Here is a 55,342-nt window from a genome sequence, read left to right as displayed (position 1 = left end):
TTATCATCAAAAAAGACGGAGGGGACGATGTCCGCGAAATTTGATTGGATTGGAAGGGGGTACCCCCTTCCAATCCAATCAAATTCATACTTCGAACAGAATCTGTTTGTGATACAAAACAATTGAAAACTTGTAATTAGCATTTTACACAATTATAAGGACTTGACTCATTTATGCTCGGATAGGTTATTTATATGCTCGCATAGCGACTAGCTTTGCTCTAACACGAGCTTCATGCTCGGTTGACACTCATTTATGCTCGGATAGATGATGTTTATGCTCGCACAGCGTCCAAATTTGCTCGGGCACCTGCTCTATACTCGATTCAGACTTGTAACTCGCATAGTACCAACCTTTGCTTAGACCATCTTTGTGCTTAAATGAAGCATATCCCTACGCGAAGTAAAAAAAACAAGTTCAGAGAAATTATTCCTCTGAACTTGTTTCTTTTTTTGCGCTAAAAAATTCTGGTGTCTTCTCCATTTGATCTAAAAATCCTTGAGACTTTAATCGTAATCCGACTTGTTCACTATAAATCGTTCGAATGATCTTTTTGATGAAACCTTTCGTCTCTTTTTTTAGAGTCAGCCTTCCAACCTGTTCTATTGGAACAGTGTAGAATGTACGAATAAGCTTTACTTGTGACGGAGTTAATCTAATAATATATGGATCAATTGAGAAACATCGGTGGCACAGAAACCCAATTTGCGAAAAGGAAAACGCAAATTCCCCATCTGTTGCACCGCAGTTTGAACATTGATGTAGGACGGGATGTATTCCAGCCGTAGGTAGCAGCTTCCACTCTACAAATAGACTTATCGCTTCGGGATCGTATTCCTCTGAAATAGCCTGTAAAGCTTGCTGTAAAATAGTGAAAAGATGAGGCTGCGGAGCCTCACCTTCGATTAATCTATCCGTTAACTCCATAATAAAACTTGCATAAGCCGTTCCAAAAATATCTTCACGAATGGATCTCATTGAATCGATTATTTCGCCTTGTTGAAGAGTTCCCATTCCTCTGCCCTGTTGTATTAAAAAATATGCATACGTAAATGGCTGAGAGATGGATGTTAATCGGCTCGTAGGTTTTTTGGCACCTCTAGCCATTACTGCTCTTTTCCCAAGTTCACGTGAAAAAATCGTAACAATTTTGTCAGATTCTCCATATGAAGAAGTACGTAAGACAATCCCTTCTACTTTTTGTAGCAATTGTCCACCCTTCTTTCTTGTCTATCTATCTTTAGCGCCTTCCCTGTCTTAGGAAAGACTCGTCGAACGCGCTAATTCTTAGTATTCATCTTCTCTAAAGCCGTAATCGCGTAAATGGGTTGATTTATTTCGCCAATCTTTTTGTACTTTTACCCAAAGTTCTAAAAACACTTTCGTACCTAGAAGCATTTCGATATCATGGCGTGCTCTTGTACCAACTTCTTTTAACAATGCACCTTTTTTTCCAATGACAATTCCTTTTTGCGAATCTCTTTCAACAATAATCGTTGCCATCACACGAATCATATCTTTTTCGGTATCTTCTTCTTTTTTGATTTTATCAATGACTACTGCAATTGAATGCGGAATCTCTTCTCGGGTTAAATGAAGTACTTTTTCGCGTATTAATTCGGAAATTATAAAACGTTCAGGGTGATCCGTCACTTGATCTGCAGGGTAATATTGAGGTCCTTCTGGTAAATAGGTTTGAATTGTTTCTAGTAATCGTTCTACGTTATTTCCTTGTAGTGCCGAAATTGGTACGATTTCTGCAAAATCATACTTATCCTTATAAGACTCGATAATTGCGATTAATTCATCTGGGTGTACTTGATCTATTTTGTTTATAACTAGAAAGATTGGTGTTTCGTTCTTTTCTAGTAGGTCAATAATAAACTCATCGCCTTTACCAATTGGTTCTGTTGCATTCACCATAAATAAAATAACATCAACTTCACGAAGAGTATTTTTAGCTACTTTTAACATGAAGTCTCCAAGCTTATGCTTCGGTTTATGAATTCCAGGTGTATCGATAAAAATCATTTGACTTGACTCTAAAGTTAAGACACCTTGTACTTTATTGCGCGTAGTTTGAGGCTTATCACTCATAATCGCAATTTTTTGACCGATTACACGGTTCAAAAATGTAGATTTACCGACATTTGGTCTCCCAATTATCGAAATAAATCCAGATTTAAAGTCTTTATTGTTTTGCTGCATAGTCTAAATCCTCCGTTGTAAATGCACCTGGTAGCAACTCTGCAACCGTTGTTTCTAATACATTTCCTTTTAAATTTGTTAAATAAACTGGCATACTTCCGTCACAAAACTCCGCTAATACTTGTCTGCATGCCCCGCATGGAGAGATTGGTCCTTCTGTATCACCAGAAATAGCAATAGCAGAGAAAGTTGTCTTCCCTTCAGATATTGCTTTAAACATAGCTGTTCGTTCCGCACAATTTGTCAATCCAAATGAAGCATTTTCAATATTACACCCCAGAATAACTTCCCCATCATTTGTTAACAATGCTGCTCCTACCGGGAACTTAGAGTATGGAACATATGCTTTTTCTCGTGCAGTTTTGGAAGCTTCCATTAATTTTATTTTATCCAATTCTTTCACCTCTAAAAAATAATTCCCCACCATTTTGGGACAAATATAATTAAACCAACAATCGCACAACATATAGCATACACGAGACAGGCACCAGCAGCTAAATCTTTTGCATGTAATGCAAGCTGATGAAAATCAGGGGATGTTAAATCAACCACTCGTTCGATTGAAGCATTTACTAATTCTATCATGAACATGCCACAAATTAACATGATAATAATAATCCACTCATACTTAGATAATCCTGTAGCGGTACTTGCAATCACTACAATTACTGCAGACAAAAGATGAAATCGAAAGTTTTGTTCACTTTTTATCACATATATAATCCCATGAAATGCAAATATAAATGACTTAAAAAACTTACGAATGTCCATGGCCTTCACGTGTCAATCCAAAAGCTTGTAAGATTGTTTCTTGTAACCCAAACATTTCTTGTTCTTCTTCTTTTGTACCATGATCGAAACCAAGTAAATGTAAAAAACCATGCACTGCTAAAAAACAAAGTTCTCTTTCGAAAGTATGCGCATAAGACTCTGCTTGTTCACTAGCACGCTCTACAGAAATAACGATGTCTCCTAAAAGAGTCGGAAGTTCAGCATCTTTAATCTCGATTTCTCCGTCTCCCATTTCTTCCATCGCAAAAGAAATAACATCTGTTGGAACATCTTTTTTACGGTAGGTACGATTGATTTCTTGAATTGTGTCATTCGTTACAAATGTTACACTAACTTCACTTCCTTCTTTTACTGATTGTTGCTTCCCTGCAAATTGTATTACTTTTTCAACAAGCTCTATTGTCTGCTCTGATAGTGTATTTGTTTCATCCATTAAATCTAGTTCTAGCATATATGTTCCACCTTCTGTCTTATTTTGGGTACTCAATTCGTGAATGGAAAATTCCATTCAGTGTTGTACAAAAGCTTTCTTCCATTATTTTTATTTCACGTAAAGATAAATCACATTCATCAAATTGTCCATCTTGTAGTTTATCTTTAATAATTGATTTTACTAAAGCCTGTATTTTTTCTGCGTTCGGTTCCTTCATAGAGCGGACGGCTGCTTCAACACTGTCAGCTACGGATATAATGGCTGCTTCTTTAGACTGTGGCTTAGGTCCATCGTATCTGAAATCTTCTTCTCTAACCTTCTCATTTTGCTCTTTTGCTTTATGGTAGAAGAATTTTAACAAGCTTGTACCATGATGTTGCTCTGCTACATCTACAATTTCTTTGGGCATTTTATGCTTTCGTAAAATATTCGCCCCATCTGTTGCATGAGCACTAATAATATCACGACTTGCTTCCGGTGGTAAATTATCATGTGGATTGTATCCATTTAATTGATTTTCTATAAAAAACCCTGGTCTTTTAGTTTTACCTATATCATGATAATAACAGCTAACTCTTGCAAGTAATCCATTTGCACCAATTGCTTCACAAGCAGTTTCTGCCAAGTTCGCTACCATCACACTATGATGATAAGTTCCTGGTGTTTCGGTTAATATTTTCTTCAGGAGCGGATGATTTGGATTCGATAATTCTATCAGCTTCATAGTAGACAGAATTCCGAATACAGATTCAAAAAACGGCAATATTCCAATCGTTAATGCTCCAGACAATACCCCCGACAGTACGGCAGCCCCAAAGTAGAATAATAAGTCGCTAACCCCATAAGTCGTTTTTGTCATAAGTAAATAAAATAGTATAAATACTATATTCATAGAAGAAACGATTAAACTAGATCGTAGAATTTGTGAATTATGCTGCGTTTTTTCTAAAGCTATAATCCCAGCTATTCCTCCAAATAGGATATATAATGTTATTTCCATTTGAAACACATTCGTATACCCTTCTTGAAAAATAAACCCAGCATATGCAGATATAATGATGGTAGTAATAAAAGCCATACGTTCATTTACTAAAAGGTATACGAGCATGGATGCAATTGCTGTAGGAAAAATAAAAGCAATGACTACATCAAAATTATATGCAATATATTGTAATACTTTCATCATTAAGACAGAAATAAACAAAGTAAAAGCAATAACTAATAAAGATTTTGTATTTTCTACTGTTCTAGCTTTCCCATTAGTTGTTTGCACATACAAAACCCACATCGTGAGCAATACAAATAAACCAACACCTACAAGTGGTTTAAAGGATGATTTACTCGTTACCATACCTAAAAGCTTTAGTTGCCTATATACTTCTCTATCAATAATTTCACCTTTTTGTACTAGAATTTGGCCTTGTAGTATTCTTGTTGGTTCTACACTTGCTTTTGCCTGTTCTATACGTAATTTTGTTTGTTCTTTGTTTTCAATCTCCGTTTCTACAATACTAAAACGTGCAATTGTTATAAGAACATCCATATACTCTTTTGGAAACTTAAATGTCTGTTTAACTCTGTCTTCAATTTCTCTTTTTTCGTCTGGAATATTTTCCATACGAATTGGTTGATTTAAAGAGTCTTTAACGTAAGTTACAAGTGTCTCACTAGATTGCTTTAGAGTTGTCTGTGCTTGGTTTAATAATATTGACAAAGCATCATCCGACAACTGTACATAATTTGCATTTTCCGCTATTTTATCCAATTCTTTCTTTAACTTATCAAGCTGATTTTTAGCCCCATTAACATCATCTACAGGTATATTTTGCTTCTTTATCTCCATAACGCTATCAAAAATGGAACGTATAATTGCTGCCTGGTTGTCAGCAGTTTCTTCTTGGAATTCAAATTTTGGTAGAACTTCTAAAGCAGCCTTTTCACGTTCTTCTTCTGTTTTCACAGGATCTTCCATCGTTTTGACAGCACGAATAGTTTCAGGAGATAACTGAAACTCTGTTATATCATATTTATTTTCTTTTACATTCCCAATTAGTAGAAAAAACATAATAACAGCTGTAACAAAAATGATAACTAATGGGAGATGCTTATAATTGCTCCATTCCTTTATTTTCAATAAAATAGAATTCATACTATATTCATCCCCCTTATAACTGGTAATTTCATTATACCTTATTTTTAATATTTTACTTTTTTATTTCTAGAAAATTGTTGAAAAAGGCGACACTCCTGCGGGAATAGCGTTAGTCGAAGACCCCACAGCAAAGCGAGGAGGCTGAGGCAACGCCCGCGGAAAGGGAGGCCACTGAAAAACCAAAATTCAGAAAATAAAGTCACCACTTGAGAAGTATATTTGTATCAAAATTGGCATGACGTCCCCATAAACACCCTAAAAAGTGAAGGAATTATGGGATTTCGTTTTTATTTTTTGAAAAAAAGTGACTTTTTCAGTGGCCTCCGGAAAGGGAGCCGTTTCAATGATTTTCTTATTTATTTTTTATTGAAAAAGAAAAAACTGTAGAAAAACTCAAAATTCTTAGAGTTTATCTACAGTCCGAAACAGCAACCCATTAAGGTTGCTGTTCCTCGTAAGCTTGTATAATTTTTGCAACAAGTGGATGACGAACGACGTCACCTTGTTCTAGGTATTGAAAGTGAATACCAGATACATTCGATAGAATCTTTTCCGCAATCATTAACCCTGATTCTGCACCTTTTGGTAAATCAATTTGCGTTTTATCACCTGTAATGACCATTTTGGAACCAAATCCAAGACGAGTTAAAAACATTTTCATTTGTGCTTTTGTCGTATTTTGAGCTTCATCTAAAATAACAAATGCGTCATCTAGCGTTCTTCCCCTCATATAAGCAAGAGGAGCGATTTCAATCGTACCGCGTTCAATTAGTCGTTCTGTTTGTTCTGTTCCTAATACATCATGTAACGCATCGTATAAAGGCCGTAAATAAGGGTCTACCTTCTCTTTCAAGTCTCCAGGTAGAAAACCTAGGCTTTCGCCTGCTTCCACTGCTGGACGTGTTAGAATGATTTTTTTCACATGGGCGTTTTTTAATGCTTGAGTTGCCATTACAACAGCCAAATACGTTTTACCAGTACCAGCTGGACCAATCCCAAACGTTAAATCGGAATGTCTAATCCCTTGTATATATTCACGTTGTCCGATAGTTTTTGCTCGAATAGATTTACCTTTTGTATTTCTTGCAATTTCTTCATCATAAAGTCCAGAGAAGTACTCGATCGTACCGTTCATACTCATTTCTATTGCAGTGGAAACATCTCGCAAATTAATATTTATCCCTTTACGAATAACGGCTAGAAGTTGTTCCATTAGTTTCTTCGCTTCTACAGCATTGTTTTCATTACCAACAATTCGAATTGTTTCCCCTCTAGTGATGAGTTGGACGTGAAGTTCCTCTTCTATTAGTTTTACATTTTTATCTGAAATACCTAGAAGCATCACTGCTTCTGCAGGATCTTGCAAGTTAATATCTAATTGTTTTTGTTCGCTCATGCTTCGTCTCCTTAGGGTATAACTTGTGGTATCGCAATATTTTCATTTATTAAAAATAATACTTTCCCTTTCACTTTATCATTTTGAATAGTCACCTGTAAAACTTTATCCTCCAATATTTGTGTACCGGAGGGAAGTTCATTTATTATTTTTTGATAAAGGAGTGGACGTATTAATCTATCCATCGATTGTTCATCTATCACATATTCTTCTGCTTCGCCTTTTTGTACGTAACCTGCTTCAAAAAAATTCCGTATAGGATTAGGAAGAGCTACTTCTTTCCAAAATGAGAGTTTTTTTTCTCCTATTCTCTGAATGACAAGTTTTCTCTCACTCGGTTTCACAATACTCAGCTTTTTCGGAAGTTCAAATTCCAACTCAATCCAATAACTTGCATACACTTTACCTTCTGCACTTGTAATAATTCTTTTATCGCCTTGTGTAACGAATCCATTCACTAAAATATCGCCTTTTTTGACTGAGACATTTTTCTCTACAGCTCTTACTCCTTTAGTTAGTTCGAAGTCTGTAATGACCCCACTCCGTTTAGCAATTAAATGAGTTGGAGGAGCATCCTTTATCTCTCGCTCGGTTTGTATTGGTGCAAGCATTGGTGTAACAGTAAATTTCGAGCCTGATTTCGAAAAATGAACCCATGAATATTCCTTATGTTCCAATAATAATTTTTGCCTTATCTCTTGTTCACTAGGTAAATTAGATGATCGCATTCTTTCTTTTATTTTCATTTCTTTCAGTTGCTCATAAATGAGCACATTACTTTCAGGTGATTCAGAATCAATTTGAATGTTCCATATGAATTGAGCAAGAACAACAGGAATAATTAAAAACATAATAACTCCAACAATAGAGAAGGAATGAATAGGAATTGTTCCTTTTTTGGTTTCATCCACCAAATGTACCGATAGTTTTAGCGATCTTCTAACTTTTCGAAAGACGGGTAAATCTTTTTTACGTATAGAAAAATAAAGATACTGCTCGGTGCTATATACTTGGTAGACAACGATATTGGCTGCAAAGAGTCTTTGAAACAAAAGATATTGATCCAATTTTATCGACATTCGAACTTGTATAAGTTGCTGCATTACTTATTTTCCTTCCTCGTGATTTTGAAATGATTAAGCTCTTCAACATGCAAACAAAGCTGCTCCATTGACAATGATTTAATCTTCAATGTATCAGCCTTGATTTCTAGAAGGAAATTTTCGTAAGAACATACTAATGTGTTTTCATGCAATCGAAGAATGGTAATTTCATAATCTAAAATAATCTCACTAAAATTTTCAACCATAATACTCGCATGGAGTGGAAATAATTTTTTCAAAAAAACACCCCTTTACATGACTTTATGCATGTAAAGGGGTGTTCATGAGTTATCTTTTAGATTTTGGAGGCGCAAGTATTTCTGAGAATACAATGGCACGTACAAGTTCTTCTTTTGAACTAGGTAAAATATTTGTATCTATTGGTTTAGATACGTTCTTGTTCTGCACTTTATCTTGATGGATAGACAGACGACCAGAAGATCTTGGAACTCCTCGATCTCTTGGCACTTCTCGTTCTACTTTTTCAACTAAAGTAGGAGTTTTCTGTACTTCAGGAGGTTTTCTATCCATTTTTTTATGCTCAACCTTAAATTCTTTTGCAAAATCTTCAAGACCTTTAAATGGATTCTCTTTAAAGGGCTTTTCTTGCTGAACATCTTTGACTGGCTTTTGAGCCGCCTTCTTTTTTTGACCAAACAAAGCACTGACGATTAGCGAAATTATTAATATTATTAACCCTTCCAAGGAGAAAACCTCCTTTCCACTATATTAAGAGTCCTTCAACTCATCAGTTGATGGTTTATCTCCGCCAACTTTACTTATAGAGTCTCTCATACCTGTGTCTGCTTGGATATTCTTGTAATTCATATAATCCATTACACCAATATTTCCTTCGCGAAGTGCTTCCGCCATAGCTAAAGGTACTTCTGCTTCTGCTCCTACTACTTTCGCACGCATTTCCTGTACTTTCGCTTTCATTTCTTGCTCAGATGCAACAGCCATCGCTCGACGTTCCTCTGCTTTTGCTTGGGCAATTTTCTTATCAGCCTCAGCTTGTTCTGTTTGAAGCTCTGCACCGATGTTTTTGCCTACATCAACGTCCGCAATGTCAATCGATAGTATTTCAAATGCAGTTCCAGAGTCTAGCCCCTTAGAAAGCACTGTTTGAGAGATTAGATCTGGATTTTCAAGTACTCGTTCATGACTTGCACTAGAACCGATTGTAGAGACAATCCCTTCCCCAACACGTGCAACAATTGTTTCTTCCCCTGCTCCACCGACTAAACGGTCGATGTTCGCTCTTACTGTAATACGAGCCTTAGCTTTTACTTCAATTCCGTTCATCGCAACACCGGCAATAAATGGCGTTTCAATAACTTTCGGGTTAACAGACATTTGTACTGCTTGTAATACGTCACGACCTGCAAGATCAATTGCTGCTGCTCTTTCAAATGAAAGTTCTATATTTGCACGGTGTGCAGCAATTAAAGCATTTACAACACGGTCTACATTACCACCAGCTAAATAGTGACTTTCTAATTGATTGATAGAAACATTTAATCCAGCTTTATGTGCTTTAATAAGCGGATTTACAATGCGCGACGGAATTACTCGACGTAACCTCATCCCTACTAGTGTAAAGATACTTATTTTCACTCCAGCTGCTAAAGCTGAAATCCATAGTGCAATAGGGAAAAATGTAAAGAATACCGATAGCACTATAAATGCTAAAACTATAACTATAATTAACGTGATTGTTGATCCAGTAAAAACCATTATATTGCCTCCCCTTCTGCGACTTCTCGTACGACAATACGAGAGCCTTCTACTTTAATAATTTTAACCTGTTTTTCCTTCTCTACAAAACTACCGTCAGATACTGCATCGATTCGCTCATTTTCGATACGTATAGTTCCAGCTGGTCTAAGGGCTGTCATTGTAACGGCCACTTTGCCAATTAAATCGATTCGATTTTCATTGGACACATATCCTTGTTCGGTCGTTGTAGCATCCGACAATATTATCTTGTTTAATGCTTTCAACCGTTTTCCAAAAAACTTCATAATAATCACCATTCCCACTATAGCTACTGTTAAAGCAATTAAAATAGCAATGCTCATTTGTACAATATTGCCTCCTGCTAGTATTATACTAAAAATAATAGCAGCTGCACCTAATATACCACTAATTCCTCCAGGTAAGAAAAATTCCGCGATAATAAGGAGTACTCCAATAACAAAAATAATAATCGTTTCATAACCAGCAAGTCCAGCTACTAGATGCCCAAAAAAGAAAAGGCTGAGTGAGATAAGCCCCATCGTCCCTGCAACTCCAAAGCCGGGGGAGTACAGTTCAATAACCAAACCTAAACTTGCTATCGATAATAATATCGGCACAATAATTGGATTCGTAATAAAACGTGCAACCGATTCCATAAACGTCTCTTCTGTTGCCACGACTTTCGCATCTGAAAGATTCGTCTGATTTAATAATTCCTTAAAAGAACTTACCGTACCCTCCGAATAACCTACTTCCAATGCTTCTGCAGAAGTGAGCGTTAACAATTTCCCTACAGGTGCTCTATATTGTGGCAAATCTACTGAATCATCTGCCATTGCTTGAGCATAGATTGGGTTTTTTCCAGTAAGTTCGGCTGCACTAATCATATTCGCTTTCCACGCACTATTAGCTTTCTCATCTGCAGTGTTCCCACTACTATCGATTACAGCAGCCGCGCCAATTGTTCCACTTGGGGACATATAAATTTCATCTGCATGTAAAGCTAAAAATGCACCAGCCGAATGAGCTTTTGAATTAATATAAGCTATTTTTCGAATCGAAGTAGAATCAAGTAAACTAGCTATTTTCTCAGCTGAATCCACAAAACCACCCGGTGTATTTATTTCAAAAATAATTGCTTCTGCACCTGCTTCTTCCGCATCATGAATAGCCCTTTTTAAAAAAGCATATAATCCTTTTTCTACTTCATCGTATACTGGAATTTTATAAACTTTTGGAGTATCAGCATTTATGGAAGGAACAATCATGAAAAAAGAAAATAACAATAAACAAAAAGAAATAATGTATCGAGACAATTTCATCCTTAAACCCCCCTTCTTCTATATGTATATTATTCTTTACGGACTAGAACAAAAAAAGTTTCGTAAAATAAAAATAAACCGAGAAAATAAATTTTCTCGGTTTACATAATTGTAAATGTTAATCATAATGTACGTGTTTTGAACGTAGGGATGGTTGGGATTAATTTACCACTTACGTTTACGTGCAGCTTCTGATTTCTTTTTACGTTTCACGCTTGGTTTTTCATAAAACTCGCGCTTTCTTACCTCTTGAATTGTACCACTTTTAGATACAGTACGTTTGAAGCGGCGAAGAGCATCTTCAAGCGATTCGTTTTTACGAACGACAGTTTTTGACATCTCTTTTTCCCTCCCTCCGAACACACGTCAAGCACATAACCAAGTGTTATGTACTAAAAAATTATATCGTATTGTTTCCACTTGGTCAATACTTACTATTAAATTAATAATCAGATTCACTTTTTAATCCTTGCATAATATCCACTCCAGAACTTGCACCAATTCTTGAAGCTCCAGCATCAACCATTGCTTGTAAATCTTCTAAGCTGCGAACACCACCAGAAGCTTTCACACCAAGCTCTGATCCAACAGTTTCACGCATAATCTTAACAGCTTTTACTGTTGCACCTTCTGTAGAAAATCCAGTAGAAGTTTTCACAAAGTCTGCTCCAGCAGCTTTTGATAACTCACTTGCTTTTTTAATTTCTTCATCGGTTAATAAACAAGTTTCTAAAATTACTTTAACAATTGCTTTGCCTTTTGCAGCTTCTACTACAGCAGCTATATCTTGTTGTACAAAATCATAGTCAGCATCTTTTAATGCACCAACATTTATTACCATATCTATTTCATCTGCACCGTTTTCAATCGCATTTGTTGTTTCAAAAGCTTTTACTTTAGTAGTACTTGCACCTAATGGAAATCCAATAACTGTACATACTTTAACAGAGCTTTCTTGTAATAGCTTCGCACTAAGTTCTACCCAAGTAGGATTGACACATACGGATGCAAATGTATACGTTTTAGCTTCCTCACAAAGTTTTTCAATTTGTTCTTTTGTTGCATTTTGTTTTAATAATGTATGATCGATTAATGAAGCAATGTTTTGAGTCATCAAAATTCCCCTTCCAACAGTTGTACGTACCTCTTAATCATAACGGCAAATGAGGAAAAAAGCCAGTGGGATAAAAAAAACCGATTGTTAGTGTTAGCTAAACAATCGGGAGTAATATAATTAAACAAGTTCTTCTACATTTTCAAGTACACGTACAAATTGACCTTCGTTGTATGGATAACCAGCTTTTGTGATTTTTACTCGAGTCAACTTCCCGATTAAATCCTCAGAACCAGGAATAATAACTTTTAAATAGTTATCTGTATATCCCTCATATAAATTAGACGTTGGATCTAATTTGTATTTTTCTTCCGGAATTATTTCTAATACTTCTCCTTCAAATCTTGCTGCATATTCAACAGCTAATTGATCATTTAGAGTGATTAAACGGTGTACGCGCTCATTCTTCACATCTTCTGGAACTTGGTCTTCCATTCTAGCTGCCGGAGTACCGGTACGTTTTGAATATGGGAAAACATGAAGCTCTGAAAAACGTTGGTCACGAATGAAACTATACGTTTCCATAAACTCTTCTTCTGTTTCTCCTGGAAAACCAACAATAACATCCGAAGTTATCGCTAAATCAGGTAAAGCTTCTCTTAATCTGTCTAATCGATTCGCAAAAAATTCCATTGTATATTTTCTACGCATTCTTTTTAAAACTGTATTAGAGCCTGATTGTATTGGTATGTGTAAATGTCTAACAACAATTTTGGAATCTCTCAGCACATCGATCACGTCATCAGATAATTGACTTGCTTCAATTGAGCTAATTCGAAGACGCTTTAACCCTTTTACTTGTGATTCAATATCTCTTAATAGCTGTGCTAAATTATAGTCTTTTAAATCTTCTCCGTAACCACCAGTATGAATACCAGTTAATACGATTTCTAAATAACCTGCGTCAACTAATTGTTGTGCTTGACGAACTACCTCTTCTGGATCTCGAGATCGCATCAGTCCACGAGCCCATGGAATAATACAAAAAGTACAAAAGTTATTACATCCTTCTTGGATTTTTAACGAAGCACGCGTGCGATCCGTAAATGAAGGAACGTCTAACTCTTCGTAAACACGATTTTTCATAATATTGCCTACTGCATTAATTGGTTTACGTTCTGCTTTAAATTGTTCAATATAATCAAGCATTTTTGTACGTTCTTGCGTTCCAACGACTATATCTACCCCTGGAATTGCCATAATTTCTGCCGGGGAAGTTTGTGCATAACATCCTGTTACGCAAATGACAGCATCTGGATTTTGACGAATTGCTCGACGAATTACTTGACGACTTTTTTTATCACCAGTATTTGTAACAGTACATGTATTAATAACGTATACGTCCGATTGTTTTTCAAAATCAGCACGGTCATAACCATTATCTTTAAATAGTTGCCAAATTGCCTCTGTTTCGTAGTGATTTACTTTACAACCTAATGTATGGAATGCTACGGATGACATGTCCTTACACCTCTTTCATTCATATTCATAAGAAACTGCAGCAAGTGCATATAACGGCGCAGTTTCTGTTCTTAGAATCCTTGGCCCAAGTGAAATTGGTTGAAATTCATTTTCTTTTAATAGTTGTATTTCGGAACGATCTAGTCCACCTTCTGGACCAAATACGATAAGTATCGATTGTTTATCATACACCTTTTTTAATTGCTCGGCAAACTTTTTACGTATGGTTGATTTTGCATCTTCTTCATCTGCAACAAATTTTACATCGTATGTTTTGGCAATTTCCAAAAGTTCTGTTAATGAAATCGGATTATGTATATGCGGAATAAACGAACGATGAGATTGTTCTGCTGCTTCTTTTGCAATTTTTTGTAAACGGGCTAACTTCTTCTCGTTCTTTTGTTTATCCCATTTCACAATGGATCTTTTTGCTTCAAATGGATAGAGTGTGTGCATTCCTAGTTCCGTTGCTTTTTGTGTAATCAACTCTAGCTTGTCGCCTTTCGGAAGTCCACAAACAATAGAAATTTTTATAGGCATTTCATTTGAGTGTTCATGCATCTCGATCACTTGTAACAAAACAGATTTGGAAGAACCCTCAACAATCTCCATTGTGTACGTATTGTTTGAAGATACTACATACACATGATCCCCAGGAGACATGCGCATCACTTGAATCATATGATGCGCATCTTCACCTGTAATTGTTATCATATTATTTTCTTGGATTAGTTCATTCGTAAAATAACGTTGCATAACAATCTCCTTATTGAATCGGTTTTTTGGAAATAATGGTTACCCAATCTTCCATCATCATCACTTCTTCGATTTCAAAACCGGATTTTTGCAAAGCATTTTTTACATCCTCTTTTTTAGCAGAAATTATTCCTGAAGTGATAAACAGTCCGTTTTCCTTCACAATTGAAAATGCATCATCCGTAAATGTCATAATTATTTCAGCTAAAATATTTGCTACAACAATATCGGCTTGCTCTTTTACATTGTCAAGTAAATTACCATGAGTGACTTCTACTAGATTCTCTACATGATTTATTGCGATATTCGCTTTTGCTGAAGCAACTGCCACTTCATCTAAATCAAGTGCATGAATAGATGTTGCACCAAGTTTAGCTGCACCTATTGAAAGTACGCCCGATCCAGTTCCCACATCAATCACTTTAGAATCAGGTTGCACCGTTTTTTCTAACGCTTGAAGACACATAACCGTAGTTGGATGTGTTCCCGTTCCAAAAGCCATACCTGGATCTAATTCGATAATAAGTTCATCAGAGTTTACTCTTTTATAGTCTTCCCAAGTTGGAACAATCGTAAAACGATTCGATATTTTGACTGGATGATAATACTTTTTCCATGCGGTTGCCCAATCTTCTTCATCCACTTCTTGAACAGTTACAATATTATGACCAATATCGATATTAAAGTTCTGTAAATTATTGATCGCAAGTTTGATCTCTTCAACTGTCTCTAATAGAAAGCTAGTTTCTGCTAAATAAGCTTTTACTCGAACACCGTCTACTGGAAAATCATCTGGATTTAAGCTATAAATTTCACCAAAACGATCTTCCCTTTCTCTAATTAACTCTTCTGAGTCTTCAATAACTACTCCACTCGCACCTGCTTCGTGCAAAATGTTACTTATCGCATCAACAGCTTCGTTTGTTGTATGAATTGATAGTTCAGACCACTTCACTTGCGATCAACTCCTTTACTCACCTTTTATAGTTCTTTTTATTTTATCAAATAATGAACTTCCTTGCTCTTCCGGAATGTCTCCACTAATTTCAGCAAATTCACGTAATAATTGTTTTTGTTTTTCCGTTAATTTATTCGGTGTGATTACTTTGACAATAACATGTTGATCACCAACACCATACCCATGCACGTTTTTCACGCCTTTACCTTTTAAGCGGAATTTAGTTTGAGACTGTGTACCTGCAGGGATTTTTAATTTTACTTTCCCTTGTACAGTTGGCACTTCAATTTCATCTCCAAGTGCGGCTTGTGCAAATGTTAACGGTAATTCGTAATAGATATCATCGCCGTCTCGCTCAAAACGAGGATCTTGTTTTACTCGGAATACAATATATAAATCACCTGCTGGACCACCATTTTTACCAGGCTCTCCTTGGCCAGTTACACGAAGTTGTTGTCCGTCGTCAACACCAGCTGGAATTGTCACTTTAATTTTTTTGCGTTTATTGACAGTCCCTTTCCCGTGACAAGTTGAACATTTGTCTTTAATCATCTTCCCAGTTCCATGACATTGGTGACAAGCACGTTTTGTCTGAATACGCCCAAAAGGAGTGTCCTGTGCAATATTAACTTGACCTGCCCCATTACAGTGTGTACATGTTTCTGGATGTGTTCCAGGTTTCGCACCACTTCCGTTACATGTATCACAATTTTCTTCTTTAGCAATTTCAATTTCTTTTTCTTTTCCAAAAACAGCTTCTTCAAATTCAATTGTCATTGAGTACTGAAGATCATCACCTTTTCTCGGTGCATTTGGATCACGTCGACGAGATCCACCGCCACCAAAAAACGAACTAAAAATATCTTCGAACCCGAAACCATCCGCGCTACCGCCAAAGCCACCGAAACCTTGGTTCGGTCCTGCATGACCAAATTGATCATATGCGGCACGTTTTTGTTCATCACTTAACACTTCATATGCTTCTGATATTTCTTTAAACTTTTCATCCGCATCAGCTTCTTTGTTAATGTCCGGATGATATTGTTTGGACAGCTTACGATACGCTTTCTTTATCTCATCTTGAGAAGCACCTTTGGATAATCCAAGTACCTCATAGTAATCTCGTTTATTCATATTTCACTCTCCCGCTCTTTTAACCTACACATAAAGATTATTGTAACATGGAAAAATTATTTATAGCAAAACATTAAGAATAGCAATAGTGCCTTGTTTTTCCTCCTTGTAAATAAAGTTTCAGAGGAAAAAAGCGTTTATAGCCTGAACATTGAAAAAGCCAAAGCCGAAAACGGTCTTTGACTTTTCCACCGACTATCTTACTTGTCTTTATCGTCGTTTACTTCTTCGAATTCTGCGTCTACAACACCATCATCAGATGGTCCAGCTTGTTGACCGTTTGCAGCAGCTTCTGCTTGTGCTTGCTCATATAATTTCATCGTTAATTGTTGAACGATTTCATTCAATTTATCTTTTTTCGCTTTAATGTCTTCTAAGTTTCCAGCTTCAAGTGCAGCTTTTAACTCTTCTTTTGCATCTTCAGCAGACTTTTTCTCATCTTCTGATACTTTATCTTCTAAGTCTTTTAATGTTTTTTCAGTCATAAATACTAATTGATCCGCTTCGTTTTTCACTTCTGCTTCTTCTTTACGAGCTTTATCCGCTTCCGCATTTGCTTCCGCTTCTTTTACCATACGTTCGATTTCCTCATCTGATAAGGACGAATTAGACTGAATTGTAATATTTTGTTCTTTTCCAGTACCAAGGTCTTTTGCTTTTACATTTACGATACCATTTTTGTCAATATCGAAAGTTACCTCAATTTGTGGAACGCCACGTGGTGCTGGTGGAATATCCGCAAGTTGGAAACGTCCAAGTGTTTTATTATCTGTAGCCATTGGGCGTTCACCTTGTAACACGTGAATGTCTACTGCTGGTTGGTTGTCTGCTGCAGTTGAGAACGTTTGAGATTTAGATGTTGGGATTGTTGTATTACGTTCGATTAACTTAGTGAATACGCCACCCATTGTTTCGATACCAAGTGAAAGTGGTGTAACGTCTAGAAGAACTACGTCTTTTACATCACCTGTTAATACTCCACCTTGAACCGCTGCACCCATTGCTACTACTTCATCAGGGTTTACACCTTTATGTGGTTCTTTACCAGTTTCTTTTTTAATCGCTTCTTGTACTGCTGGAATACGAGTAGATCCACCAACAAGAATTACTTTATCGATTTGGGAAGCTGATAAGCCAGCGTCTTTCATCGCTTGACGAGTTGGTACCATTGTACGCTCAACTAAATGAGCTGTTAAATCATCAAATTTCGCACGAGTCATCGTTACTTCTAAGTGAAGTGGACCAGCTTCGCCAGCTGTAATGAACGGTAGAGAAATTTGAGTTGAAGTTACTCCAGATAAATCTTTTTTCGCTTTCTCAGCAGCGTCTTTTAGACGTTGAACAGCCATTTTATCTTGTGATAAGTCGATTCCATTTTCTTTTTTGAATTCTTGTACTAAGTAATCCATTAATACTTGGTCAAAGTCATCTCCACCAAGTCTGTTGTCTCCGGCTGTTGCAAGTACTTCAAATACTCCGTCACCAAGTTCAAGGATAGATACGTCGAAAGTACCGCCACCTAAATCGTAAACAAGAATTTTTTCATCATGATCCATTTTATCTAAACCGTATGCAAGTGCAGCTGCAGTTGGTTCGTTAATAATACGTTCCACTTCAAGACCAGCGATACGACCTGCATCTTTTGTAGCTTGACGTTCTGCATCGTTAAAATAAGCAGGAACTGTGATAACAGCTTTTGTTACCTTTTCACCTAAATATTCTTCTGCGAAACCTTTTAAGTATTGTAGAATCATTGCAGAAACTTCTTGTGGAGTATATTCTTTATCTTCCACTTTTACTTTTTCATTTGTACCCATTAAACGTTTTACAGAAGCAATTGTATTTGGGTTCGTAATCGATTGACGTTTTGCTACTTCTCCAACTTGTTTTTCCCCATTTTTAAATGCAACAACAGATGGTGTTGTACGGTTACCTTCTGGATTTGGAATTACTTTTGGTTCTCCACCTTCTAGTACAGATACACATGAGTTTGTTGTTCCTAAGTCAATACCGATAATTTTAGACATAAATATTTCCTCCTAATTTATAACTGAGTATAGTAATTCATTTATAGAAATTCTTAATATATATGAATTTCTTGCCATAAGAGTAATTGAAAATGTTTGTTAGTCGAGTCACAATAACTCGTCACAATTTAGAACTCATTCTCAACAATCTAAGTTTACTCGTTTACCTTAACCATAGAAGGGCGAAGTATTCTATCTTTTAACTTATACCCTTTTTGTAGTTCTTGAAGCACGATTCCAGATTCTTTCGATTCGTCCTTTTCTTGCATAACTGCTTGATGAAAATTAGGATCAAAAGGAACTCCTTCAGATTCAATTGTCTCAAGACCTTCTTTAGCAACAGCATCTAGTAAGGAGCGATATACCATTTCTACACCTTTAGCTAAAGAAGCAGCTTCCTCAGAGTTTGTCTGAATAGCTAACGCTCGTTCGAAATTATCCAATACTGGCAAAATGTCTGTTAATACAGTTTGTGCTCGGTACTTGTAGTCTGCCTCTTTATCTAATTGAACTCTACGCTTATAATTTTCAAAGTCCGCTCTTAATCGAATTGACTTATTTTTTTCTTCCTCTAATTCTTGCTGAACAAGTGTAAGTTCATCTACTTCTACAACTTCCTCTATCATCTCTTCTTGAGTAGTTGTTTCTTCTTGCTCTTCCAACTTTTCTAATTCCACTTCTTCCACTTCTTCTACTACTTCTTCTTTTTGATTTGTCATGTTTGCAATTCTCCTTTATCCATGATGACCAAGTAATATTCTAGATAATTCCCTTGATAAATCTCCACTCATTACATCGAGTAATGAAACAACTCGTTTATAGTCCATACGTGTAGGACCAATAATCGCTATGGAGCCCATTTGTTCATCACCAATTGCATAAGATGCTGTAATTACACTACAATCTTCCATAGCAAGATGGTTGTTTTCAGAACCAATGTGAATTTGAATTCCTTTTTTATCGACAGGGAAAATACTCGGAATTTGACTTACATGATCCATCAAGTACATGATACTACGGGCTTTTTCAAGATCATTAAATTCTGGTTGATTTAACAGCTGCATTTTACCGCCGTAGTATACTTTATCCTCTTGCTCTATCATCATCGATTTGTTTAACGAAATAAATAATTCATTAAAATGTCCCACTCGTTGATTTAATAATGTACGAGTTACTACTTCAAGCTTGACAGGTAGCTCGTGTAAATGAACACCTACTAAGCTTTCATTTAGTAAATTGACCATTTGTTCAATATCAGATGAAGTATAGCTCTCAGGAATTGAGAATACTCGATTTTCAACATGTCCACTGTCTGTCACGATAATAGCAACAGCAGAATCATCTGTTAATGGTACGATCGAAAATCGTTTTACTCGATGTTTTCTAACATCCAGTCCTAATAATATGGAGGTGTAACTCGTCAATTCAGACAAAATTTTTGCTGACTTCCGAATAATTTGCTCCGTCTCCACCATTCGATCTTCAAAGATAGATCGAATTTGTTTAATCTCATCTTTCGAAATTAGTTGTGGAGTTAACATATTGTCTACATAATAACGGTATCCTTTTTGTGAAGGAACACGACCAGACGAAGTATGTGTTTTTTCTAAAAAGCCCATATCTTCAAGATCCGCCATATCATTTCGAATAGTAGCAGGACTATATGGAACTTCCTCCTTTTTCGAAATTTGACGAGACCCAACTGGCTGAGCAGTTTCAATAAAATCATCTACCGTTACTTGCAATATTAATAATTGCCGATTAGTTAGCATGATTATCACCTCTGTTAGCACTCGTTCGTTGAGAGTGCTAATACTCATATAAAAGGTATCAAATCTAAGGAAAACTGTCAATGAATATGATTCATTTGAAATAAGTAATTACTTTTCTTACTTAAGGAAATATTGAAACACTTCATTCCCAACGAAACGACCACGGCGGGTTAAACGGACGTGATTATTGTTCATTTCAATCCATTCTTTTTCAACAAGTTCTTTTAACTCCTTGCCATAAACATTTTGAAGTGATTGACCATATTTGTTATAGAAGACATCCATTGGGACTCCAGCATTTTTTCTTAATCCCAAAAACATTTCTTCTTCCATTTTTTCGGTTTCAGTTACTTCTTTCTGCATCATAAATGGTTTATCATTTGACTCGATTGTTTGCATATATTTCTTTAATGGTCCATGGTTGGAGTATCGTATGCCATTTACATAGCCATGAGCACCAGCACCGAGCCCAATGTATTCATCGTTGTCCCAATAAATTAAGTTATGTCGAGACTCTTTTCCTCCATAAGAGAAATTACTGATTTCATATTGATGATAGCCTTGTTTATCCATCTCATCCATAAGATAGCTATACATTTCAGCTTCTAAGTCCTCACCAGGCAAAGAGAGTTTTCCTTTGGACATTAAATTATAAAAAACCGTTTTTGGTTCTACTAAAAGTGAATACGCAGAAATATGAGGTATCTTCAATCGGAACACTTCTTGCAAAGAATACTTCCACTGTTCCATTGTTTGATTTGGTAAACCATACATTAAGTCCATACTGATGGATGGAAAACCAATCTTTTTAGCATGTTCAATGACTTCATAAACATGTTCATTTGAATGGGTTCTTCCAAGTACTTTAAGTAGATCTTGATCAAACGTTTGAACTCCCATACTTAATCTATTTACTCCATAACTGTGCATAAGTTTCATTTTTTCAAATGTTAACTCATCTGGATTAGCTTCGGACGTAAATTCAACGATATCGTTTAATGGAATATGTGCTTGAATAAGTGTAAATAATCGTTCCAATTGTTTCTCCGTTAGAGAAGTCGGCGTTCCTCCACCGATAAAAATTGTTTCAATCCTTGCGTCTTCTAATTGGCTTTTATACAATTCCATTTCTTTTCCTAATAATTCTATATATTCATCAACTGGTTGGTTATGAAAGAAAAATTTATTGAAATCGCAGTAATTACAAATTTGATGACAAAAAGGAATATGAATATATACTCCACGTACCATAATTCTCACCACTTTCTATAAGAAATGCTCATGGGCAGACGTCAACCCGAAGTAAGCAACGTGTAAATTTATTTTTAAGAAAAGCGCAAGCGCCCTTTAAATATGTCCATCTCAACTGTTTTCCGAAGCTTACCGCAACGCTTTCCGCGGGCGAAGAATTTAGTCTCCTCGTCGCGCTTACGCACTCCTGCGGGGTCTAAATTACTCCACTTTCCCGCAGGAGTCGAGCGGACGCTTCTCCAAACAACAAATAAAAAATTTGAATGTTCATCCGCCGATTAGATATAAATCGTTGAAATAAATGATAAGCACTATTTGTATAATATTAGCATTTTTATAATTTTACACAACGAATGGATGTAGTGAAAAGCGGCGACTCCAGCGGGAATAGCGTTAGTCGAAGACCCCACAGCGAAGCGAGGAGGCTGAGGAAACGCCCGAGAAAAACGTCCGCTTGTAACGGAATCATTGAACCAAAGTCCATGATTACTCATTCATGACATACAAAGTTTTTATACTTTTGTACAGCGACTTGATTCAAACTGAAAATTAATAGGATAACCAATGTTAATCAAAACCATACCGTTTAGCTCATACATTTTCTTTTTCATGGTAGATGGTGGCTAATGTGAAATGTGAGACATGGTTGTTTCTTATCTTTTTAAAGGAAAAAGGAGGCTACTAGCGTTGCCCCCTTTCATCTTTATTACTTATTCGGCTCGTCCATCTTTAAGACTGCCATAAACGCCTCTTGAGGAACTTCTACAGATCCAACTTGTTTCATGCGTTTTTTACCTTCTTTTTGTTTTTCAAGAAGTTTACGTTTACGTGAAATATCTCCACCATAACATTTTGCTAAAACGTTTTTACCAATCGATTTAATTGTTGAACGAGCTACAATTTTTTGACCGATTGCAGCTTGAACAGGTACTTCAAATTGTTGTCTTGGGATCAAGGCTTTTAACTTTTCAACAATTACCTTTCCTCGCTCATAAGCAAAGTCACGGTGTACAATGAAGCTTAATGCATCCACTTTTTCACTGTTAAGCAGAATATCCATTTTTACAAGTTTCGATTCCTTATATCCTATTAGTTCATAATCAAAAGAAGCATATCCTTTTGTACTTGATTTTAAAGCATCGAAGAAATCATAAACAATTTCGGATAATGGTATTTCATAAATTATATTCACACGTGCTGAAGATAAATAATCCATTGTAACGAAGCTACCACGTTTACGTTGACATAATTCCATAACCGAGCCTACATAATCTTCTGGAACCATAATAGAAGCTTTAACATATGGCTCTTCAATTTTATCTACTTTTTGAACATCTGGCATCATAGATGGGTTGTCTACTTTGATAGATTCTCCATTTGTTAGCTTTACGTCATAAATAACACTTGGTGCAGTAGTTATCAAATCAATTTTGAATTCACGTTCAATACGTTCTTGAATTATTTCCATATGAAGCAATCCTAAGAAACCACAACGGTAACCGAAACCTAATGCTTGAGAAGTTTCTGGTTCAAATTCTAAAGCAGAATCATTTAGTTGTAATTTTTCTAATGCGTCACGTAAATCAACATATTTAGCATTATCTATTGGATATAATCCACAGAATACCATTGGATTCATCTTACGATACCCAGAAAGAGCTTCCGAAGCCGGGTTTGTTGCTAAAGTTATTGTATCCCCAACACTTGAATCTCCTACATGCTTCATGGATGCTGTTAAAAATCCAACGTCTCCAACTGTTAACTCATCTCGCATAGTTGCTCTAGGTGTAAATACTCCAGTTTCCACTACATCGAATTCTTTCCCAGAAGACATCATTCTTATTTTATCTCCAGGTTTCACTGTACCTTCCATAATTCGGATATATACAATTACACCTCGGTATGGATCAAACAACGAGTCAAAAATAAGGGCTTTTAGTGGCGCGGAAGGATCACCAGTAGGTGCTGGAACTTTTTCAACAATTTGTTCTAAAATTTCCTCTATCCCAATTCCCGCTTTTGCAGAAGCATGAACAGCTTCTGAGGCATCCAGTCCAATTACTTCTTCTACTTCTTTTTTTACACGTTCTGGATCTGCGGCAGGTAAATCGATTTTGTTAATAACAGGTAAAATCTCTAAATCATTATCTAACGCTAAATATACATTGGCTAAAGTTTGAGCCTCAATACCTTGTGCAGCATCGACAACTAAAATTGCCCCTTCACATGCAGCCAAACTTCTGGATACTTCGTACGTAAAGTCGACGTGTCCAGGTGTATCGATTAGATGAAAGATATATTCTTCTCCATCATTAGCTGTATATGTTAATTGAACAGCATTCAATTTAATCGTAATTCCTCTTTCGCGTTCTAAGTCCATCGAATCGAGCAATTGATCTTTCATTTCTCTTGAAGTTAATGTTTTTGTTTTTTCTAGAATTCGATCCGCTAGCGTTGACTTTCCATGGTCAATATGTGCAATGATCGAAAAGTTACGAATCTTTTTTTGACGTTCGATTCTTTGTTCATGATTCATGCTTGTTCACTCCTAATTAAACTACTAAGAATTATAACAGACAACACTCTGTTACGTAATGCTTAACTACTAAATCTGTAAAATTATTATGTCTAATGATTGTAAATTTTGTTTTTATGTATTATTCAAAAAAATATACTTATTATTTGAAATCATTTTTTACCAGAATATAATCTTATCAAAAACGAGTTGTTAAGACAATCGTGGCTAAAATGATAAAAAAGAGATTAAGCATTGTTGGAGTGCTCAACCTCTTTTTTTATTCCACTAGGATGCGATTTGTTGATGAAACATATTTGAAACAGCTTTTGCTAAAATCGCAATTGAACGATTAATCTCCTGCTCGGTATTATCAATACCTCCTAGTTCTACTACTAATAAATTTTTTGCAAGATCTTGGTTATATACACCGTCGACACCTTTTCCGGATTTAACCAAAATCCCTCGTGAAATCCCAGGTACTAATTTATTTAATTGATCAGAGAGATTATTTGCAAGTTGTTCATTCCATCTATAGTTTGGATGCTCTCCACCAATAACAAATATAAATTTCGCGTAACTTTCATTACCACTTTGTAGAGTTGTAACATTTGCTTTCGCTGAGTCTCTGTGAATATCAAAGACAATATCGTACTCACTATGTGCTAATGCATCTTGAACAAATGGACGGATAGTATGGTAATCATCCATTTCTTTTGTACTGTCTTTTTCTAAAAACTCCGTTTCTACTTGATGAAATGCAAATTGGGCAGCAATTTGATCTTGAAAGGAAGTAATATTATTCACCGGATGATAAACTGAAATTTTTTCTTCGCTTGCTGCAAGAATGGGGAGAAATGCTTCATGAGAATGCGTAAAATAAACATATGCTTTTTTAGGCTCCACTATTTCTGTAACATCTGCTTTTGAATCTAATTGCGCAGCATAAACAATTGGTTTATCCTCTTTTTTAATCTCTTCCGTTTGTTGCGTTACAAGAGGTGTTTGGATTGTCGCAATAATAATGGGAGCTAAAAACAATAGTAATAAAATGGTAGTTAAATTCTTTAGGGATTTAGCCATATTTTCCACTCTCCTCAAACAATCGTATGTTGAGGAGGGGTTGTTTTAGAACACCATTATCTGCTTGTAATCCAAGATTCTATTCCAGTGGAAAGTAAGTATGCGTAGTGATCCACCCACGCGTCCGTTTCTTTTGGCGTCACAAATAATGAAGGATTTTTTCCAACAAATACTTCTTCAAATAATTTTCTTTTTTCATCCGTTGACCAAGTTACCCATTCACCAAAAATTGGTTGTAAAACCTTTGTATCAATAGAAGATTTTTTACTCGAAACCATCGGGGTCACTGCTAAAGCGGAAGAAGGACTCCCTTTTTCTTCAATTTTAGATCCTATATAATGAATAACGTGCTCCATTGCATCTGCGTATAATACTGGCCCATCCACAACCATTGGAATACCAATAGCCGTAACTGGCACTCCATAAGCTTCTTCTGATATTTCTTTTCTTTGATTACCTACACCCGATCCTGGATGTATACCTGTATTTGTCAATTGAATTGTTTTACAAAGTCGCTCACTATTTCTTGCAGCAAGTGCATCTAATACAATGATTAAATCCGGATTAAATGCATTACTTATTGCCTCAACAAAGTCACTTGTTTCAAACCCCGTTTGTCCAGTAACTCCTGGTGCATACATCACTACTTTAACATTATCTACTTGTTGAGATAATGATGAGCTTTGTAAATATTCAATTGCTTTCGGTCCAATGGCATCTGGTGTAATCGTTGAATTACCCAATCCAATAATAAGTACTTTGGATGATTTCGTTAAGTTTAAATTGGCATGCATTTCTTCAAGTTTTTGAACAAACATTTTTTCTAACTGCTTAAAACTTTCTTCATCATCTGGGTTGACCGTTAAATCTGTTAACGTAATATATTTCCCTTTTTTCTTTCCTATTTTTTTTTCTCCATTTTCGTCTACTTCAATTGAAGTGATTAAAACTGCACCATCTCTACTTTCTTCAAACATTATACCTTCTGATTCTTTTAAAACATCCTTTTCTTTCTTTATACGGTGCTGGACCATTTCCTCGGTTTCGTCTATTAAATCTGTTCGTCCCCACATAAATTTCACCTCCAAATTAGTGTGTACTATGTGTCAAGTAAATATTCTTTGCATTTATATATTGCAATTTGTTTTTTCGTTTGTTAAAATAATGCTTGTTGTATTAGACAGTTTTCAACACATAAAAGTATCATCTCAGACCTTATTAGGAGGTGAAAGGTATGCCAAATATTAAATCTGCTATTAAACGTGTTAAGAAAAATGAGACGTTAAACGCTCAAAATGCAAAAGCAAAATCAGCTATGCGTACTGCTGTAAAAAAAGCTGACACTGCAGCACTTAATAACGACGAAAACGCAAAAGAACTTATTAAATCTGCTATTCAACAAGTTGAAAAAGCAGCTTCTAAAGGTTTAATTCATAAAAACGCAGCTACTCGCAAGAAAGCTCAATTAATGAAAAAAGCGTAAGTAAAAAGACTGGATCCGATTCATCGGCCAGTCTTTCTTTTTGATATATGCCCAATTGTATTCTCTCTATAAACCCTTTATTTTTCTTCTATTTCATTAAAAACATTTCTAAAATTCTATCTCGATTGATATTCAATGTTTTTAATTGCAAATCTACTGTCGCAAGATCATTTAATGTCGAAAGAAGTTTTTTTTCATTTTGAATACTTGGATTATCAAATAATAATTTTACTCGATATGGATGCACTTTTAATTGGTTAGCAATTTGCTGTGCATGATAACCTTTTTTCTTTAAATGACTTACTTGAATCATTAGACGTACTTGAGTCACAATGAGTGCATTTAACTTCAATGGATCTTCTTTTCGTTTTAATAAGTCATGATATATTTCTATTGCTTCGCTCTTATTTCCACTAAGATAAGCATTACCTAGTGTAAAAACATCTTGTTCCAATGTTCTTACAAGAAGTAGCCTAACTGTTTCAACATCAATTTCATCTAATTCGCCTAAAAAAGTGGATATTTTCAGTAACTCTGTTTGCAAATGTACTAAGTTAGTACCTCCTACTTCGATCAAACAATCCATAGCATCCTCTGTAATCGTTTTTCCAAGATTTGATACTTCGTGTAAAATCCAGCCTTTTAAATCATGTACTTGCAAACTAGAAGCTTCTATAACATTGGCATGCTGCTTCATCGATTTTGTCACTTTTTTTCGTTCATCTAATTTTTCATAAGGCGCTATAAATACTGTAACTGCAGTTGGCGAGGGATTTTGCAACCATTGTTCCAATATACCTGTGTCATGAACAACTTTCTCTTTACCTTTCTCTGTTGCTTTTAAAAAGAACGCATTTTTCGCAACAACAAGCTTCCGCTCAGAGAAAAATGGGACGGTATCTGCCTCATAAATTACTTCTTCAATATTTTTTTCTTCTAAATCAAAGTGGACGATCTCTAATTCTCCAATTTCACTTAACTGTTTTTTTAATCTTTTAATTGTCTCTTCTATAAAATACGATTCTGTTCCATATAATAAATATACTTCCGAAATCTTATTATTTGATATTTGCATCCATTTTTCTGAAATCATACATGATCTCCTTGCTTTACATTGTTAATATTATTATACATGAAAATAAGTGTATAAATTGTGTCAATCCTTTTAGTAAAGGAAATATGAGCGATTCTATGTAGATTTTTTATATTCAATCCATTATAATTAGGATGAAATAGGAGGGGTAGCAATGAATGAGTTTGAACAAAATGTACAGTCGAAACGTAACGATGCAATAGACTCAGGCGTAGGTTTCGCAGTCTCCTTTGGATTTTTTACAGTAATGTTCTTTATTGCGGTAATTGTTGAATTTGTATCTCGATAATAACTGAGAAGGATTTTGTCTAAAAAGGCAAAATCCTTTTCTCATTTATGGAGTAGAAATAAGTATCTCCCCAACTCTTGTTATTTCAACTTGGATTGTTCCGTCTGTACCTGTTTGTAAAAATGGTATTTGTAATGATTTTAAACGCTCCACCACTTCCGGATGTGGATGACCATAACGATTATTATAACCTGCAGAAACAACCGCAACTTTAGGTTGAGTTAGCTCTAAAAATGATTGGTTACTCGATGTTTTACTTCCGTGATGACCTAGTTTTAATAAGGTTAGATGCTGAAGAGATTTGGAGTAGTTCCGTACAAGATCCTCTTCTCCTTGTTTTTCTAAATCTCCAATAAATAAACCATGAAAATAGGAATTTCGCATAGATAACACAAGTGAATCATTATTACCTTCATAATTTGAATCCAATGGATATAAATATCGAAATTGATAATATTTTGATTTTATATGATCACCTGCTTTTTTTTCATATAAAGGAATTCGTTGTTTATTTATCTCTTCCATTAAGTCATTCATAATCTCTTTTCTAAATGAACTAGGTGTAATGTGGACCTCTTTCACTCTAATTTCTTCTAATATTTCTTCTGCACCTTCCATATGATCTGCATCTGCATGCGTTATTATAAGTATATCAATTTTGGTGATACCTTTCCCTTTTAAAAAAGGGACGACAATTTCCCTTCCCACTTCATAAACCTCTTTAGTATCTTTCCAAGCTTCTTGGTCAAATCTTAAAAGCCCTCCAGTATCAATCATGATGACCTCTTTCCGATAAGGCATTTCAATTATGATGCAGTCTCCTTGTCCAACATTTAGAAATGTTATCTTTGTTGACGAGTCTACATATGGCACCAAATGAATTATTACCATTGGTATAAAAAGAATTACAATACTAAATAATTTACTTTTCTTACTCTCTATAGAAATGAAAAAGATAAATACTGCCAAATAGGCAATGAATATTAAGAATAAAGTTGGTTTCATAGGATTCCATAATTGAAATGGAAAGCTACTAATATAAACTATGAATTTCTCCAATAAGCTTCGTAAAGGCTCATACATAGAAAATAATAGTTTGCTAATAGGAGTGGATAAATAGGTAAGAAAGAAGAAAAAGAAATTGAAAGGTAATATAACAAAGGTAAACAAAGGGACGAAAAGCAAATTCGCAAGAAAAGAGGATACGGAGACTTCATAAAATTGATAGAGAAGAACAGGATAGACTATAAGCTGACATACTGCAGTTATGACGAACGATTGTTTAATAAAAGAAGCATTACTTAACAAATTGGAAGAAGAATAAATAAGAGAAAATGCTGCTAAATAGGATAATTGAAAACCTATTTGAAAAATAATCCATGGCTGATACAATACAAAACAAATAATGCTAAGTGCAAATGCATCATCTATTGCAAGTCTTTTCTTACATAACATACTCAACAATACTAGTTCTGTGACCGAAACCGATCTCCAAACAGATGGTGCACCTCCTGCTATAAATGCATAAAGTGGTAATGCTAAGATTAAAATCCAATTAGCTGTTCCTTTTCTAATACCTACCCGCAGAAGACACTCATAGAGTAATAAAGCCACTAACGCAACATGGAGGCCAGAAATAGCAAATAAATGAGTTATCCCTAACGTTTGATAAGCTTTTTGCATTTCAGACGGCATTTGTTCACGACTTCCGATTAATAGAGCTTCAGCTTCGGATTGTAAAGATTCTGGAAATGTAGATCTTATATGCTGCTTCATTTGAAATCGCTTTGAAGCCATATAACTTACAAAATCTTTTTTTTCGCCAGCAATCTGATATCGCTCAGCTTCAATTGCTCCTACTGCACCATAACTTTTTAAATATTCATCCATATCAAAAGCATATGCATGAGACATTGGCCGTTTAGGAACATGAAATGCTTCTACTAAAAAAACTTTACCTGTAAGAGACTCATTCATCAATGCAATCTTCTCTTGCTCAGAATGTAATTTCAATTGCACATACCACTTTTTATAATCATCTCCTATTGCAAACCCTCTAATAAAACGACCATCTATCTTGTATAAATCTGTCCAAGTAATTTCGGATACTATTGTTTCAGATGAAACCGGTATTTCATTCTTAATATATAAATAGGATAGACATCCAATAGTTATGGATAAAACGATAAAAAAAATCTGTTTACGTTTGTAAATTAACCAACAAAGAAGAATCGCTAGTAAGAACAGTAGCCTTATCGATTCATAAGCAGCTAATGCAGCAATAATAATGGATAAGGCTATGTATACTAAGTTACCTCGAATCGTTATACTCCGAATAATTCTGCCACCTTCATTTCATAAGGTGCCAATTCTTCTTTACTTGCTCCCTTCTCACGCAGTTTTGTCATAAGCTCCATATAAAGTGCAATTTTTTCATCACTTAAGAAATCAATTTTCCGCTCATCGAAAGGCACGTGTATAACCTCTACACCCGCTTGCTTTAATAACTCTATTGCATATTCATTATTTTTATAATCCTGCGCGTAATACAGTCTTGAAATTCCAGATTGTATAATGGACTTTGTACATGGTAAACATGGAAAATGTGTAACATATAAATCTGCTCCACTTACCGATATACCATATTTTGCACATTGCAAAAGAGCGTTCATCTCAGCGTGAATAGTACGAACACAATGATTATCTACAACATAACAACCATGATCAATACAATGATCTCCACCTGAAATAGATCCGTTATAGCCTCCTGCCATAATCCGACGATCTCGGACGATTGTTGCACCTACAGCTAGACGTGTGCATGTACTTCTTAATGCAAGTAAATGGCTTTGTGCCATGAAAAATTGGTCCCATGTGATACGCTCCATATAACTACCTCCTAGATTAATACTTCTTTTAGTTTAGTAGTTTGTCCACACATACGTCAATATCACAGTTTATTACTTTACAGTTATAAGAGATTCAAGTTTTTCATACGTTTTTTGACCGATTCCTGTTACTTTCATCAGATCGCCGGTTTCTTGAAATTTTCCATTCTCATTTCGATATGAAAGAATAGCCTCTGCTTTAGCAGGACCGATTCCAGGTAAGGTAGAAAGAAGTGCTGCATCCGCTTTATTTATATTTATTAAGTTGGAATTTTCTCCATGTGATATTTGCAACTGTTCTACTTCTTCTCCCTGAATCGGTACATAAATAACCATTTCATCTTCTACTTTTTGCGCATGATTAATACTAGTACTATCACTTTCAGTCAAATAACCTCCAGCTAAATCTATAGCTTTTAAGACTCGATCACCGGAAGATAATTCATACACTCCTGGCTTATTTACTGCACCTTTTACCTCGACGAATATGGGATTATTTTCACTATATTCAGTTGTTGTTTCATCTTCAAATATAAATGGTTCATTTAATGGGATTGGTTGAATTGAATCAGCTGTGGGATTTGCTGAATTGAATTGGAAATAAATTAGGGAAATAACTATAAGAATAACAACTGTCGTTGGGAGTAACAGTTTTTTCTTATATTTCTGCATAAAAGTTAGAAACAGAAATATCATCCTCTCCAAAAAAGAGGTAAATTATATGGAGTTAATGAAACTATACTAAATTTACCTCTTGTTGGAAAGAACTATTTAATAGCATGAATAAAAATTCTCTCTACTTCTTCCTCTTTCTGTTCTCCAAAAATGTTAGTAGAAACTGTAACAGAAGAGAAACCAATTGCTTTTAAAAGGTCGACATAAGTTCCAATTGGAAACGTTCTCTGATAATGTGATTCTTCAAATCGTTTATAATAATCTTGATCATCTTGAACAAAAAACGTGATGTCATGATAAATAGAGTGATCTTCTTCACCAATTTCAGTATTCCAAATATATGCTACATGTTCATCTTCAAAAGTAAATGGTCCATTTGGATATATGACGTTCATTTTATAAAGTGAGTGGATATCAAAAAACAATTGACCACCAGTTACAAGAGAATGAGCTATATGCTGAAATGTTTGTTCAACTTCTTCTAATGTTTCTAAATAATTTAAAGAATCGATTGCTATAACCGCAACATTAATATCCTCTATTCCATCTAGAGCTGTCATGGACTGACAAATGAATGATATATGTGTATTATTTTCAATACTTCGATTATGTGCAACAGTCAGCATAGATTCCGATAAGTCAACGCCAACAACATCATAGCCTGCTTTCGAAAATTCAATACTTAATACTCCAGTCCCGCATCCAATATCGACTAATTTATTTCCTTTAGAAATGGGTGCTTCTTTTTGCACCCATTCTACATACTTTGCATATGGTATATCTGACATTAATCGATCATAGATGAACGCAAATTGGTCGTACATGGCCATTAAGCGTCTAGCCCTACTTCAATCATCGGAGCATCTCCCCAAAGACGTTCCAAATTGTAATAAGATCGCTCATCTTTATGGAATACATGTGCAACAACGTCTCCCATATCAACTAAGATCCATCTTGCTTCATCAAAGCCTTCTAAACGTTTAACGTTATATCCTGCAAGACTTGCTTGTTCTGAAAGTTCTTTTGCAATAGCTTGGACTTGGCGATCAGAGCTTGCATGGCAGATTAAAAAATAATCTGCAAGTAGTGAAACACCTTTCATATTTAGTACGACAATATCGTCTGCACGTTTGTCGTCTGCTGCTTTATAAGCTATTTCTAATAATGTTGAGGAATTCATTCATTCACTTTTCCTTTCTTATTATCAAATCATTGTAACAATGAAATGAATCCGGAAATACCGGTTGTTTTTTTTCAATCAAAAATTGAAGACTATGCGTAACACAACTAATCATTGCTTCTTCTAAATCTTTTTCTGCCTTTTCTCTTAACACTTCTATCCCAAGAAAATTTCGACTTGGTTCAATCATATCCGATATATAGATAATTTTTTCTAGCTTGGACATTCCCGCTCTCCCGGTCGTATGATAACGAATTGCTTGTAGAATGTCATTATCCTCAATTAGAAATTCGTTTTTTGCAACAAAACTTCCTACCGGAGCATGCCATAACTCATGATGAAACGTTAATAGTAAAGGATCCATCTCTTCTGAAATAATGATCTCTTTTAACCATTCTTTATGAGCAAACTTTACAACATCATGTAAAATTCCTGCAATTTCAGCCTTTTCCAGATCCTCACCGTATTTTTCTGACAAATACACTGCAGTAGTTGCTACACCTTTTGTATGCTCCCATCGCTTCAGAGGCATTCGGTCTTTCATCTGTTCCAGAAGATTATCAAATTTCATATAACTTCTCCTTTTGAATGAAATCTCTCACTAATTCAGGGATGAGATACCTAGTAGTTTTCCCATTCTCTAGTCGATTTCGTACAAGCGTTGAAGATAAATCAATTTGAGGGATATCCAATTTAATAATAGGATATGCGGTTTCAATCGATGTATTTGGTCTAGGAACTCCCACAATTTGCACTTTCTTTACTAGATCATCTATTCGGTACCAATTAGGTAAATATTCGACCTGGTCCCCACCAATAATGAAAAAAAACTTAGAAAATGGCTCCCTTGCTAGTAGAAGTTCCATTGTGTCGAATGTATAGGATGTGCCACCACGATCCAATTCAATCGTTTCAACAGCCATTTTCGGAACATCTTTAATTGCTCTCTTCACCATTTCTAGTCTATTATTTGCTGAAACGCGCTCGTCCATTCGTTTATGAGGAGGAGTCGCGTTTGGCATAAATCGCACTTCATCTAAATTCAGAGCATGTAACACTTCGTTAGCAATGATTAAATGACCAATATGCGGTGGATTAAACGTACCACCTAATATGCCAACTTTTTTACTCATGCTCTACTCGCTTTTGGAAGCTCGATTCTTTTATTATTTTTTGATGGTTTATATAACACTACTGTTAAACCAATCAGCTGTACAAGTTCAGCATTAGCTTCTTTCGCTAATTGTTCTGCAACTTCATGTTTTTCGTCTTCACAGTTTTGTAAAATACTAATTTTAATTAGTTCACGAACTTCTAATGCTTCTCCAATTTGTTTAACCATTGCTTCATTTACCCCACCTTTACCTACTTGAAAAATAGGTTGTAAGTGATGTGCCTCACTGCGTAAAAATCTTTTTTGTTTACCTGTTAACATAATTTCCTCCTAATTGCATCGTTAATCGTTCCATCATTTTATCTGAACTTGGGTTTATTCCATTCCAATAAGAAAAAGCAATTGCTCCTTGATGAATAAGCATTCCTAATCCGTTTATCGTACGAACATTGTATTTTCTTGCTTCTTCTAAAAATGGGGTAACTAATGGATTATATACAATATCTGCAACAATTGCATGTTCTTTTATATTATTTAACCGAATTGGTAATGATTCAGCTTGATTTTTCATACCTTGAGGTGTTGTTTGAATAATAATATCGAAATGTCCCAACTTAGCCTCTGCTTCTTGGAGTGTAAGGGCTTGTCCAGCCTGAGCATCTAAAGTCAATTTTTCCGCATTCAAATACGTTCGATTAGCAACGTACAGATGGTGGAATCCAGATTGCTTTAATGCATGAACAATTCCTCTAGCTGCTCCCCCTGCACCTATAATAAGTACTCGGTTTTCACTTTGTATCTCTCCAAGAGATTGGATAAATCCTAAACCATCCGTGTTGTAGCCGACAAAACGATTATCTTCCGTTTTTACTACTGTATTTACGGCACCAACACCTTTTGCCGAATCATCAATTTCATCCAAAAAAGGAATAATTGCTTCTTTGTATGGTACTGTAACATTCCAACCACTACATCCAAGTAGTTTCAGACCTTTTACAGCATCCTCAAGCTTTCCTTCTTCAACTTGGATAGGTATGTAGCTGGCATCTATGTTATTTTCTTGTAACCATGTCTCATGCATAAAAGGAGATAGTGAGTGTGATATAGGATTCCCAATAACTGCAAACCATTTCTTCATCTTTTCCCCTCCTATATTAGCGATGGACGAATAGAAACTTCCACTCCAGCTGGCGCATGTGCTGCAACAATTACGTCCCCATGTTGAACAGTTATCCAACCAAGACCAGAGAAAACAATATCTGTTTTAGGGTCATTAATTTTAAATTCATGTCTCACTAGAGGTGGTAGTAAATCCACATATTGTTCCGAAGGTGGAGATAATAGCTTCCCTTTATGTTCTTTATATAAATTATCCGCATTTTCTAATTTCGTACGATGAATCGGAATATCATTTGCAATATGACATGTAAACGCAGATCTTTTTCCTTTGATGAAATCAAAACGAGACAGGCCACCTAAGAACAGCGTCTGCTCACTGTTTAACTGAAACACTTTTGGTTTAATTTCTTTTTTAGGTGTAATAAATTTCAACTCAGTTGGATTTAGATAATGAGCCATTTGATGATGATTAATAATTCCAGGCGTATCAAAAAGCGCTTTCGTATCATCTAATGGAATTTCAATCATATCGAGGGTTGTCCCCGGGAAATGAGAAGTAGTAATAACAGCATCTTCTCCCGTTGCATGTTTAATTATTCGATTAATAAATGTCGATTTACCAACGTTTGTACAACCAACTACATATACATTTTCGCCTTTTCGATAATGCTCAATGGCTTCAATTGCTTCAGGCATTCCCGTACCTTTATGCGCACTAACAAAAAGTACATCAATTGGAGAAAGTCCTAGTTTTTTCGCTTCTTGCTTCATCCAATTAATCACTTTGTTTTTCTTAACAGACTTTGGTAGCAAATCCGCTTTGTTTGCTATTAAAAGTATTGGGTTATTTCCAACAAAACGATGCAATCCTGGTAACCAGCTTCCGTTGAAATCAAAAATATCAACAATTTTAACGATTAATCCTTTTTGCGTACCTAAACCATTTAATATACGTAAAAAATCATCATCTGTTAATGAAACCGGCTGTAATTCATTATAATTTTTCAGTCGAAAACAACGTTGACAAATAATAAATTCTTTTTCTAATGAAGATACAGGCGCATAGCCTGGATCCCCAATATTTTCTGTTTGAATAGTTGTACCACAACCAATACATTTTGGTGCTTCTGTCACTCTTCTTCCTCCCATGTCACTTGACCTTTTTTATGCAAATAACTAAATATTCTTCTCTCCACCATACGATTAAACTTTGTAAAAAAACCATCCGATTTCGCAACTGGAATGACTAAAATCGTATGAAGTTTTTGTCTATTCCCTCCAAACACATCTGTTAGAAGCTGATCACCTATAACGACCACTTCCTCTTTTTTCACAGACATTGTTTTCAACGCTTGTTTAAATGCGTTTCCTAATGGCTTTCTCGCTCTTGATATAAATGGTATTCCAAGAGGATCTGCAAATGAATGAACTCGCATTTCATTATTATTTGATACAATTGTTACTTGAATACCTGCATCCTTCATCTCTTTAAACCATTCAATCAATTTAGGCGTCGCATCAGGACGATCCCATTCAACTAATGTGTTATCTAAATCTGTAATAATGCCTCTTACTCCTCTTTCTTTTAGCATTTCAGGAGTTATATGAAAGACACTTCTTACAAATTGGCTTGGTATAAAATATGAATACAACGACTAACACTCCAATTCGACGCTTTTTCTTTAACGATTATAGCATATTTGCTATCAACTCACCCATTTGTATGAAACGACCTTCTTCAATTGTCGATGCAAACTCCATACTGTCTTCTTCGAACAGCAATACTACTGTTGATCCGAATGAAAAATAGCCAACTTCTTCACCCTTTATCCATTCATTTGAACGATTTGTTAACTCGATAGAATTTACGAACATGGCTCCCACTTTTATCGAAAAACATTTTTTTTCATTTTGCATTTGTAATTCAGTTAATAAACGATAATTTCCACTAATCGTATTTTTCCCATATTGCAATCCCCACTTATTTACCGGATATGATTTTTTTCCTAGCATATACTGTCTAACAACATCTCCGTCGACTGGGGCATGTATTCGATGATACTCTGCTGGGCTTAAATATAATACTATATATTTCCCATGAGCATAATCATTTGCTAGTTTTTCTGATCCTAGCATATCTTGTAAAGTATAAGACTTTCCTTTTACATGAAAGACACCATCTAAAGTAATATCTCCAAAAATTTCAACTTTTGCATCTACTGGACTAATAATTCCTTTGCTTGATTGATATATTGGACGAGAATCTTTTTTTACATTACGAATAAAAAATTCATGCAATGTAGTAAAATCTTTCACATCTTTACACATTTCTTGAATTGTTATATCAAAATATTTAATATAAGATGGAATAATCATCTTACTAATTTTCGATTTAGCAAATCCTTTAATGATAGACGAAGTCCATCTTCCATTTGTTAGTTCAATCATAGATTGGTATAGTTTTTCTCTCATTTTTTGCTCCCTATGAAAAATTACTTACAATTTTTTCTTACTCGAAGTATAATGAACAAATATATTAATTGTAAAGGAGTGATTTACAATGTATTTACCAAATGCCATGTCTCATACCGTAAAGAAATTGAAATCACAAGCAGCGAACATGATTACCATATCAAATCTTGCTTGCGGTGGTGGCGCAATTATGGCAACAATGAATGGGCATTACACTTTAAGTGTATTATTTATATTTTTAGGTGGTTTACTTGACCGCTTTGATGGTATGGTTGCTAGAAAATTTCAGCTAGAATCGGAACTGGGTAAACAACTTGATTCGATGAGTGATATTATTTCTTTTGGTGTAGCTCCAGCATTGCTTATCTATGCACTTGTTTTACAAGAATTTAGTGTAACCGGTATGATTATTACTGTAATTTATATTGCATGTGGCGCATTTAGACTTGCCAGATTCAATATTTCAGAGCCAGACGGCTATTTCACAGGCCTACCGATAACAGTAGCAGGAGTAATTCTCACATTATCTTATTTTGCTATCAATTATATCCCTTCAGTAACATACATGTTTTTATTGATCATACTTTCATTGTTAATGATTAGTACATTCACGTTACGAAAAGTTTAACTAACGACTGTAATACAGTCGTTTTTTTTTATGTAACAATACATCATCTCTTAGCTAAAATGGATAATGTATCCCTTCATTTTGGTCTATATCTGCATTTTTCGACATATACTAAATGTACAAATAGATGGAGGTGAACACAATCTCTGGTCTCTTTACTGCTTTTATAAGTATGGTCGTAGAACTCCCTCTTGTTCTTGGATACTTAAAGGGTCAGGCATTCCATCAACCATTTACTCCTGAAGAAGAAAAGATAATGATTGAACGTTTTTTGGATGGAGATATGACAGCAAGAGATGAGCTTATAGAGCGTAATATGCGATTAGTTGCACATATCGTCAAAAAATTTCACCCAAAACATGAACTCCTAGATGACTATATTTCCATAGGAACTATTGGATTAATGAAAGCTGTAAATAGCTATACCCCCACCAAAAAAACAAAACTTGCAACATATGCAGCTAGATGTATTGAAAATGAAATTCTCATGTATTTACGGTCATTGAAAAAGGTACAAAAAGACGTTTCCTTACACGAACCAATTGGAATGGATAAAGACGGTCATTCATTAGAAATAACTGATTTATTGCAAGGGATTGAAAAAAGTACTGATGAACAGCTTGTAGATCAAGAAGATATGAATAGATTATATAGACATTTATCGAATTTAGAAAAACGTGAGCTCGAAATTATTGTTCGACGATATGGATTACTCGGGCATCAACCTATGACCCAAAAAGAAATATCGAAACAATTGAAAATTTCTAGGAGCTACGTTTCCCGAATAGAAAAGCGTGCCCTTGTAAAACTCTACCAGTCTTATATACATGAAAAAAACTCTTTTGATGTCTCGAACACCAAAAGAGCTTAGGATATTAATCTTCGGTTGTTGTCTCTGCTATCATTACAAATCCTAAAACTGCAGTAATCAAAATAGACATAGCCATGATAAATAGCATACTATCTCCTCCTATGCATTATGAAAGGGTACTTTATACATTTATCATAACATACGCAGTCAAAAAAACTACCATTAAATATGATAATTACTTGTCGATTGAATCTACATTTTTTCTATGACACGTAGGACTATTTCTGTTGAATGCTTAGCTGCGACAGGTAAAAACTCATCAAAACTAATAGACGATTCTTTTCCAGCTATGTCAGACAAAGCACGGATTACAACGAATGGCACTTCAAATTGATGACATACTTGAGCCACTGCTGCTGCTTCCATTTCACAAGCTTTCATTTGTGGGAAATTAGTTCGAACTACTTCCACTTTTTCTGGATTATTCATAAAAATATCACCCGTTGCGATTAAGCCAGTTGCAGCTTGGTGTTCTCCTATTTCTTTCACGGCATCTTCCGCTAGCTTCATCAAATATGCATCTGACTTAAATGCTGCAGGTAACTGTGGAACTTGACCAATCTCATACCCAAATGCCGTAACATCCACATCATGATGTCTTACTTCATCCGATATGACAATCGCTCCTACCTCTAACTCGGGATCATAACCGCCAGCAGAACCAGTATTTATCACATAATCCGGTTTATACTCATTCAACAATATGGACGTAGTCATAGCAGCATTTACCTTACCAATACCACTTTTTAATAAAATGACTTCATGATTTTTATATGAACCAACCGTAAATTCACTATTTGCAATAATATTAGTTTGTGCGTTTTCTATCTCGTTTCTCAACAGCTCTACTTCTTGCTCCATTGCACCAATCACTGCTATTTTCATCTTGTTTCCACCTTTCATCAATTACGCCTCGGTGTAATTGCGTCCAGATTTTGAATTGTGCTTGCACAATTCAATCTGTGACATCCGCCAGAGGCTTTAACATAATTCAGTTGGTTTCGACACCACTGAATCAAGTTAAAAGCGCTCTATTAAAAATAAGACAAAGACGCCCTTTTCGTCAAGAGGCGTCTTCTAATGTTTTAAGTTTCTCTTTTTTCGTTGGCTTCCATCCATGTCCATCAATCCATTCTAAATGAATCCGATATATTTCAGTTCCATCTTTTGATGTAACTGTCCCAATTGATTTTTGAGGACTCCCACCATTTCCTAAAAACTTCACATACATGTTAGAGGGATCGAAACCAGCTCCATAGGCTAGTGCTTCTACCTTTTCTGCCCAGTCAACCGATTTACTATCATAACTAGAAGTATGCTCTCCTGTTTGTGTTGTACCAATTGGTTTCCATGTTGGATCTACAATGACATTATCAACATTTGGATCTTCGGAAGTAGATGTTTCGATAGTTGTATCTTCATTTGTTTCACTTTCATCTTGCTCAACTTCAGAGTTTTCTGATGTAGACGATTCTGAATCAGTTTCGTTTTGTTCTACAGTACTAGGTTCTGTTGTTTCATTTTGAGATGAATTGTCTTTCTCCTCTTCCGGTACTGAATTCTTTTCAGAATCATCTTTTGAAGATGACTTTACTTCTTCTCGCGCCACATCTGGATCATTATCTGTTATTATATATGCCACTGTTGTAATAATTAATAGTAGGACAACCCCTATTAAAATGTTTATTATAGTATTTGATTTTTTCTTTCGATGCTTGTTATTTAATCTTGAGTTTATTCTTCCATTGTTTTCTGACATCCTTTTCCTCCTCCATAACACGTTATATATAAATAAGACGATTATGTGAATGTTTTGTTTCTACCCAATTGAAAAAGAGGTAAACGATGAAGTTTACCTCTCAGACTGTTGACAAACGCTTTCATTCTTCGTTACTGGCACTCGTTGTAAGCTCATGAACTATAAGTTCTATTCGCTTCCGCCTCGTGCGGCGCGCCTCGACTGACAAGCGTTTTCAAATCAGTCTGAAGTGACACCTTCGTAATATATTTTGTCTACAACCTGAGAGGTAAACGATGAAGTTTACCTCTCTTAGTTATGAAATTGAAATAATTTGAACGTCCATTTCTCCACCAGGAGTAGTTATTTTAACGTTGTCTCCCGTTGATTTACCAAGTAACCCTTTTGCAATCGGAGAATCATTTGAAATCAGTCCTTCTAGAGGATCTGCTTCCGCCGAACCTACGATTGTATAAGTTTCTTCGTCTCCATCAGGAATTTCAATAAATGTAACCGTTTTTCCTAATGTCACTATATCATTATTTTCCTCTTCTTCAATAATTACAGCATTTCTAATCATAGACTCAATTGTAGAAATTCTACCTTCTACAAATGCTTGGTCTTCCTTAGCTGAATCATACTCAGAGTTCTCTGATAAATCGCCGAAACTTCTTGCAATCTTGATACGCTCTACTACTTCTTTACGCTTAACCGTTTTTAATAGCTCTAATTCATCTTCTAATTTTTGTTTACCAGCAACGGTCATTGGATATTGTTTCTCTGTTGACACTCCCATACACTCCTTTTAAATACACACTTAAAACATATTCATGTACCATTCATATGCCCTAATTTAAAATGATATGAATTTCATGAAATAATTGTCAATCAACAATCATCATATTATACAATTACATCTGTTTCAAGAATAGTTTTTATTTTTGTTACCATTAAATCTATTGCAACCTCATTTTGGCCGCCTTCTGGAATTATTACGTCTGCATATTTCTTTGTTGGTTCTATAAATTGGTTATGCATTGGACGCACAACATTAATATATTGATCCACTACAGAATCCACGGTACGTCCTCTTTCATGAATATCACGTAAAATACGACGGATTATACGTAAATCAGAATCTGTATCGACAAATAATTTAATGTCCATTAAATCACGAAGTCGCTCATCTTCTAACACCAAAATGCCTTCTAAAATGATTACATCTTTAGGTTCAATTGTAATCGTTTCTTTTGAACGTGTATGCTGTGCGTAATCATACACTGGTTTTTCTACTGGTTTATTATTTAATAGGTCACCAATGTGTTGAATAAGTAAATCATTATCGAAAGCAAGTGGATGATCATAGTTTGTATTTAATCTTTCTTCAAACTCTAGATGACTTTGATCTTTATAATAATAATCCTGCTCAATTACAACAACAGAATGATTTTTAAAAACTTCACTTATTGCATTTGTTACGCTTGTCTTACCAGAACCTGAACCACCAGTAATCCCAATAATAAGCGGGGTTCTATTTGCCATTATTTCATCCCTTTTCTCATCATATTATTTGGGTACAATTTAACAGGGCATTTAAATTGTACAATTTCCAAAGGATGTCTAGCCGCATCCAACACTTGTCCTTTTTCATTCGTAACTTCACCCAACGTTAATCGAACATTTTCTATTTCAGGACCGAAAAATTCTACTTCTTCACCAGGCTTGAAATAATTTCGCTGCTGTAAAGTAACAATTTGTGTTTCATCATTATAGTCAATCACTAAACCTACAAAATCATACCCTAGCTTCTTATCATGGATTCCATACATCTGTTGTTCAAAGCTTGGCTCTCCTTCGAAAAATGCTGAATCTGCTTCTCGATTCGCACATTTCTCAAGTTCTTCCAACCATTCTTTTTTCATTTGAAAGTTTGCAGGATCAGCACAATATGCATCGATTACTTTACGATACACACTTACAACGGTTGCAATATAATGGATTGATTTCATTCGTCCTTCAATCTTTAAAGAATCAATTCCAAGCTCAATCATTCTTGGAATGGATTCCACTAATTTCAAATCCTTTGGACTCATTGCAAACGGTACTTCACCATCTTCAAATAAAGCATTTTCTTCCCCATTATGCTGTTCATATAAATCATAATCCCAACGGCATGATTGACAGCAGCCACCACGATTGGAATCACGAGCAGTCATATGGTTCGAAAGTGTACATCTACCACTGTAAGCAATGCACATAGCTCCATGAATGAATGTTTCAATTTCAATATCGACTTTTTCTTTCATTAATTGAATTTCATCGCCACTTGTCTCTCGTGCAAGAACGACGCGATGAAGTCCCTCTTCTTTCCAATATTGAACAGCTTTCCAATTAGACAAAGATTGTTGTGTACTTAAGTGTATTTCAAGTTTTGGTGCTGCTTCACGACATGTTTCAATTATTAAAGGATCTGCAACTATGATACCGGTTACTCCAGCAGATTCAATCCCTTGCAAATATTCATCCAGCCCGTCCATGTTTTCATTATGTGCAAAAATATTAGTCGTCACATAAATCTTCGCCCCATAACGATTAGCAAATAATACACCTTCTCGCATCTCATCAATAGAGAAATTGCCTGCATTTGATCGAAGTCCAAACTCTTGACCACCAATGAAAACAGCATCTGCACCATAATGAACAGCGATTTTTAACTTCTCTAAGCTTCCAGCTGGAGCTAATAATTCAGGCTTTTTTGTTATAACACGTTTACCATTTATTATTTCGCTTATCTTGTCTATTTTAGTAATAGTCACTCGAACCTTTCCTTTCTTAACTGATAAGAAAGTAAATCATTTCTATTCAGTTACTCTCCAGCGCCTTGCGAGGGCACTGAAAAAGTGTCATTCATATAAATTATCTATCAAATAGTCCTAAGGGAATTTAGCGCTTTGGCATTCGCTTTCCCGCTGGAGTCTCATGCGTCGCGCTAAATTCTTTAAATGATATACAGCAAATAGTTCCTATAAAATAATAATTTTGAGTTTTTCAGTGGCCTCGCGCCTTGCCCCTCGGGGTCAAATGGTTAATCACTGTGGTGGCTGAAATACGCCTCCTCGCGATTCTCCATTTGCCTGTCGGGGCAGACATAGGCGCTTACGCTTTTCTTTCTGTCCAGCTCCAGCGCCTTGCCCCTCGGGGTCAAATGGTTAATCGCTGTGGTGGCTGTAATACGCCTCCTCGCTATTCTCCATTTGCCTGTCGGGGCAGACATAGGCGCTTACGCTTTTCTTAATAAACTGTTTCTTTGAAGAAAAATCCTGTATCTAACGGTCTAAGTGGAGGTTGTATTTCTTCAATTTTGTTGAATAATTCTTTTTTTATTTCTTTATAAGCTGATTTCGATTCATAATACGTATCAATTGCTTGACGATAGATGCTAGTTACTGATGTGACATAGGATGGATTATGTAATATCCCATCAATTTTGAGGCTATCAATTTCAGCATCTAAAAACTCATCTAACTCATCAATCATACACATATCATTCGGACTGAAGATATGTGTGCCATTTTGATCTTCGAAAATCGGGTATTTGTTCGAACGTTCTTTATCATGCAAAAACATGTTTTTATTTTTTGCTCGATTTTCAACTTCCATCGCCTTATCTTGAAATAAGAAGTAGTTCCCAAGTAGAGAACGTTTCGATTGGAACATACAAGTCATCCCATGTACTTGTACTTCCACTTGTACTTCTGCGTTTTCTTTAATTTCGATGATTTCATCTAAGCTTAGCTCTCTTGCAAGTACAGCACGAGTTGCCCCTCTTTTCCCCCAGTAATTAGCTGTGAAAAAATTTGTTGCAGTTTGTTCCGTATTCCAGTGTAGTGGAATCGATACATTTGCCTCTCTTCTCGCTATAATAACTGCCGGATCGCCAAAAGTAATACCGTCTACTCCAATTTCTTGCATCTTTTGTAAATATGGGGCTAGTGCATCCACTTTGTCATTATGAAATAGCCCATTCATAGCAACATATATTTTTTTATTATGCTCTTCTGTCAGTTTTCTTGCAACTTCGATATCATCAATTGAAAATTCCCCAGCTAAACGCAATCCGAAAAACTGTTCACCAACTAGAAAGGCATCTGCTCCTGCTTCCACTAATTGATTCATATGTTCAATACTCGATGGTGTCACTAAAAGCTCTGTCTTTTTCATTTTCTCACCTCTTAATACTTACTAACATCCCATCTCCAACTGGGAGAAATGCCGTGTCATAGTCGGGATGATTCATCAGCCAATCTGTAAATTGATGTTGATTTCGCACCATGGTCCTTTTTCTTCTAGGAACTTCACTTAGTGGAAGTTCGGATAGCCCATTTAACAATAAATTATCACAATAAATAACGCCCCCATCATTTAATAATGGTGCGTATTTTTCGAAGAAATTTTTATATTGTCCTTTTGCTGCATCGATAAAAATCGCATCAAACTTCTTTTCTACAAATAGTTCATCGCTTATTTCAAGTGCATCACCAATGATCACTTCGATTCGATGCTGAAGACCTGCTCGTTCCATATAGTTTTTAGCAAGAATTGCTTTTTCTGCATCTCTTTCGATTGTCAGGATATTGATATCTTGCAACTTAGAAGCAATTCGCATGGAAGAATATCCAATTGCAGTACCTATTTCTAAAATCGACTTTGGTTTTTGAAGCGAGAGCAAATGAAGAAGTGAATCCATTCCCATAAGTTGCATAATAGGAACATGATTTTCTATTGCATATTGCTCCATTTCCATAAAAATATTTGATCGAGGTTTTATCAGCTTCTTTAAATAATCTTCACTTACATTCATCAAGCGTTACCCCTTTAAGTTAATTAATAATAGGATATATCAAGTAATCCATCGTCTTATATGTAAAAAAACACATCTAATAATAACATAACAGGAGAAGGAAAGCGATCACGTTCCTTCTCCTGCTGCTTATTTACTTTAAAAATTCATCCACTTTTTGAAGATGTTCTTCGTATGTCACTGAAAAATGATTAACACCTTTTTTATCTGCAAGGAAGTAAAAATAATTTGTCTTTGAAGGATCTAATACAGCTTCGATTGAAGACTTTCCAGCGTTAGCAATCGGTCCTGGAGGCAATCCTTGGTTTTGATAAGTATTATAAGGATTGTCCACTTCAAGATCTTCAAAAAGCACTCTATCTTTATGGCTACCCAATGCATATAAAACGGTTGGGTCAGTTTGTAAAGGCATGTTTGCATCTAAACGGTTATAAAATACACTAGCAATTGTTTGTCGATCCGTTTGAGCAGTTGCTTCTTCTTCAAGTAACGATGCAAATGTAAGTAACCAATGTACTGATTTACCTTCTGATTGAAGAAGTTCATAATAAGTCGATATAGTCTTATCCGTATTTGATAGCATAGATTCAACTATTTCTTCTAATGAAGGATTCTCATCAAAGAATGGATATGTAGCAGGATATAAATAGCCTTCTAATGCATATCGAACATTTTCACCTTTAATCTCTTCTGTCAATAAGACTGGATATTTTGCCATCATCTTATCGATAAAAGCCTCATCCGTTACAAGAGTAAAAAAGGCATCCGCTGAGTGTCCTGTTTTCTTTTCTACGACGGTTCCAATTTGTTCTAATGTTAATCCTTCTGGAACAGTCAATGAAAATACTGGCTTACGGTACACTTTACCAGTTTTTAAGCTTTTAATAATTTCATCGAACGTCATTGCTTTTGTTAAACTATAATCTCCAGCTTGAAAGTCAGACTCGTTATTAAACTTTGCATAGTATTTAAATATCTTTGCGTCCTTAACAATACCACTTTTTTCAAGTATAGCAGAAATTGTATCTAAACCTGAACCGATAGGAATTTGAACTTCGATTAGTTCTTCTGATTTTGGATCTAATGGTTCTAGTGCACTTTTTACATAATTATATGCAATAAAGCCACCTATCCCTCCAACTAGCAATATAAATAAGGCGATAACTAATACAATTCGTCTAACCAGTTTTACTTCTTTTTTCTTTTTTTTCATTCGGTCAAACATTATTTTTTTTTTTGATTCATTCTCCACGGGTCCCCCCCCTTTAATTCCATTTTATTATACAAGAATGGAAGAAAATCGCAAGCGACTTACTCCTTCCACTGACTTCGCGCAGACAGCTACATGACTGCCGAAAAGATGCTAGGGACGTGACAAAGTCTCGTCCCTAGCATCCAGAAACACCGGTACTGGTGTAATATTCATTATTCCAAAGCATTCCGAAAGCTCTTAAAAACAATGGTAGTAACCGGCAGGTAAGTTCTTCTGTGACGTGCTCGATGAGGAGATAGACAATAAAGTCTGGGCATTACTATGTAGAAAAGTTTATACGTTCTTATCTCTAAAAAAAAAGGTGGAATGAGGAGTCCTCTTTCCACCTTTTCAACTTGAATTATTCTTCGTCTTCTTCTTCCTCATCTAAAAATGTGTTTAACATTTCTTCGATCATTTCCCACTCTTCATCTGATTCGATAGGAAGTAGGTCTCCATCTTCCCCATTTTCATTAGGGCTGAAAGAGGAAGCATGAATTTCGATTTCTTCATTTTCATCTTCTTCAGCACCAATTGGGTAATAAAGTACATATGATTTCCCAAATTCTTCTGATTCAAATGTGAATAGAACATTGCAAAGTTGTTCGTTTCCGTTCTCATCTACAACTGTAATATTTTCTTGACCGTGGTCCATTTGCAGTTCACCTCATCTATTTTTTCTATCAAGATAGCCTTGTAAAATCATTACAGCAGCCATCTTGTCGATCACTTGTTTCCGTTTTTTACGGCTAACATCAGCATCTATTAACATACGTTCTGCAGCCATTGTTGTCAATCTTTCATCCCACATCGTTACAGGAAAATTATATTTTTCGATTAGCAGCTTCGCATATTTTTCCGAAGCTTCTGCACGAGGACCTACTGTATTATTCATGTTTTTTGGAAAACCGACTACAAATTCCGTGACATCATGCTGTTTGACTAGTTCATCTATTCTTTCTAATCCAAATTCCATATTATCCTCGTTGATTTTAATAGTCTCCACACCTTGTGCTGTCCAGCCAAGTGCATCACTTATTGCAACGCCGACTGTTCTAGAACCAACGTCTAAACCCATTATTCGCATGCTTAAGCCTCATTATTTTTTTTAATATAGAACTTCACTAACTCTTCTAGAATTTCGTCACGCTCTAATTTTCGTATCATATTACGTGCATCTTGATGGCGAGGAATATAAGCTGGATCACCAGATAGCAGATAGCCTACAATTTGATTAATTGAATTATACCCTTTTTCTTCTAGTGCAGAGTGTACTTGTAGCATCACATGTTTTACTTCCTGTTCCATTGACTCTTCAGGAAAGTTGAATTTCATTGTTTTATCAAATGAACTCATGATCAGCACCTCGCTTTCGGTTTTAATAGGCATTCCTACATATCTCATCTTCAGTATAACCGAAATTGGAAATAGTATCAAATAAGCATTACGTACTTGTTTACCGCGCAAAACTTATAGATGAAAGAAATTGTTTGAAGATTTTACATTCAATTTGAGGAATGAACTACTGAATAAGTTTACAGTAGTGTCGGTGAGTCCATATTATTATACTGCATTTGGTCTCACCTCCGATCTGGATGTACTATATACATTCAACTCACTACGACTGAATATGATTAAAGCGATTTGATATACTCGTATACAGAATTTAGTGCAGTTTCAAGCTTACTTCCATCTTTTGCTCCTGCCATTGCGAAGTCAGGTCTTCCTCCACCTTTACCTCCACATTGCTCTGCTACCAGCTTGACAATATTACCAGCATGGTAGTTCCCGCCGACTAAATCTTTTGTTACACCCGCTGAGATCATAACTTTATCTCCATCAACTGCACCAAGTACAATGACTGCTTTATCAAGCTTTTGTTTTAAATCGTCCATCATTTGACGAAGTTGATTGTTATCTTTTGCATCTACTTTAACAGACAAAATCGTAATATCGTTAATTGTTTGTGCTGAAGATAATACAGATGAAGCTTGACTATTTGCAATTTTTGCAGATAGTGATTCATTGTCCTTTTGAACATTTTTCAATTCATTTAAAGTTTGAGCTACTTTTGTTACTAAATCTTTTGGTTGAGCTTTTAACAGGGTTGCAGCTTCTATTAAAGTACGTTCCTCTTCTTTTACTACTTCAAATGCACCTTTACCAGTTACAGCCTCAATACGTCTAGTTCCTGCTCCAATCCCACTTTCTGATAGGATTTTGAAGAACCCAATTTCAGATGTTGCTTTTACATGGACTCCACCACATAATTCTAGTGAATATTCGCCCATTTGCACTACTCGTACGATATCACCATATTTTTCACCGAATAAAGCCATTGCACCCATATTCTTTGCTTCGTCGATATTATGATAGCCAGTCACAACTTGTATATTGTCCCAAATTTTCTCATTTACAATTTGCTCAACTTGTTCTAATTCCTCTTTCGTAACCTGTCCAAAGTGTGAAAAGTCGAAACGTAAACGATCGGGTCCTACATATGAACCAGCTTGATTTACATGTGCACCTAAAACATCTTTTAATGCTTGATGAAGTATATGAGTAGCAGAGTGATTTTTCACTGTATGACCACGTAATACACGATCAACAGTTGCTGTAACCTCTGTACCTGTCAACAATTCTCCAGATTCAACAACAACAGTGTGTAGATTTTGTCCATTCGGAGCTTTTTGGACATCTTTCACAAAACCTTTAAACGACTCACTCTCAATAATCCCATGGTCTGCAATTTGACCTCCACTTTCTGCATAGAAAGGTGTTTGAGTTAAGATAACTTGAATCTCATCTCCTTCACTCGCAGATTTCGCTAGTGCTTCCCCATGAACGATTGTTGTAATCTTCGTTGTAACAGATAATGTTTCATAACCAACAAATTCACTTTCATCTTGTATGTTGCTATACACTTCAGATTGTACTTGCATAGAATCTACATTTTGGCGAGCAGCACGTGCACGGTTACGCTGAACTTCCATTTCTTTTATAAATCCTTCATGGTCAACAGTCATACTAGCTTCTTCAGCATATTCTTCTGTTAATTCAATAGGAAAGCCATACGTATCATACAGTGTAAATGTTGTTGTACCAGGAATGAATGTTTCACCTTTAGTACGTTGTTCCACTATCACTTTTTCTAAAATAGCAAGTCCATCATGAAGTGTTTCATGGAAACGCTCTTCTTCTGTTTTAATAACTCGCATAATAAAGTCTTGTTTTTCGGTAACTTCTGGATAGAAATCTTTCATGATTTCCCCAACAACTGGAACTAACTCGTATAAAAATGGTTTATCTATACCTATTTGTTTTGCAAAACGAACTGCGCGACGCAACAATCTTCTAAGTACATATCCTCTTCCTTCATTAGATGGGAGAGCCCCATCTCCAATCGCAAAAGCAACTGTTCTAACATGGTCTGCAATAACTTTAAATGCTGTGTCATCCTCTTCATTCGAGCGGTACGATTTCCCAGAAATTTCTTCTGTTTGACGAATAATTGGCATAAATAAATCTGTATCAAAATTTGTTGGTACATTTTGAATAACGCTTGCCATACGTTCTAATCCCATACCAGTATCAATGTTTTGTTTTGGCAGTGGAGTATATGTATGATCCGGATTATGGTTGAACTGTGAAAACACTAGATTCCAAATTTCAAGGTATCTTTCATTTTCTCCACCTGGATATAATTCAGGGTCGTTCAAATCATTACCATATGTTTCTCCACGATCATAGAAAATTTCAGAGTTAGGACCGCTTGGACCTTCTCCAATATCCCAGAAGTTTCCTTCCAATCGAATGATACGTTCTTCTGGTACTCCTATTTCGTCTTTCCAAATAGTATATGCTTCTTCATCTTCGGGATGAATCGTAACGGATAATTTTTCCGCTTCAAATGCCATCCACTTTTCATCCGTTAAAAATTCCCACGCAAAATGGATTGCTTCTTTTTTGAAATAATCCCCAATAGAAAAGTTCCCTAACATTTCAAAAAATGTATGGTGTCTTGCCGTTTTCCCTACGTTTTCAATATCATTTGTACGAATAGATTTTTGTGCATTCGTTATACGTGGATTGTCTGGAACGACACGACCATCAAAATATTTTTTTAACGTAGCAACACCACTATTAATCCAAAGTAGTGATGGGTCGTTAATCGGCACAAGTGGAGCGGATGGTTCCTGTGCATGCCCTTTTTCGATAAAAAAGTCTAAATACATTTGTCTAATTTGAGCACCTGTTAATTGTTTCATACATATTTCCTCCTAATTTTAATAAACGTTGACACCATTCAACCGCAATATGACAGATAGAAAACTGGATAAAACTAAAGGTGAAAGAAATAATTTCCTGTTTTACGAAAATAAAAAAAGCCTTCATCCCAAAAAGGGACGAAAGCTATTATCTCGCGGTACCACCCTAGTTACACAATTACATTGTGTCTCTCAAGTAACCTTAACGCGGCTAAACGGCAGGCATTAACTGCACTCAAGAGTAGCTTTCCTACATGTTAGTTTCTGAAGATTCTTTCAGCCGAGGAATCCTTTTCTGTACGGGTAACATGAGTACTTTCTCCGTCATCATTTTTCTTTATGCAATTGATTATAAAAAACTATTGTTACAATGTCAATTATCCGTTTCCATGAATTGATACGGTGTAATTCCGTTCATACCTATTAGTGGATCAACTAAATGATAATTTTCTGCGGATAAATAAGTCGGTTCTAAGAGAATGTCATCAGAAGTATTTTCTATCGATTCTACTTTTTCCTCTACTTTTTCCTCTACTTTTTCCTCTGTTAAAGCTAAGCGTTCTTTTAAAGTAGTTAATCGTTGTAGATCATCTGTACGCTCTACACCGAACTTAAAAACTTCTGGATCTCCACATAATATTAAAAAATTCTTTGCTCTTGTAATACCTGTATAAAGTAAATTCCGACGAAGCATTTTCATATAACTTCTCGTTACAGGCATAATAACAGTTTGGAACTCACTACCTTGTGATTTATGCACAGAGCAACAATACGCTAATGTAATTTGGTTCAAATCATTTTTTTCATACGTTACTTCATTGCCATCGAACGATACAACGAGCATCTCTTTCTTTTCAACAGTTTCAGCAGCTTTGAAGATACTAACCACTTCACCCATGTCTCCGTTAAAAACATTACTTTCAGGCTGATTGATAAGTTGAAGCACTTTGTCACCTATCCGGTAGATAGTTTCTCCAAAGACCATCTCTTTTCTTTTACCGTCCGTATTGGGATTCACCATTTCTTGTATCATTTTATTTAGTGCATCTATACCAGCTGGACCTCTATACATTGGTGCAAGTACTTGAATTTCTCTAATTGAATGGCCTTTTGACAACGCACTCTTCAAAACTTGTTCTACTACTTTAGGAATTTGTTCTGTGGATGCTTTTATAAAAGAACGATCCTTTGTTTTATCTAACAGAGTTTGTGGAACCGTACCTTTTTTCATCTCATGTGCTAGTTCAATAATAGAAGAGCCTTCGGATTGTCGATAAATATCTATTAACTCGACAGTTGGTATTCTTTTAGAAGCTAGCAAGTCTTTTAATACTTGACCAGGTCCTACTGGAGGTAGCTGATCTTGGTCGCCTACAAAAATCACTTGTGCTTCTTTTGGAATGGCCTTTAACAATTGATGTCCAAGCCAAGTATCGAGCATAGAAGTTTCATCAATAATAATTAGATTGCCTTCGATTTCTTTTCCTTCTGCTTCATCATTTTCTTGTCCATTAAACCCTAATAATCGATGAATCGTCATAGCGGGTAGCTCTGTAGATTCACTAAGACGTTTTGCAGCCCTTCCAGTTGGTGCAGCTAATACTACTGGAAACGCCTTTTTATCTTTCGCCCATTCCTTAGGATCTAAAGAAAGTCCATGAAGCTCTGCATACAATTCAACAATTCCTCTTACTACAGTTGTTTTACCAGTTCCAGGACCTCCAGTAAGTAGTGTCATGCTAGAGTTTAAGGCTGTCTCAATTGCTTGAACTTGTGTCGTTGCATATTGAACCCCTAATCTTTCTTCAATCCCACCAAGATGCTTTTTCATTTCAGCTAAAGAAAATTTATGATGTGCATCGTTTTCACCAAGCAAAGTTTCAATTTTAGAACTAATACCAACTTCTGAAAAATAAAGTGATGGTATATAAAATCGATTCACTTCTCCAACAATTCGACTCTCTTCTGATAGTTCGATACAGCACTTAGTAATGGATTCGAAGGAAATTTCCTCTCTTTGAGCACTTTCTAATAAATGCTTTACAGACTCGAGTAATTGTTCAGCATACATAAAAACATGTCCTTCACTTAACGATGCAGATTGCAGTAAATGAAAAATCGCTGCTTTAATACGGTCCGGGTGGTTTCCTTGGATCCCTAATTTGTAACCCAATTCATCTGCTCGTACAAACCCTACCCCTTCTACTTCTTCGATCAAACGATAAGGATTTTTCGTTAAAAAATCAATTGTTTCTTCACGATATGCCTGATAAATTTTCATGGCAACTTGCGGTCCAAAACCCCATTCATTTAGTTGAATCATTACTTTTTCTAACCCAAGGTTTTGCTGTAGAACAGCACGCAATGTTTGCTTTTTATCTTCTGCAAGTTTTGGAATAACATCTAATGCATCAGGATTATCTAATATTTTATTGATAGCATTTTGCCCTAGTTTTTTCACAATTTGTTCAGCAGTTTTCCTACCGATTCCAGGAAACATATCACTAGACAAGTAATGAACAATTCCTTGCTCAGTAGCTGGAACTTCTTTTTGAAAAGTTTCGACCTGAAATTGAACACCGTATTTCGGATGATTTTTAACGAATCCTGTAAATTTATAAGACTCCTCTAAAACGGGTTGTGGAAAATAACCAGTTACGATTATTTCTTTTTCTATATATGTAGTGTTTGTAGATTTGATTTTTAATTTGATGATGGAAAATAGGTTTTGAGGATTATGAAAAATAGAGACGATAGGACGACCCGTAATAAATTGTTGCTCATTTTTCATTTCGTTGGTCATACTACCGCCTCCAAATAATATTTCATCAATTACGCCAGAGCCAATTAACGCAATTCAGCGTGGTTTAACCCGCTCGAGCTCGTCGAAGTAAATGCTGGATTAGATTAATTGCGAAGAGAAATCATATCATACACATATCGTGCTTGGTCATATCCTGGTTGAATTGTAAATGCTTCCTTCAAATGATAAAGGGCAGCTTCGGTATCGCTAGTGGAGACTGCATATAAAATACCTAAGTTATAATGTGCATCTGCATTTTCATGATCCGCTTCCAAAATCTCTTTTAAAATAGGTTCTGCTTCTTTAAACATTTCAAAACTTGCTAAAGCAATGGCATAAGATAATTTAATCTGACCATCACTTGAATCTAGTTCATAAGCTCTTTGTAAATAAGGAAGAGATAGTTTTGTTTGTCCACATTTTTCAAAGCTTTTCCCTAACATATAATACGCATCTGGACCTTCAATTCCATTAGAAATTGCTTTTTCGTAAAGCTTAGCAGCCTCTTCATAGCGTTCTACATCATAATATAAATTGGCTAGACTATAGTAAGCTGTAGCTGCTTGTTCATCTAAAGTAATTCCCTTTTGAAAAAATCTTTCTGCACGTTCATTTTCGTTCATAGACGCTAATAGGTTGCCAAAATTTATATACCCAATCGCTTCATCTGGGTTTTCTTCAATAGCTTTTGTAAAATACTCAGCTGCTTTTTCATAATTTTCTTCTTGAATTGCTTGTATACCTAACTCATTGTAGTTCACTTTACTTCCTCCAATTAGCCAACGTAATCCAGTTGTAGCCCGTCTTTATACACTTTGTCAATAGTTGCCCCACCAATACATTCATCTCCTTGATAGAAAACAACTGCTTGTCCAGGAGTAATGGCACGTACCGGTTGGTCAAAAGTGACCGACACAACGTCATCTGAAAGAATTTCTACTTGCACACCTACATCTTCTTGTCGATATCTAAATTTTGCTGTGCAATTAAATTTCTTCGGCTTTTCAAAAGTTGTAGTAAATGACAAGTTCGTTGCTGTCAAACTAGTTGAGAAAAGTGCATCATTATCAATATTTTGACCAACTAGCAGAACATTTCTATCTAAGTCTTTCCCAATGACAAACCATGGATCACCAGCTCCACCAATACCTAAACCATGACGTTGACCTATTGTATAGTACATCAATCCATCATGTTTTCCCATTGGTTTTCCGTCCATTGTTTCCATCATACCTTGTTGTGCAGGTAAATATTGGCTTAAAAACTCTTTAAAATTTCTCTCTCCAATAAAACAAATACCTGTAGAGTCTTTTTTAGTCGCTGTTGCAAGCCCCTGCTCAAGTGCAATTTCTCGAACTTTTTTCTTTTCCAAATGTCCAATTGGGAACATT

The 55,342-nt window shown here is 35.6% G+C and carries 57 protein-coding genes and 1 other annotated feature (1 of these 58 running past the window's edge); of the genes, 4 read left to right on the top strand and 53 right to left on the bottom strand.

Going from position 1 to position 55,342, the window contains the following annotated elements:
• Window positions 1–426 precede the first annotated feature (426 nt).
• The 25 genes from recO to gpr form a co-directional block, all read right to left on the bottom strand.
• Window positions 427–1,209, bottom strand: a complete 783-nt coding sequence (recO, locus tag FG384_RS13850) for a DNA repair protein RecO (RefSeq protein WP_142643200.1) — start codon at window positions 1,207–1,209, stop codon at window positions 427–429.
• 78 nt (window positions 1,210–1,287) lie between these two features.
• Window positions 1,288–2,208, bottom strand: coding sequence for a GTPase Era (gene era, locus FG384_RS13845; RefSeq protein ID WP_142643199.1), 921 nt, complete (start codon window positions 2,206–2,208; stop codon window positions 1,288–1,290).
• On the bottom strand, window positions 2,192–2,602 hold the full coding sequence (locus FG384_RS13840) for a cytidine deaminase (RefSeq protein ID WP_142643198.1): 411 nt from the start codon (window positions 2,600–2,602) through the stop codon (window positions 2,192–2,194). The genes era and FG384_RS13840 overlap by 17 nt, the downstream gene beginning before the upstream one ends.
• Window positions 2,603–2,613: 11 nt before the next feature.
• On the bottom strand, window positions 2,614–2,979 hold the full coding sequence (locus FG384_RS13835) for a diacylglycerol kinase family protein (RefSeq protein ID WP_142643197.1): 366 nt from the start codon (window positions 2,977–2,979) through the stop codon (window positions 2,614–2,616).
• Window positions 2,966–3,451, bottom strand: a complete 486-nt coding sequence (ybeY, locus tag FG384_RS13830) for an rRNA maturation RNase YbeY (protein WP_142643196.1) — start codon at window positions 3,449–3,451, stop codon at window positions 2,966–2,968. Before ybeY ends, FG384_RS13835 begins: the two co-directional genes overlap by 14 nt.
• Window positions 3,452–3,470: 19 nt before the next feature.
• Window positions 3,471–5,582, bottom strand: coding sequence for an HD family phosphohydrolase (locus FG384_RS13825; protein WP_142643195.1), 2,112 nt, complete (start codon window positions 5,580–5,582; stop codon window positions 3,471–3,473).
• A 439-nt stretch (window positions 5,583–6,021) separates the two neighbouring features.
• Window positions 6,022–6,981, bottom strand: coding sequence for a PhoH family protein (locus FG384_RS13820; protein WP_142643194.1), 960 nt, complete (start codon window positions 6,979–6,981; stop codon window positions 6,022–6,024).
• Window positions 6,982–6,992: 11 nt separating this feature from the next.
• Window positions 6,993–8,084: a sporulation protein YqfD gene (locus FG384_RS13815; RefSeq protein WP_142643193.1), complete on the bottom strand. Its 1,092-nt coding sequence runs from the start codon at window positions 8,082–8,084 to the stop codon at window positions 6,993–6,995.
• Window positions 8,084–8,323: a hypothetical protein gene (locus tag FG384_RS13810; RefSeq protein WP_142643192.1), complete on the bottom strand. Its 240-nt coding sequence runs from the start codon at window positions 8,321–8,323 to the stop codon at window positions 8,084–8,086. Before FG384_RS13810 ends, FG384_RS13815 begins: the two co-directional genes overlap by 1 nt.
• Window positions 8,324–8,372: 49 nt before the next feature.
• Window positions 8,373–8,789, bottom strand: coding sequence for a hypothetical protein (locus tag FG384_RS13805; RefSeq protein ID WP_142643191.1), 417 nt, complete (start codon window positions 8,787–8,789; stop codon window positions 8,373–8,375).
• 24 nt (window positions 8,790–8,813) lie between these two features.
• Entirely contained in the window at window positions 8,814–9,821 is a 1,008-nt protein-coding gene (gene floA, locus FG384_RS13800; protein ID WP_142643190.1) for a flotillin-like protein FloA, read from the bottom strand.
• Window positions 9,821–11,146 carry an NfeD family protein gene (locus FG384_RS13795; RefSeq protein WP_142643189.1) on the bottom strand — a complete coding sequence of 442 codons (1,326 nt, stop codon included), beginning with the start codon at window positions 11,144–11,146 and terminating at the stop codon, window positions 9,821–9,823. The genes floA and FG384_RS13795 overlap by 1 nt, the downstream gene beginning before the upstream one ends.
• Window positions 11,147–11,311: 165 nt before the next feature.
• Window positions 11,312–11,485: a 30S ribosomal protein S21 gene (rpsU, locus tag FG384_RS13790; RefSeq protein ID WP_004227078.1), complete on the bottom strand. Its 174-nt coding sequence runs from the start codon at window positions 11,483–11,485 to the stop codon at window positions 11,312–11,314.
• Window positions 11,486–11,588: 103 nt separating this feature from the next.
• Window positions 11,589–12,260, bottom strand: a complete 672-nt coding sequence (deoC, locus tag FG384_RS13785; RefSeq protein WP_142643188.1) for a deoxyribose-phosphate aldolase — start codon at window positions 12,258–12,260, stop codon at window positions 11,589–11,591.
• 120 nt (window positions 12,261–12,380) lie between these two features.
• Window positions 12,381–13,721 carry a tRNA (N(6)-L-threonylcarbamoyladenosine(37)-C(2))-methylthiotransferase MtaB gene (gene mtaB / locus FG384_RS13780; RefSeq protein WP_142643187.1) on the bottom strand — a complete coding sequence of 447 codons (1,341 nt, stop codon included), beginning with the start codon at window positions 13,719–13,721 and terminating at the stop codon, window positions 12,381–12,383.
• 15 nt (window positions 13,722–13,736) lie between these two features.
• Complete coding sequence (locus tag FG384_RS13775; RefSeq protein WP_142643186.1) at window positions 13,737–14,477, bottom strand: 16S rRNA (uracil(1498)-N(3))-methyltransferase; 741 nt, start codon at window positions 14,475–14,477, stop codon at window positions 13,737–13,739.
• Window positions 14,478–14,487: 10 nt separating this feature from the next.
• On the bottom strand, window positions 14,488–15,432 hold the full coding sequence (prmA, locus tag FG384_RS13770) for a 50S ribosomal protein L11 methyltransferase (RefSeq protein ID WP_142643185.1): 945 nt from the start codon (window positions 15,430–15,432) through the stop codon (window positions 14,488–14,490).
• Between the two features lie 15 nt (window positions 15,433–15,447).
• Window positions 15,448–16,569, bottom strand: coding sequence for a molecular chaperone DnaJ (gene dnaJ, locus FG384_RS13765; protein ID WP_142643184.1), 1,122 nt, complete (start codon window positions 16,567–16,569; stop codon window positions 15,448–15,450).
• A 200-nt stretch (window positions 16,570–16,769) separates the two neighbouring features.
• Window positions 16,770–18,596, bottom strand: coding sequence for a molecular chaperone DnaK (gene dnaK, locus FG384_RS13760; RefSeq protein ID WP_142643183.1), 1,827 nt, complete (start codon window positions 18,594–18,596; stop codon window positions 16,770–16,772).
• Between the two features lie 155 nt (window positions 18,597–18,751).
• Window positions 18,752–19,315 (bottom strand): nucleotide exchange factor GrpE, encoded by a 564-nt coding sequence (gene grpE / locus FG384_RS13755; RefSeq protein ID WP_142643182.1) that lies wholly within the window; start codon window positions 19,313–19,315, stop codon window positions 18,752–18,754.
• 15 nt (window positions 19,316–19,330) lie between these two features.
• Window positions 19,331–20,368, bottom strand: coding sequence for a heat-inducible transcriptional repressor HrcA (gene hrcA, locus FG384_RS13750; protein WP_142643181.1), 1,038 nt, complete (start codon window positions 20,366–20,368; stop codon window positions 19,331–19,333).
• A gap of 117 nt (window positions 20,369–20,485) precedes the next feature.
• Window positions 20,486–21,619, bottom strand: coding sequence for a radical SAM family heme chaperone HemW (hemW, locus tag FG384_RS13745; protein WP_142643180.1), 1,134 nt, complete (start codon window positions 21,617–21,619; stop codon window positions 20,486–20,488).
• A 706-nt stretch (window positions 21,620–22,325) separates the two neighbouring features.
• Window positions 22,326–24,155, bottom strand: a complete 1,830-nt coding sequence (gene lepA / locus FG384_RS13740; RefSeq protein WP_142643179.1) for a translation elongation factor 4 — start codon at window positions 24,153–24,155, stop codon at window positions 22,326–22,328.
• A 267-nt stretch (window positions 24,156–24,422) separates the two neighbouring features.
• Complete coding sequence (gene spoIIP / locus FG384_RS13735) at window positions 24,423–25,217, bottom strand: stage II sporulation protein P (protein WP_142643178.1); 795 nt, start codon at window positions 25,215–25,217, stop codon at window positions 24,423–24,425.
• Window positions 25,218–25,273: 56 nt separating this feature from the next.
• Complete coding sequence (gpr, locus tag FG384_RS13730; RefSeq protein WP_142643177.1) at window positions 25,274–26,290, bottom strand: GPR endopeptidase; 1,017 nt, start codon at window positions 26,288–26,290, stop codon at window positions 25,274–25,276.
• A 161-nt stretch (window positions 26,291–26,451) separates the two neighbouring features.
• On the opposite strand from gpr, the gene rpsT reads away from it, so the two are divergent.
• Window positions 26,452–26,700, top strand: coding sequence for a 30S ribosomal protein S20 (rpsT, locus tag FG384_RS13725; protein WP_142643176.1), 249 nt, complete (start codon window positions 26,452–26,454; stop codon window positions 26,698–26,700).
• An 88-nt stretch (window positions 26,701–26,788) separates the two neighbouring features.
• On the opposite strand, the gene holA is transcribed toward rpsT, so the two are convergent.
• Complete coding sequence (gene holA, locus FG384_RS13720) at window positions 26,789–27,793, bottom strand: DNA polymerase III subunit delta (protein ID WP_142643175.1); 1,005 nt, start codon at window positions 27,791–27,793, stop codon at window positions 26,789–26,791.
• Window positions 27,794–27,947: 154 nt separating this feature from the next.
• Between holA and FG384_RS13715 the strand changes: the two genes are divergently transcribed.
• Window positions 27,948–28,082 carry a YqzM family protein gene (locus FG384_RS13715; RefSeq protein ID WP_142643174.1) on the top strand — a complete coding sequence of 45 codons (135 nt, stop codon included), beginning with the start codon at window positions 27,948–27,950 and terminating at the stop codon, window positions 28,080–28,082.
• 45 nt (window positions 28,083–28,127) lie between these two features.
• Here the strand turns inward: FG384_RS13715 and FG384_RS13710 are convergent, their stop codons facing one another.
• From FG384_RS13710 to FG384_RS13655, 12 genes are all read right to left on the bottom strand, one after another.
• Entirely contained in the window at window positions 28,128–30,101 is a 1,974-nt protein-coding gene (locus FG384_RS13710; protein ID WP_240793433.1) for a DNA internalization-related competence protein ComEC/Rec2, read from the bottom strand.
• 305 nt (window positions 30,102–30,406) lie between these two features.
• On the bottom strand, window positions 30,407–30,970 hold the full coding sequence (locus FG384_RS13705) for a ComE operon protein 2 (protein ID WP_142643172.1): 564 nt from the start codon (window positions 30,968–30,970) through the stop codon (window positions 30,407–30,409).
• 72 nt (window positions 30,971–31,042) lie between these two features.
• Complete coding sequence (locus FG384_RS13700) at window positions 31,043–31,666, bottom strand: helix-hairpin-helix domain-containing protein (RefSeq protein WP_142643171.1); 624 nt, start codon at window positions 31,664–31,666, stop codon at window positions 31,043–31,045.
• A 71-nt stretch (window positions 31,667–31,737) separates the two neighbouring features.
• Complete coding sequence (locus tag FG384_RS13695) at window positions 31,738–32,475, bottom strand: class I SAM-dependent DNA methyltransferase (protein ID WP_142643170.1); 738 nt, start codon at window positions 32,473–32,475, stop codon at window positions 31,738–31,740.
• The gene (rsfS, locus tag FG384_RS13690; RefSeq protein ID WP_142643169.1) at window positions 32,475–32,825 is read right to left on the bottom strand and encodes a ribosome silencing factor; all 351 of its coding nucleotides are present in this window, start codon (window positions 32,823–32,825) and stop codon (window positions 32,475–32,477) included. The genes FG384_RS13695 and rsfS overlap by 1 nt, the downstream gene beginning before the upstream one ends.
• Before the next feature lie 4 nt (window positions 32,826–32,829).
• Window positions 32,830–33,396: a bis(5'-nucleosyl)-tetraphosphatase (symmetrical) YqeK gene (gene yqeK / locus FG384_RS13685; RefSeq protein WP_142643168.1), complete on the bottom strand. Its 567-nt coding sequence runs from the start codon at window positions 33,394–33,396 to the stop codon at window positions 32,830–32,832.
• On the bottom strand, window positions 33,386–33,958 hold the full coding sequence (locus tag FG384_RS13680) for a nicotinate-nucleotide adenylyltransferase (RefSeq protein WP_142643167.1): 573 nt from the start codon (window positions 33,956–33,958) through the stop codon (window positions 33,386–33,388). Before FG384_RS13680 ends, yqeK begins: the two co-directional genes overlap by 11 nt.
• Window positions 33,955–34,260: a ribosome assembly RNA-binding protein YhbY gene (gene yhbY, locus FG384_RS13675; protein ID WP_142643166.1), complete on the bottom strand. Its 306-nt coding sequence runs from the start codon at window positions 34,258–34,260 to the stop codon at window positions 33,955–33,957. The genes FG384_RS13680 and yhbY overlap by 4 nt, the downstream gene beginning before the upstream one ends.
• Entirely contained in the window at window positions 34,247–35,077 is an 831-nt protein-coding gene (aroE, locus tag FG384_RS13670; protein WP_142643165.1) for a shikimate dehydrogenase, read from the bottom strand. The genes yhbY and aroE overlap by 14 nt, the downstream gene beginning before the upstream one ends.
• 11 nt (window positions 35,078–35,088) lie before the next feature.
• Window positions 35,089–36,192 (bottom strand): ribosome biogenesis GTPase YqeH, encoded by a 1,104-nt coding sequence (yqeH, locus tag FG384_RS13665; RefSeq protein WP_142643164.1) that lies wholly within the window; start codon window positions 36,190–36,192, stop codon window positions 35,089–35,091.
• Entirely contained in the window at window positions 36,189–36,710 is a 522-nt protein-coding gene (locus FG384_RS13660; protein WP_142643163.1) for a YqeG family HAD IIIA-type phosphatase, read from the bottom strand. The genes yqeH and FG384_RS13660 overlap by 4 nt, the downstream gene beginning before the upstream one ends.
• A 37-nt stretch (window positions 36,711–36,747) precedes the next feature.
• Window positions 36,748–37,530: a phosphatidylserine decarboxylase gene (locus FG384_RS13655; RefSeq protein WP_142643162.1), complete on the bottom strand. Its 783-nt coding sequence runs from the start codon at window positions 37,528–37,530 to the stop codon at window positions 36,748–36,750.
• Between the two features lie 88 nt (window positions 37,531–37,618).
• Here FG384_RS13655 and pssA point away from each other — a divergent pair, with 88 nt between their 5' ends.
• Window positions 37,619–38,158 carry a CDP-diacylglycerol--serine O-phosphatidyltransferase gene (gene pssA, locus FG384_RS13650; RefSeq protein ID WP_142643161.1) on the top strand — a complete coding sequence of 180 codons (540 nt, stop codon included), beginning with the start codon at window positions 37,619–37,621 and terminating at the stop codon, window positions 38,156–38,158.
• 142 nt (window positions 38,159–38,300) lie between these two features.
• Window positions 38,301–39,029 (top strand): RNA polymerase sporulation sigma factor SigK, encoded by a 729-nt coding sequence (gene sigK, locus FG384_RS13645; protein ID WP_142643203.1) that lies wholly within the window; start codon window positions 38,301–38,303, stop codon window positions 39,027–39,029.
• Between the two features lie 192 nt (window positions 39,030–39,221).
• Here the strand turns inward: sigK and mtnN are convergent, their stop codons facing one another.
• The 15 genes from mtnN to mnmA all read right to left on the bottom strand — a co-directional run.
• Window positions 39,222–39,914, bottom strand: coding sequence for a 5'-methylthioadenosine/S-adenosylhomocysteine nucleosidase (gene mtnN, locus FG384_RS13640; RefSeq protein WP_142643160.1), 693 nt, complete (start codon window positions 39,912–39,914; stop codon window positions 39,222–39,224).
• Window positions 39,915–40,092: 178 nt separating this feature from the next.
• A complete protein-coding gene (locus FG384_RS13635; protein WP_142643159.1) occupies window positions 40,093–40,788 on the bottom strand; it encodes a DUF1510 family protein in 696 nt (231 codons plus the stop codon).
• Window positions 40,789–41,083: 295 nt separating this feature from the next.
• Complete coding sequence (gene greA, locus FG384_RS13630) at window positions 41,084–41,557, bottom strand: transcription elongation factor GreA (RefSeq protein ID WP_142643158.1); 474 nt, start codon at window positions 41,555–41,557, stop codon at window positions 41,084–41,086.
• Window positions 41,558–41,670: 113 nt separating this feature from the next.
• Window positions 41,671–42,309 (bottom strand): uridine kinase, encoded by a 639-nt coding sequence (gene udk, locus FG384_RS13625; protein WP_142643157.1) that lies wholly within the window; start codon window positions 42,307–42,309, stop codon window positions 41,671–41,673.
• Window positions 42,309–43,583, bottom strand: a complete 1,275-nt coding sequence (locus FG384_RS13620) for a peptidase U32 family protein (protein ID WP_142643156.1) — start codon at window positions 43,581–43,583, stop codon at window positions 42,309–42,311. The genes udk and FG384_RS13620 overlap by 1 nt, the downstream gene beginning before the upstream one ends.
• 475 nt (window positions 43,584–44,058) lie before the next feature.
• Window positions 44,059–44,988 carry a peptidase U32 family protein gene (locus FG384_RS13615; RefSeq protein WP_142643155.1) on the bottom strand — a complete coding sequence of 310 codons (930 nt, stop codon included), beginning with the start codon at window positions 44,986–44,988 and terminating at the stop codon, window positions 44,059–44,061.
• Between the two features lie 4 nt (window positions 44,989–44,992).
• On the bottom strand, window positions 44,993–45,628 hold the full coding sequence (locus tag FG384_RS13610; RefSeq protein ID WP_142643154.1) for an O-methyltransferase: 636 nt from the start codon (window positions 45,626–45,628) through the stop codon (window positions 44,993–44,995).
• Window positions 45,629–45,761: 133 nt separating this feature from the next.
• Window positions 45,762–46,880 carry an endolytic transglycosylase MltG gene (mltG, locus tag FG384_RS13605; protein ID WP_142643153.1) on the bottom strand — a complete coding sequence of 373 codons (1,119 nt, stop codon included), beginning with the start codon at window positions 46,878–46,880 and terminating at the stop codon, window positions 45,762–45,764.
• 361 nt (window positions 46,881–47,241) lie between these two features.
• Window positions 47,242–47,535 carry a DUF1292 domain-containing protein gene (locus FG384_RS13600; protein ID WP_142643152.1) on the bottom strand — a complete coding sequence of 98 codons (294 nt, stop codon included), beginning with the start codon at window positions 47,533–47,535 and terminating at the stop codon, window positions 47,242–47,244.
• A 12-nt stretch (window positions 47,536–47,547) separates the two neighbouring features.
• Window positions 47,548–47,967 (bottom strand): Holliday junction resolvase RuvX, encoded by a 420-nt coding sequence (gene ruvX, locus FG384_RS13595; RefSeq protein WP_142643151.1) that lies wholly within the window; start codon window positions 47,965–47,967, stop codon window positions 47,548–47,550.
• 2 nt (window positions 47,968–47,969) lie between these two features.
• On the bottom strand, window positions 47,970–48,236 hold the full coding sequence (locus FG384_RS13590) for an IreB family regulatory phosphoprotein (RefSeq protein ID WP_053588802.1): 267 nt from the start codon (window positions 48,234–48,236) through the stop codon (window positions 47,970–47,972).
• Window positions 48,237–48,514: 278 nt separating this feature from the next.
• A complete protein-coding gene (gene alaS, locus FG384_RS13585; protein WP_142643150.1) occupies window positions 48,515–51,148 on the bottom strand; it encodes an alanine--tRNA ligase in 2,634 nt (877 codons plus the stop codon).
• 131 nt (window positions 51,149–51,279) lie between these two features.
• Window positions 51,280–51,485, bottom strand: a binding site (T-box leader).
• Between the two features lie 36 nt (window positions 51,486–51,521).
• Window positions 51,522–53,951: an SF1B family DNA helicase RecD2 gene (gene recD2, locus FG384_RS13580; RefSeq protein ID WP_142643149.1), complete on the bottom strand. Its 2,430-nt coding sequence runs from the start codon at window positions 53,949–53,951 to the stop codon at window positions 51,522–51,524.
• Between the two features lie 104 nt (window positions 53,952–54,055).
• On the bottom strand, window positions 54,056–54,712 hold the full coding sequence (locus FG384_RS13575; protein WP_142643148.1) for a tetratricopeptide repeat protein: 657 nt from the start codon (window positions 54,710–54,712) through the stop codon (window positions 54,056–54,058).
• 14 nt (window positions 54,713–54,726) lie between these two features.
• On the bottom strand, window positions 54,727–55,342 hold the 3' portion of the coding sequence (gene mnmA, locus FG384_RS13570) for a tRNA 2-thiouridine(34) synthase MnmA (protein ID WP_142643147.1). The gene runs 497 nt beyond the window's last position; only the last 616 of its 1,113 coding nucleotides appear in the window; its start codon lies beyond the right edge, outside the window — the gene reads right to left on this strand; its stop codon occupies window positions 54,727–54,729.

The sequence above is a fragment of the Psychrobacillus vulpis genome (genome assembly GCF_006861825.1).
In the GTDB taxonomy this organism is placed as follows: domain Bacteria; phylum Bacillota; class Bacilli; order Bacillales_A; family Planococcaceae; genus Psychrobacillus; species Psychrobacillus vulpis.
Note: the sequence above shows the minus strand (reverse complement) of the source record. Positions and strands in the feature narration are given on the sequence as shown.

Coding starts and splice junctions, on each gene's coding strand:
- era (WP_142643199.1), bottom strand. CDS start 2,208: ATGCAGCAAAACAATAAAGACTTTAAATCTGGATTTATTTCGATAATT.
- FG384_RS13835 (WP_142643197.1), bottom strand. CDS start 2,979: ATGGACATTCGTAAGTTTTTTAAGTCATTTATATTTGCATTTCATGGG.
- ybeY (WP_142643196.1), bottom strand. CDS start 3,451: ATGCTAGAACTAGATTTAATGGATGAAACAAATACACTATCAGAGCAG.
- FG384_RS13825 (WP_142643195.1), bottom strand. CDS start 5,582: ATGAATTCTATTTTATTGAAAATAAAGGAATGGAGCAATTATAAGCAT.
- FG384_RS13820 (WP_142643194.1), bottom strand. CDS start 6,981: ATGAGCGAACAAAAACAATTAGATATTAACTTGCAAGATCCTGCAGAA.
- FG384_RS13815 (WP_142643193.1), bottom strand. CDS start 8,084: ATGCAGCAACTTATACAAGTTCGAATGTCGATAAAATTGGATCAATAT.
- floA (WP_142643190.1), bottom strand. CDS start 9,821: ATGGTTTTTACTGGATCAACAATCACGTTAATTATAGTTATAGTTTTA.
- FG384_RS13795 (WP_142643189.1), bottom strand. CDS start 11,146: ATGAAATTGTCTCGATACATTATTTCTTTTTGTTTATTGTTATTTTCT.
- rpsU (WP_004227078.1), bottom strand. CDS start 11,485: ATGTCAAAAACTGTCGTTCGTAAAAACGAATCGCTTGAAGATGCTCTT.
- deoC (WP_142643188.1), bottom strand. CDS start 12,260: ATGACTCAAAACATTGCTTCATTAATCGATCATACATTATTAAAACAA.
- mtaB (WP_142643187.1), bottom strand. CDS start 13,721: ATGTCATCCGTAGCATTCCATACATTAGGTTGTAAAGTAAATCACTAC.
- FG384_RS13775 (WP_142643186.1), bottom strand. CDS start 14,477: ATGCAACGTTATTTTACGAATGAACTAATCCAAGAAAATAATATGATA.
- dnaJ (WP_142643184.1), bottom strand. CDS start 16,569: ATGAATAAACGAGATTACTATGAGGTACTTGGATTATCCAAAGGTGCT.
- dnaK (WP_142643183.1), bottom strand. CDS start 18,596: ATGTCTAAAATTATCGGTATTGACTTAGGAACAACAAACTCATGTGTA.
- grpE (WP_142643182.1), bottom strand. CDS start 19,315: ATGACAAATCAAAAAGAAGAAGTAGTAGAAGAAGTGGAAGAAGTGGAA.
- hrcA (WP_142643181.1), bottom strand. CDS start 20,368: ATGCTAACTAATCGGCAATTATTAATATTGCAAGTAACGGTAGATGAT.
- hemW (WP_142643180.1), bottom strand. CDS start 21,619: ATGGTACGTGGAGTATATATTCATATTCCTTTTTGTCATCAAATTTGT.
- lepA (WP_142643179.1), bottom strand. CDS start 24,155: ATGAATCATGAACAAAGAATCGAACGTCAAAAAAAGATTCGTAACTTT.
- spoIIP (WP_142643178.1), bottom strand. CDS start 25,217: ATGGCTAAATCCCTAAAGAATTTAACTACCATTTTATTACTATTGTTT.
- gpr (WP_142643177.1), bottom strand. CDS start 26,290: ATGTGGGGACGAACAGATTTAATAGACGAAACCGAGGAAATGGTCCAG.
- rpsT (WP_142643176.1), top strand. CDS start 26,452: ATGCCAAATATTAAATCTGCTATTAAACGTGTTAAGAAAAATGAGACG.
- holA (WP_142643175.1), bottom strand. CDS start 27,793: ATGATTTCAGAAAAATGGATGCAAATATCAAATAATAAGATTTCGGAA.
- FG384_RS13715 (WP_142643174.1), top strand. CDS start 27,948: ATGAATGAGTTTGAACAAAATGTACAGTCGAAACGTAACGATGCAATA.
- FG384_RS13705 (WP_142643172.1), bottom strand. CDS start 30,970: ATGGAGCGTATCACATGGGACCAATTTTTCATGGCACAAAGCCATTTA.
- FG384_RS13700 (WP_142643171.1), bottom strand. CDS start 31,666: ATGATATTTCTGTTTCTAACTTTTATGCAGAAATATAAGAAAAAACTG.
- FG384_RS13695 (WP_142643170.1), bottom strand. CDS start 32,475: ATGGCCATGTACGACCAATTTGCGTTCATCTATGATCGATTAATGTCA.
- rsfS (WP_142643169.1), bottom strand. CDS start 32,825: ATGAATTCCTCAACATTATTAGAAATAGCTTATAAAGCAGCAGACGAC.
- yqeK (WP_142643168.1), bottom strand. CDS start 33,396: ATGAAATTTGATAATCTTCTGGAACAGATGAAAGACCGAATGCCTCTG.
- FG384_RS13680 (WP_142643167.1), bottom strand. CDS start 33,958: ATGAGTAAAAAAGTTGGCATATTAGGTGGTACGTTTAATCCACCGCAT.
- yhbY (WP_142643166.1), bottom strand. CDS start 34,260: ATGTTAACAGGTAAACAAAAAAGATTTTTACGCAGTGAGGCACATCAC.
- aroE (WP_142643165.1), bottom strand. CDS start 35,077: ATGAAGAAATGGTTTGCAGTTATTGGGAATCCTATATCACACTCACTA.
- FG384_RS13655 (WP_142643162.1), bottom strand. CDS start 37,530: ATGAGAGAAAAACTATACCAATCTATGATTGAACTAACAAATGGAAGA.
- pssA (WP_142643161.1), top strand. CDS start 37,619: ATGTATTTACCAAATGCCATGTCTCATACCGTAAAGAAATTGAAATCA.
- mtnN (WP_142643160.1), bottom strand. CDS start 39,914: ATGAAAATAGCAGTGATTGGTGCAATGGAGCAAGAAGTAGAGCTGTTG.
- FG384_RS13635 (WP_142643159.1), bottom strand. CDS start 40,788: ATGTCAGAAAACAATGGAAGAATAAACTCAAGATTAAATAACAAGCAT.
- udk (WP_142643157.1), bottom strand. CDS start 42,309: ATGGCAAATAGAACCCCGCTTATTATTGGGATTACTGGTGGTTCAGGT.
- FG384_RS13615 (WP_142643155.1), bottom strand. CDS start 44,988: ATGAAAAAGACAGAGCTTTTAGTGACACCATCGAGTATTGAACATATG.
- FG384_RS13610 (WP_142643154.1), bottom strand. CDS start 45,628: ATGAATGTAAGTGAAGATTATTTAAAGAAGCTGATAAAACCTCGATCA.
- FG384_RS13600 (WP_142643152.1), bottom strand. CDS start 47,535: ATGGACCACGGTCAAGAAAATATTACAGTTGTAGATGAGAACGGAAAC.
- ruvX (WP_142643151.1), bottom strand. CDS start 47,967: ATGCGAATAATGGGTTTAGACGTTGGTTCTAGAACAGTCGGCGTTGCA.
- FG384_RS13590 (WP_053588802.1), bottom strand. CDS start 48,236: ATGAGTTCATTTGATAAAACAATGAAATTCAACTTTCCTGAAGAGTCA.
- alaS (WP_142643150.1), bottom strand. CDS start 51,148: ATGAAACAATTAACAGGTGCTCAAATTAGACAAATGTATTTAGACTTT.
- recD2 (WP_142643149.1), bottom strand. CDS start 53,951: ATGACCAACGAAATGAAAAATGAGCAACAATTTATTACGGGTCGTCCT.